This is a genomic window from Burkholderia sp. NFPP32 (assembly GCF_900119325.1).
Taxonomy (GTDB): Bacteria; Pseudomonadota; Gammaproteobacteria; order Burkholderiales; family Burkholderiaceae; genus Burkholderia; species Burkholderia pyrrocinia_C.
The window spans coordinates 284,592-340,931 of record NZ_FPJP01000004.1; the positions used below are offsets into that span (position 1 = coordinate 284,592).

Here is a 56,340-nt window from a genome sequence, read left to right on the forward strand (position 1 = left end):
GAAACCGGCGGCGCGACGTCGATGTTCTACAACTACCTCGCGGGGCTGCAGAAGTACACGCCGGCGCTGATGCCGATCTTCGCGCCGTACATCAACTCGTACCGCCGGCTGTCGCGCTTCATGGCCGCGCCGATCAACGTTCAGTGGGGCTACGACAACCGCACGGTCGGCTTCCGCATCCCGCACTCGGGCCCGTCGGCGCGCCGCATCGAGAACCGCATCCCGGGCGTCGACTGCAATCCGTACCTCGCGCTCGCCGCGACGCTCGCGGCCGGCTACCTCGGCATGACGCAGCGCCTGGAGCCGACCGAGCCGCTCGTCAGCGACGGCTACGAACTGCCGTACCAGCTGCCGCGCAACCTCGAGGAAGGGCTGACGCTGATGGCCGCGTGCGAGCCGCTCGGCGAAATCCTCGGCCAAAAGTTCCTGAAGGCGTATTTCGCGCTGAAGGAAACCGAATACGAAGCGTTCTTCCGCGTGATCAGCTCGTGGGAACGCCGCCACCTGCTGCTGCACGTCTAAGCGCGCGCACAACCGCCATACGGAATCACGGAGGAAACATGACTTACCGCAACGAATCTGCCTGGATCCAGCCGGCCGCGCCGGCCGCCGCGCCGCGCGCGACGCAGGCACGCTCCACCGCCGAATACCGCGCGCTCGACGCTGCGCACCACATCCACCCGTTCTCGGACATGGGCGCGCTGAACCGCGCGGGCAGCCGCGTGATCGTGAAGGCCGACGGCGTCTACCTGTGGGACTCGGACGGCAACAAGATCATCGACGGGATGGCCGGCCTCTGGTGCGTGAACGTCGGCTACGGCCGCAAGGAACTCGCCGATGCCGCGTATCGCCAGCTGCAGGAACTGCCGTTCTACAACACCTTCTTCAAGACGACGCACCCGCCGGTGATCGAACTGTCGGCAATGCTCGCGGAAGTGACGCCCGCCGGCTTCAACCACTTCTTCTATTGCAACAGCGGCTCGGAAGGCAACGACACCGTGCTGCGCCTCGCGCACCAGTACTGGCGCGTGCAGGGCAAGCCACAGAAGAAATACGTGATCTCGCGCAAGAACGGCTACCACGGCTCGACGATCGCGGGCGGCACGCTCGGCGGGATGGGCTACATGCACGAGCAGATGCCGTCGAAGGTCGAGCACATCGTGCATATCGATCAGCCATATTTCTTCGGCGAAGCGCACCCGGGCGAAACGCCCGAAGCGTTCGGCCTCGCGCGCGCGCAGCAGCTCGAAGCGAAGATTCTCGAACTCGGCGCGGAGAACGTCGCGGCGTTCATCGGCGAGCCGTTCCAGGGCGCGGGCGGCGTGATCTTCCCGCCGTCGACGTACTGGCCGGAAATCCAGCGGATCTGCCGCAAGTACGACATCCTGCTGGTCGCCGACGAAGTGATCGGCGGCTTCGGCCGCACCGGCGAATGGTTCGCACACCAGCACTTCGGCTTCGAGCCGGACCTGATCACGATGGCGAAGGGCCTCACGTCAGGTTATGTGCCGATGGGCGCGGTCGGGATTCACGAGCGGGTTGCACGCCCGATCATCGACAACGGCGAATTCAACCACGGCCTCACGTACTCGGGCCATCCGGTGGCCGCGGCCGTCGCGGTCGCGAACCTGAAGCTGCTGCGCGACGAAGGGATCGTCGAGCGCGTGAAGAACGACACGGGCCCGTACTTCCAGGCGCTGATGCGCGAAACCTTCGCGCGCCACCCGATCGTCGGCGAAGTGCACGGCCACGGCCTCGTCGCGAGCCTGCAGCTCGCCGAAGCGCCGGCCGAACGCCGCCGCTTCGCGAACGGCGGCGACGTCGGCACGATCTGCCGCGACTTCTGCTTCAACGGCAACCTGATCATGCGTGCGACCGGCGACCGGATGCTGCTGTCGCCTCCGCTCGTGATCTCGCGTCAGGAAATCGATGAACTCGTGTCGAAGGCGAAGAAGGCCGTCGATGCAACCGCCCAGCAACTGGGTATTTCGTAACGGCCTTGCCTACAGGCGTGCGGCGGGCGCCGCACGCTGCCATAACCAGGGGAACTCCACCATGCGTGCCTGCTTTCTTCGCCAAGCCTGCTCTGTTGCCGCCCTCGCCGCCGCGGCAGCGTTCACGTCGGTCGCCAGCCCGTCGGCGCACGCCGACGAGCTGAATGTCTACAACTGGTCCGACTACATCGCACCGGACACGATCCCGAACTTCCAGAAGCAGACGGGCATCCACGTCAAGTACGACAACTACGACAGCGACGATACGCTCCAGGCGAAGCTGCTTGCCGGCAGTTCGGGCTACGACATCGTCGTGCCGACGTCGAACTACATGGCCAAGCAGATCCAGGCCGGCGTGTACCAGAAGCTCGACAAGTCGAAGATCCCGAACCTCGCGAACCTCGACCCGCTGCTGATGAAAATGATCTCGGATGCCGATCCGGGCAACCAGTACGGCGTCCCCTGGGCCTACGGCACGGACGGCATCGGCTACAACGTGCAGGCAGTGAAGAAAGCGCTCGGCGACAACGCGCCCGTCGACAGCTGGGCACTGGTGTTCGATCCGGCCAACATGGCGAAGCTGAAGGGCTGCGGCGTGTCGTTCCTCGACCAGGCCGTCGACGTGTTCGCCGCCACGCTGCAGTACATGGGCAAGGATCCGAACAGCAAGAACCCCGGCGACTACCAGGCTGCATTCGAAGTCCTGAAGAAAGTCCGCCCGTACATCACCCAGTTCAACTCGTCCGGCTACATCAACGACCTCGCGAACAACGACGTGTGCGTCGCGCTCGGCTGGTCGGGCGACGTCGGCATCGCGCACCGCCGCTCGTCGGAAGCGAAGCGCTCGTACGACATCAAGTTCTCGAACCCGAAGGAAGGCGGCCTGCTGTGGTTCGACGTGATGGTGATCCCGAAGGATGCGCCGCACCCCGAGGCCGCGCTGAAGTGGATCAACTACGTCTCCGACGCGAAGGTCAACGCGGCGATCACCAACACGGTGTTCTACCCGACCGCGAACAAGGCCGCGCACCAGTTCGTCACGCCGGCCGTCGCGCAGGACCCGACCGTCTACCCGCCTGAAGACGTGCTGAAGAAGATGGTGCTGATGAAGCCGATGCCGGCCGACATCCTGCGCCTCGAGAACCGTCTGTGGGCGCAGCTGAAAACCGGCCACTGATCGCCATGCATCACGGCGGCGCAGGCATCGCTCCACGCCTGCGCACCTGAGATTCGCGGACCTCCGTCCGCCCGCGCGCACCGCGCGCACTGTTCCATCCGGCACGAGCCGTTGTCCGCGAGTCGCGTTGCGCGCCTCGTGCGGGGACGCTCACGCCTGCAATCCGTGAAGAACGAATGGTGACTCCCATGCAATCGATACCCTCTTCCGCTGCTGCACGACAGACCCAACCGGCCGCCGCGGCCCGTACGCAAAACGACGCGTTCGTGCGCATCGAAAACGTCGTGAAGAAATTCGGCGACAGCACGGCCGTCGACAACGTGAACCTGACGATCGCGAAGAACGAGCTGTTCGCGCTGCTCGGCAGCTCGGGCTGCGGCAAGTCGACGCTGCTGCGCATGCTCGCCGGGCTGGAAACGGCGACCTCCGGCAAGATCTTCGTCGACGGCGAAGACCTCGCGTCGCTGCCGCCGTACCGGCGCCCGGTGAACATGATGTTCCAGTCGTACGCGCTGTTCCCGCACATGACGGTCGAATCGAACGTCGCGTTCGGCCTGAAGCAGGAAGGCACGCCGAAGAACGAAATCAAGGAGCGCGTGGCCGATGCGCTCGCGCTCGTGCAGATGAGCAAGTACGCGAAGCGCAAGCCGCACCAGCTGTCCGGCGGCCAGCAGCAGCGCGTCGCGCTGGCGCGCTCGCTGGTCAAGCGCCCGAAGCTGCTGCTGCTCGACGAGCCGATGTCCGCGCTCGACAAGAAGATCCGCCAGAAGACCCAGCTCGAACTCGTGAACATCATCGAGAAGGTCGACGTGACCTGCGTGATGGTCACGCACGACCAGGAAGAGGCGATGACGATGGCGAGCCGCCTCGCGGTGATGAGCGAAGGCAAGATCGTGCAGATCGGCGCGCCGGGCGAGGTGTACGAATTTCCGAACAGCCGCTTCTCCGCCGAATTCATCGGCTCGACCAACCTGTTCGAAGGCCGCGTCGTCGAGGACGAGCCCGACCATATCTTCGTCGAGAGCGACGACCTCGAGGCGCGCATGTACGTGAGCCACGGCATCACCGGCCCGCTCGGGATGCCGGTCGGCATCTCGGTGCGCCCGGAGCGCGTGCACGTGTCGCGCGAGAAGCCGGGTTCGAAGCACAACTGGGCGCGCGGCGTCGTGACCGACATCGCGTACATGGGCGCGTACTCGCTGTATCACGTGCGCCTGCCGAGCGGCAAGACGGTGGTGTCGAACCTGTCGAGCTCGCACCTGATGACCGACGCGGCGCCGGCCTGGAACGACGACGTGTTCGTGTCGTGGTCGCCGGCCAGCGGCGTCGTGTTGACGCAGTGAGGACGACACGATGAGAACCTCCGCTTCCACTTCGTCCGCGCCGGTGTCGACCGGCGCTGCGAGCACCGGCGCCGGCCGGTCGCGCCCGGGCCGTTTCGCCGCGCTGTCGCGCTTCCTGCCGTCGGGCCGCAACGTCGCGATCGGCGTGCCGTTCCTGTGGCTCGCGGTCTTCTTCGCGCTGCCGTTCGTGCTGGTGCTGAAGATCAGCTTCGCCGACCAGGTGATGGGCATCCCGCCGTACACGTCGCTCGTCGAGTTCAAGGACGGCGTCGTGCACTTCGCGCTGCAGCTGTCGCACTACGCGTTCCTGCTGCAGGACGACCTGTACATCGCGACCTACCTCAGCTCGCTGAAGATGGCCGCCGTGTCGACGGTGCTGTGCCTGCTGATCGGTTATCCGATGGCGTACTACATCGCGCGTGCGGAACCGAACCGGCGCAACGTGCTGATGATGGCCGTGATGCTGCCGTTCTGGACGTCGTTCCTGATCCGCGTGTACGCATGGATCGGCATCCTGAAGGACGACGGCCTGCTGAACCACACGCTGATCGCGCTGGGCATCATCCACACGCCGCTGCGGCTGTACCACAGCGACGCGGGCGTCTACATCGGGATGGTCTATTCGTACCTGCCGTTCATGGTGATGCCGCTGTACGCGCACCTGGTGAAGATGGACCTGACGCTGCTCGAAGCCGCGTACGACCTCGGCGCCAAGCCGTGGGTCGCGTTCACGCGGATCACGCTGCCGCTGTCGAAGAACGGGATCATCGCCGGCAGCCTGCTGGTGTTCATCCCGGCGGTCGGCGAGTACGTGATTCCGGAACTGCTCGGCGGCGCGGACACGCTGATGATCGGCCGCGTGATGTGGGATGAATTCTTCAACAACATGGACTGGCCGATGGCGTCCGCGGTGACGGTCGCGATGGTGATGCTGCTGCTGGTGCCGATGGCGCTGTTCCAGTACTACCAGGTCAAGGAACTGGAGGAAGCGAAATGATCAAGCCGAGCAAACCGCTGTCGACGGGCGTTCTCGCCTTCGGCTTCCTGTTCCTGTACATCCCGATCATCAGCCTGGTCGTGTACTCGTTCAACGAGTCGAAGCTGGTGACGGTGTGGTCGGGCTTCTCGCTGAAGTGGTACGCGTCGCTGTGGCAGGACGACGAGCTGCTGAGCGCCGCGTGGCTGTCGCTGAAGATCGGCCTCTTGACGGCCACCGCGTCGGTCGTGATCGGCACTTGGGCGGGCTTCGTGCTCGCGCGCTTCGGCCGCTTCAGGGGCTTCACGCTGTACACGGGGATGATCAACGCGCCGCTGGTGATTCCGGAAGTGATCCAGGGCATCTCGCTGCTGCTGCTGTTCGTTGCGCTGGAGCAGATGTTCGGCTGGCCGAAGGGCCGCGGGATGGTGACGATCTGGATCGGCCACGTGATGCTGTGCGTGTCGTACGTGGCGATCATCGTGCAGTCGCGCGTGAAGGAGATGAACAAGTCGCTGGAAGAGGCCGCGCTCGATCTGGGTGCGACGCCGCTGAAGGTGTTCTTCGTGGTGACGCTGCCGCTGATCTCGCAGGCGCTGCTGTCGGGCTGGCTGCTGTCGTTCACGCTGTCGATCGACGACCTGGTGCTGTCGGCGTTCCTGTCGGGGCCGGGTTCGACGACGCTGCCGCTGGTGGTGTTCTCGCGCGTACGGCTCGGGCTGAACCCGGAGATGAACGCGCTGGCGACGCTGTTCATCACGGCCGTGACGATCGGCGTGATCGTCGTGAACCGGATGATGATCGCGCGCGAGCGGCGCCGCGTGGCCGACATGAAGGCGGCGTTCGCGGTGGCGTGAGCCTCCCCTTTCCCTTTCCTCGATAACAAGACCCGCGCGCCGCGCCATGCGGCGCGCGAACCGATCGCACTTTGACTCGCGCACGACAAGGAGAATCCGCAATGAAGAAGAAACTGATCTGCCTGCTGGTGGCCGGCGCGTTGCCGGGCATCGCGCTGGCCGGCTCGACATCCGCCGAGATCAAGGCGCTGCAGGCGCAGGTCGCGGCGCTGCAGAAACAGATGAAGGCCATGCAGGCGCAGCTCGCCGCGAAACCGGGCGGTACCGTGGTAGCGACATCCGGCGCGAAGGCCGGCGCAGCGCCGGTTGCGGTGGCCGTCGATCCGGGCTCGCCGGATTACGGCCGCGCGCAGGCCACGCTGACCAACGACGAAGTCGGCGAAATGAAGCAGCAGATCGCGAACCAGCAGCTGAAGGTCGACTCGCTGACCGACGCGGCCAGCACGGGCCCGCTCGCCGGCCTGTCGGTGACGGGCTACATCGATCCGACCTACATCTACAACCGCGCGGCCGGCACGTCGTCGTTCCTGTTCGCGAACCACGAGAACGCGTACAACTACTTCAACAGCACGTTCGGCGATCTCTACCTCGACATCAAGAAGACCTTCGGCGTCGGCCCGATGGCACCGTCGGCCGAGATCACGCTGATGCCGAACCGCGGCAACGGCATCACGCTGCTGCAGAACTCGCGCGGCTCGATCACCGACAACCTGCTGAACACGGCGGTCATCAACGTGCCGATCACCGCCACGACGACGCTGGTCGCCGGCCTGATCCCGAGCTTCGGCGGCTACGAGGTGCAGCAGTCGAACCAGATGCTCACGCTCACGCACAACCTGCTGTACGATTTCTCGGATCCGGGCAGCTACGTCGGTGTCGGCGCGAACTACACGAAGGGCAACTGGGCGTGGAAGTTCTTCCTCGGCAACGAGCAGTACCGCACGTACGGTTCGGTCACGCAGACGGGCACCAACGCGCTCGGCGACCCGATCAGCACCAGCAACAAGGTGCCGACCTTCACCGCGCGCGCGGACTACACGTGGTCGAGCGCGCTCGATATCGGCGGGTCGTTCAACATCGGGCGGCAGACGCTGGCGAGCGCGATCGATTCGGACGGCGTCGTCCACTACGGCCCGGGCGGTGCGGCACCGAGCGCATACGGTTCGTTCTTCTTCGGCGAACTCGACGCGACCTACACGCTTGCCGATATCCAGTACAACGCCGAAGTCGACTACGGCCGGCAGCAGCATGCGGCGTTCAACGGCGGGCTCGCGCAGTGGTACGGGCTGTCGCTGCTCGCGCACCGCAAGTTCAACGCGCCGGTGGTCGGCCGCATGGGCGTGACGCTGCGCTACGACCTGCTCGCCAATACGAAGAACGGCGGCGGCGGCGGCGGCATCGCGCTGAACGGCAACGGGATGGATCCGAACAACGGCTTCGGCGTCGACGCGGACTGCCTCGCGATGTCGAAGGCCGGCGGCGGCCTGGGCTTCGAGTGCAAGGGAGCCGTGCGCCAGGACGTCGCGCTCGACCTGCTGTTCTATCCGACCCAGCAGATCACCGTGAAGGTCGAATACCGGCACGACTGGGCGAACAACAAGGTGTTCCTGCGCAACGACGGTTCGTACGGCAAGTCCAACGACCTGCTCGCGACGCAGTTCATCTATTCGTTCTGACGCAGCACACGCGGGACGCCGTGCCGCGCGCACGGCGTCCCGCGCCGTTTTTGCCGGCCGGATCGCGGTGCGTCGCGCATCGAATGCCAGCCGTAAAGAGGGAGTCGATTTGATGACGCAGTCTTTCACCCGCCGCGCCGATACGCTCGCGCGCGACTCGTACTACGAAGCGACGGCCACGCGGCCCGCGGTCGACGATCCTTCGCTCGACGATGGAATCGACGTCGACGTCTGCGTGATCGGCGCCGGCTTCGCGGGCCTGTCGACGGCGCTCGACTGCCGCGCGCGCGGGCTGTCGGTCGCCGTGATCGATGCGCACCGGCCCGGCTGGGGCGCGTCGGGCCGCAACGGCGGCCAGGCGATCACCGGCTTCGCGAAGGACGACGAGATCGAGCGGCAGCTCGGTGCCGACGGCGCGCGCGCCGCGTGGTCGCTGTCGCTGGACGGCGTCGCGCTGATCGCCGAGCGGATCGCGCGCTACGGAATCGACTGCGACTTCACGCGCGGCTACCTGACGGTCGCGACGAAGCCGCGCCGTATCGACGACCTGCGCGCGTGGATGGATGCCGCAACGTCGCGCTGGGGCCATCCGTCGCTCGCGTGGCTCGACACCGGCGCGATCCGCGCGCGCATCGCGTCGACGCGCTACCTGGCCGGCGTGCACGATCCGCTGTCGGGCCACCTGCATCCGCTCAAGTATTGCCTGGGCCTCGCCGATGCCGCGCGCCGCGAAGGCGTCGCGCTGTATGCGCACACGCCCGCGCTCGACATCGTGCGCGGCGCGCGGCCCGTCGTGCGCACGCCGTCGGGCGAGGTGCGCTGCCGCTACGTCGTATCGTGCTGCAACGCGGGCCCCGGCGGCGTGCTGCCGGCCGCGACCGCCGCGCGCATCGCGCCGATCGCGTCGTACATCATCGCGACCGAGCCGCTCGGCCAAACACGCGCCGACGCACTGATCGCGCGGCGCGAAGCCGTGTGCGACAACAACTTCTTCCTCGACTATTTCCGGCTGTCGGCCGACCACCGGATGCTGTTCGGCGGCCGCGCGAATTCGGCCGGCGCGTCGCCCGCGACGCTCGCCGAAACGATCCGGCAACGGATGGTCGGCGTGTTTCCGCAACTCGGCGACGTGCGCGTCGACCACGCGTGGGGCGGCTTCGTCGACGTCACGCGCAACCGCGCGCCGGATTTCGGCGCGCTCGATCCGAACTTCTTCTACGTGCAGGGTTTCAGCGGGCACGGCGTCGCGCTCACCGGCATCGCCGGACGCGCGGTCGCCGGCGCGATCGCGAGCGACACGCGCGCGTTCGACCTGTTCGCGCGCATGCGCCACCGGCGCTTCCCCGGCGGCGACGCATGGCGGCAACCCGCGCTCGAACTCGGAATGCTGTACCACCGCGTGCGCGAGCTATTCTGACTTTCTCCGTTCTCCTGACCATGCAGACATTCGCCAACCAGCCGCACGTCGCGTCCTACTACGCCGCGACCGCCAACGATACGACCCGCCACGCGCCGCTCGGCGGCGCGACCGACGCCGACGTGTGCGTGATCGGCGCGGGCCTCACGGGCCTGTCCGCCGCGCTCAACCTCGCCGAGCGCGGCCACTCGGTGACCGTGCTCGAAGCGTCGCGGGTCGGATGGGCGGCGAGCGGCCGCAACGGCGGCCAGTTGATCGGCGGCTTTGCGTGCGACATCGACACGTTCGGGCAATTCATGCCGGAAGGCGACGTGAAGCGCATCTGGGACATGGGGCTCGAAACGCTGTCGCTCGTGAAGTCGCGCATCGCGCGGCACGACATCGACTGCGCGCTGGTGCCCGGCTACCTGACCGCCGCGAACACCGCGCGCGACGCCGATGCGCTGAAGCGCTGGCGCGACGAAGCCGCGAAGCGCTTCGGCTACGACCGCTTCCACTTCGTCGAAGCCGACGAACTCGGCGACTACGTGCAGTCCGCCCGCTATTGCGGCGGCCTGTACGACCCGGACAGCGGCCACCTGCATCCGCTCAACTACACGCTCGGTCTCGCCCGTGCGGCGACCGGCGCGGGCGTGCGGATCCACGAGGACAGTTGCGTGACGCGCGTGCGCGACGTCGCGGGCGGCCACGTCGTCGAGACGAGCGGCGGCAACGTTCGCGCGCGTTTCGTCGTGCTCGCATGCAATACCTACGTCGGCACGCTCGCGCCCGCGCTGGCGAAGAAGATCATGCCGGTCGGCACCTACGTGATCGCGACGGAACCGCTCGGCGAAGCGCGCGCCGCCGCGCTGATGCCCGCGCGCGCGGCGATCTGCGACAGCCGCTTCGTGCTCGACTATTTCCGGCCGGCGCCCGACACGCGGCTCGTGTGGGGCGGCAAGGTCAGCTATTCGACGCGAGAGCCGCGCGATCTCGCGGCCGCGATGCGCGCGGACATGCTGAAGACGTTCCCGCAACTCGCGGACGTGAAGGTCGACTACGCATGGGGCGGCTTCGTCGACATCACGATGAACCGCGCACCGCACTTCGGCCGCGTCGCGCCGACGATGTACTTCGCGCAGGGATTTTCGGGGCACGGCGTGAACACGACCGCGCTCGCGGGCAAGCTGATCGCCGAGGCGATCGACGGACAGGCGAGCCGGTTCGACCTGTTCGGCAAGATCCGGCATCGCGACTTCCCCGGCGGCGCGGCACTGCGCACGCCGGCGCTGGTGCTCGCGATGAGCTGGTACCGGCTGCTCGACGCGTTCGGCGTGCATTGAGCCGCCGCGCGGCGCCGGCCGCTTTTCGCATTTTTCCGGCCGCATCGACGCAAAACGGCCGCGCACCTCACGTGCGCGGCCGCTCCGTTTCGATGCCCCTATGCAGCGGGGCAGCCTGAGTCGGTCAGTCCGTACCGTACTTCGGCGAATGCGGCCCATACAGCAACCCGCTCGGCGGCCCGGCCGACAACAGCCGGCTGCTCGTGAACGCGGCGACGTCGTGACTCTGATCCATCAACGTGTTCGCGATCTGCTTGACCGCGGCCACCACGAGCATGCCGATCAGGCCGCCGCCGCCGTTGTTGCCGCCCTCGTCGCTGCTCGCGCTCGCCCGGCCCTGCCACAGCACGTCGCCCGTGCGCAGGTCGACGAGCTTCGCCGATGCGGACACGACCGTCGCGCTCGCGAGAATCCGGTACACGGTGCCGTACTGCGAAACCTTCGAATACAGCGCGGCATCCGCGCCGAAGATCTCGCGCAGCTTCGCGGGCGACGTTCCCTGGATCTCGGCCGCGTTGGTCAGGCCGTTCTGCTTGAACGTCTCGTCCATCACCGCGACCGGCACCACGTAATAGCCGGACTCGGCGAGCGGCAGCGTCATTTGCGACAGCACCCCGTAGGTGGCCGCGACGTCGGAGGTCTCGTTGATCGGCGGCAGCACGAGAATCGAGCGCGGCTGGCTCTTCTTGAACGCCGTGTAATCGGGTCGTTTCACCGGCTGCGCGCACGCGCTCAGCAGCGCGACGATCGACAGCACGGACATCAGCTTGAATGAGAGAGTCTTGAACATGGCGGGCGCGTCACTGTTTGGCGGTGTTCGTATCGGCGTTCTTCTGGCCGGCGATCGTCTGGCCGGCGGCGCTCTGCCCGGCAGCCTTCTGATCCGCGGGTTTCGCTGCGCCGGTTTTCTTCTTCAGCAGGAAATCCATGAAGGTCGACGATTCCGGGAACAGTTGCTTCTCGGCCTGCAGTTCCTGCTCGGCCTGCTGCTCGTTGCCGACGCTCGCGTACAGCATCCCGAGATGCGCATGGAAGCCCGGCGGCGGCGTATGGCCCTTCCCGCGGATGTCCTGCAACGCCTTTTCGAGCGCGTCGATCTGCTCCTGCGGCGACTTCTGCCCCTTGAAGTATTCGTACACCTGCGGCTGATAGCCCGTCCACTGATAGAGCGGCGGCGTGGAGCTCGCGCAGCCGGCGAGCAGCAATGCGGCGGCCGTCGCCGGCAGCCAGTTACCCCGTTTCATGGTCTTTTCTCTTTGATGTCGTGGTGAATCGATCGCATGCGGCGCCGGCCCCGGCGCCTGCAGCGCTTACTGCGCGGTCTTCAGCGCACCGGCGTCGACCTGTTCGGCAAGATGGTTCACGGCCTCCTGGATCGCGAGGTCGAGCACCTTGCCGTTGAGCGTCGAATCGTAGCCGGCCGTGCCGCCGAAGCCGATCACTTCGCGGTTCGACAGGCTGAACTCGCCCGCGCCCTGGCTCGACGCGACGACTTCCGACGTCGTCGTGTCGACGATGTTCAGGTTGACCTTCGCGTACGCGACCTGCGTCTTGCCGCGGCCGAGGATGCCGAACAGCTGGTGATCGCCGACGTCCTTGCGGCCGAATTCGGTCACATCGCCCGTCACCACGTAGTTCGCACCCTTCACCGCCTGCGCCTTCTTCATGAAGCCGGCTTCCTGCTTGATCTCGTCGAGGTTCTCGCGATCGAGCACGTTGAAGCGCCGGCTCTGCTGCAGGCGCGTGACGAGGATCGTCTTCGCCTGCCCGCCGAGGCGGTCGATGCCGTCCGAGAAGATGCCGCGCATGTAGCTCGAGCGGTTGTCGAACTTGCCGACCGCGATCGCGACGGGCTTGCCCGCGTAAGGCTTCTGCGCGCTGCTCACGGCCGGCACGTCGAGCGTGCGCGACGATTCGGTCGCGCAGCCGGACAGCGCTGCGACGACCGCTGCCGCCACGAGTACGGTGCGTCGTGTCTGGATTTTCACTGCTGGTCTCCTTGCGTGGAAAGATTGCCCGGAACGGGCGTGTCGGCACGGACGTGCGCGCATCGACGCGGCGCACGCGCGGCCTGATTCATCGCCGGACGGGCGACTACGATATTCGAGGGAAAGATACGCGCAACAGGCGTGTCGCGGCGAAAAGCGGAAAGGCGGCGGAACACGTGACATGCACGTGCGCGCCCGTTACCCCGTTATTGCGGATGCTGCGCTGTTGATCGCGCATGATCGGCCCCCTGTATGGTTTTGCGCGATGATACCAAACGTGTTTATCGAGACGGAACGTGTTTTAGATAATTGACGAATTTTGTGTGGCGGCAGCACGGCAACGGCGATCGCCCGGAATCGACGCTGGACGAACCCGGTCGCCGCGCGCCCAGCCGACGGTTCATTGGCCGAGGCCGTCGCGAGCGCGATGATCGGCAATTGGCGCATGCCGATAAATGCCCAATAAAACACCGATTCAACATCCCGGCATTTCGAAAGCAATCGGGGCAGGAAATCGAATGTGCCCGATTGTTATGCCGCAGGCGCGCCTGTGCGTCACCCCGCGCCGCTAGTCGGCCACTTTCTGCCGCATCGTCACGAACTCCTCGGCCGCGGTCGGATGGATGCCGATCGTGTCGTCGAACTGCGCCTTCGTCGCGCCCGCGCGAATCGCGATCGCGATCCCCTGGATGATCTCGCCCGCATCGCGGCCGACCATGTGCGCGCCGATCACGCGCTGGCTGTCGCGCGCGACGACGAGCTTCATCAGCGTGCGCTCGTCGCGGCCCGACAGCGTGTGGCGCAGCGCCTTGAACGACGTGCGGTAGATGTCGACGTCGCCGTACACGCGACGCGCATCGGCCTCGGTCAGCCCGACCGTCGCGACCTCGGGCTGGCTGAACACGGCCGACGGCACCCATTCGTGATCGGCCGCGACGCGCGACCCGCCGAACAGCGTGCGTGCGAGCAGCCCGCCGTCGCGCGTCGCCACCGGCGTGAGCTGCGGCCGCGACGTGACGTCGCCGATCGCGTGGATGGACGCGACCGACGTCGCCGAATACGCATCGACCGCAATCGCGCCGCGTGCGTCGAGCATCACGCCCGCCTGCTCAAGCCCGAGCCCGTCGACATTCGGCACGCGGCCCGTCGCATAAAGCACCGCGTCGTACGGCCCGTGCTGCGCATCGCCGACGCGCACGCTCAGCGTGCCGTCGTCAGCGCGGGAAATCGATTCGACCACCGTGCGCGCGTGGATCGCGACGCCCTGCTTCGTCATCTCGTCGGTCAGGAATCGACGCACGTCGTCGTCGAAACCGCGCAGAATCTTCTCGCCGCGATAGAACAGGTCGACGCGACTGCCGAAGCCGTTGAAGATGCCCGCGAACTCGACCGCGATATAACCGCCGCCGACCACCGCGATGCGCTTGGGACACGTCGCGAGCGACAGCGCCTCGCGCGACGTGATCGCATGCTCGATGCCGGGCCGATGCGGCAACGACGGACGCGAGCCGGTCGCGATCGCGATGTGGCGCGCACGGATCGTGCGTTCGCCGATCGCGACGGTGTGCGCATCGACGAGCGTCGCGCGCCCCGCGTGCATCTCGACGCCCGATTGCCGCAGCAAATCGATGTAGATGTCGCTCAGCCGATTGATCTCGCGATCCTTCGCGGCGATCAGCGCGGACCAGTCGAGCGTGCCGGCGCCGAAGGTCCAGCCGAAGCCCTTCGCGTCCTCGACTTCGTGCGGGTAGTGCGATGCGTAGACGAGCAGTTTCTTCGGAATGCAGCCGCGCAGCACGCAGGTGCCGCCGATCTGCTCTTGTTCCGCTATGCCGACGCGCGCGCCGTATGACGCCGACATCCGCGCGAGCCTCACGCCGCCCGAGCCGGCCCCGATGACGAACAGGTCGTAGTCGAAATCCATCGCATTGCCTCATCGCAGTTCGGATGACGGCACGATAGCAAGATTCCGGAATTCTTGCGGCGCACGGCACGCCCCGGCGCGCGCCCAACAAAAAACGGCGAGAAGCGTCGCCTCTCGCCGGTCAAACCAGCTGCCGGGTGTGCCATGCGTCACCGATCGACCACATGCCCGACCTGCCGGCCGCGCGGCACCGGTCCGCCCGGGCGCGCGAGGAGCGCGCCCGCGGCCGAACCGGCCGCCATGCTCATGCCTGCGACGTGTCGCTGCCGTCCGTCGCCTGCGTATCGTCTGCCGCCTGTTCGGGCTTCTCTTCCTTCTTCTCGAGCATGCCCTCGATCGCTTCGGCGCCCTTGAAGCCGGCGACGGCCGCTGCCGCCTTGGTCAGCAGGCCCGCATCCGGATCCAGCTTTTTCACGCCTTCGACTGCCGCCACTGCGCCGGCGATTTCGCCCACGGTGTCCAGGATACCCATCGTCATCCCCTTTCAAGAAATCGTGAGGCCGATCGTCCCACGAAAAAAAACCGGCAGACCGTGTCTGTCATCACCGGATACACAAGTTACGCACCAGGCCGGCCACGCTCGACGAGCGCCACCGGAACGACGCACGCGCGTGCACGGCGGCACGCAGCGGACGATGCACGCAGCGTAGCGGAAAGCCTTCGCGCGTACTGTAAAAGTATGTTCTGGAATGCCGACGGATCGCTTACGGCGCGGGAAATCCGTGATGAAGCGATTGCCGAATAGTCGTGTGCGCGTATGAACGCCGCATGACGAAAAAAGAGGCGCCTTGCGGCGCCTCTTCGATGCGTGCCGGACGAATGCCGGCGCGTGCGTTCCGACGTTCGTCAGAAGATATTGCGCAGGCCGATCGCGATGCCCGTCTGGTTGCTGCGGCCCGGCAGCTCGACGTTCGCCGCGCCGTTCGTCTTGTTGAAGTCGACGGTGCCGTAGATTTCAGTGCGCTTGCTCAGCGCGTACTCGGCGATGCCGACGATCGCGTAGCGGTTGCCGCTCGCGAGCGTGCCGTTCGCGGTCATCGCATTGCGCATGTGGTCGTAGTAGAACGCGCCCGTCAGCGTCAGCGGCGTGCTGACCTGCCAGCTCACGCCCGCGAACGGACCGTCGTCGATCCGGCCCGTGCCCTTCGCGACCGGAATCGTCTGCTGCGCGAGCAGGCTGTCGACGAAGCCGGTGTCGTCCTTCGAACGCAGGTAGCCCGCGTAGACCTTCGCCTTGCTGAACGCGTACACGACGTTCGCGTGGTAGATGGTCTGCTTGCGCGCCGAGTTGTCGCTGTTCTGCTGCGCGCCGGCGGCGATGCTGAGCGGGCCCATCACGTACGACAGCGACACGCCCCACGCATTGCCCTTGCCGAGCGAACCCGGAATCTGGCCCGAGAAGCCGCCGGCGCCGGTCGATTCGTAGTTGGTGCCCGTCGAGTACATCGCCTTCGCGGTCAGGCCCGCGAACGTGCCCGTGTACTTGATCTGGTTGTCCGCATACAGGCCGCCGCCGAGTGCGACCGGCAGCCATGCATTTTCGAGGTAGTTGCCGACCGTCAGCGGATCGTAGGTGTCCGACAGCAGGTCGAACAGCGGCGTCTTCTGGCGGCCGAGGGTCACCGTGCCGTACGGGCTATCCAGGCCGACGTATGCCGCACGATTGAACAGGCGGCCGCTGTCGGCGAATGCGCCGTTCTGCAGGTTCACGCCGCTTTCGAGCTTGAACACGGCCTTCAGGCCGCTGCCGAGGTCTTCCGTGCCGTAGATGCCGAAGCGGCTGTTGGTGATCGCGCCGTTGGACATCGACAGCAGTCCGTCATTCTTGGCGTTCGCGTTGGTCAGATACCGGACGCTGACGTCGGCGACGCCCCAGAGCGTGACCGAGCTTTGTGCGGCCGCGTACTGGCTGGCGAATGCGAGCGCAGCGCCCCCTGCGATGGCTGCGAGTCGAGTGGTCTGCTTCATGAGCTTTCCTTTTTTGTAGGTGTCTCCGTTCATTGCCGGCCGCGTGCGCAGCCGGGTGGCGATCGCACACGTTTTTGGCGCGCACGATGTGGCCTGAATCATATGACGACTGCAATCGCTGAAAGAAATTGAAACGCGCGGTAATCGCGCGACTGTCGCCCGGGAACAACGTTTCCCCCGCCGGGCCGTGCCGGGCTTGCGTCGCGCGCCGGCGGGACGGTTCGCGACGGCATCGGCGGGTGCACTCGGCACTGTAAGGGTCGGCGCTGGTGCGGCGCGGTAAATGGCGTATCGCGGCGGGCCGGCTGGCGCGGTCGATGCAACCGGAACATGTCGCGAAGGCCGGCTACGGGCGCGGCCGGTGCAACCGGCCCACGTTCGGGTGCGCCGACGGATCGTGATTCGGTAGTGACTCGGTGAATTGATGAAGCGGTGACGCGGTCAATCCGGAACGCGGCGCCAACGGCTGCCGCGTAAAACACGCCATCAGGCCGCTTGCGCCGCCCCGTCGTCGTCGCTACTGCTGCCGCCGCTCCCCGCGCGACGCCACGCGCGCCGCACGATCTCCGCGAACGCGCCGACGAGCAGCAGCACGGCGCCCCACAGCGCGATGTCCGGCACGAGCCGCGTCACGAGGCCGCCGGCCACCGCGCCGGCCAGGAAGCAGAAGCTGATCGTCGCGAGCAGCGCCGAGTCGTGCAGCGCACCCGCGTCGTAGCGCGGGATCAACCCGACGAACAGCTTCTGCGCGGCGCGCCGCAGGTTGCCGGTCGTCATCACCGACGTGTACGACAGTTCCTCCAGATGGGTGAACGACAGCGTCTGCAGCGTCGCGACGAACGAAATGCCCGGAATCAGCCACGCGCTCGACGCGCCGACGAGGCCGCTCGCGGCGACGCCGAGAAACGCGATCTCGACGATCAGGCTCGCGAACGCCGTGTGCCGCATCCAGCCGCGCTGCGCGGCGAGACCGAGCAGGTGCGCGACGAACACTGCGATCACGAAGCCGACGAGCGGCGGCACGTGATGCAGCGCGGCGGCCCATTCGCCGGCCGACAGGTTGATGCCGAGCAGCGCGACGTTGCCGGTCATCGTGTTCGCGAACACGTGGCCGTGGCCGACGTACGTGTACGCGTCGAGGTAGCCGCCCGACAGCGTCAGCAACGCGGCGACAGTGAGATTGCGGCTGGCGCCGTCGAGATCCATCGATCCTCCCGTGAAAATTCGCGCCAGTATGCGGCACGGGAGACGGCTTGTCCTTCGCTCACTGCCCGAAGCCGGTGAGCCCGATCAGCGCGCCGCCCGCGAGCAGCCACAGCGGATGGATGCGCGTGCGCCACGCGAGCAGCGCGCAGGCGGCCGTGATGCCCCACTGGATCGCCGTGCGGTTCGACGCGTCGGAGATCAGCACCGCGCTCGCCGCGACGAGCCCGGCCGTGACGGGCATCATCCCCTGCTGCACGTAGCGGCGCCACGGCCGGTCGCGAAAGCGCTCCCATGCATGCAGCGCAAGCACGGTGACGATCGACGACGGCCCGAACTTCGCGAGCGACGCGACGAGCAGCCCGGCCCACCCGGCCACGTGCCAGCCGACCAGCGACACGATCATCATGTTCGGCCCGGGCGCCGCCTGGGCCAGCGCGAACAGCGCGGTGAACTCGTGCGCGCTCATCCAGTGATGCACGTCGACGACCTGCCGCTGCATCTCCGGCAGGATCGTATTGCCGCCGCCGAACGCGAGCAGCGACAACTGGCTGAAGATCGTCGCGATCGCGACCAGCGTGTCGTTCATGGCCGGCCTCCGGGCTGCGCGTCGCGCGCGGCAGCCGGCGCCGGCTGCGGCGTGCCCGCATCGCGGCGCCGCGACGCGAACCAGACGCTGACGGGCGTCAGCACGAGCATCGTGGTCAGCAGCGGAATGCGCAGCACCGCGATCGCGACGAACGCGAGCGCCGCGATGCCGGCCGCCGCGCGCGCGTGCCGCAGCGGCTTCGCGACCTTCACGGCCATCGCGACGAGCAGCCCGGCGGCCGCCGCGGCGAGCCCCGCGAACAGGTGCTGCACGTGCGGATCGTTCTGCGTCTTCGCGTACAGCACGCCGAGCGCGACGACGACGAGCGTCGGGCCCGCGATCAGCCCGAGAATGCCCGCGAACGCGCCGGCGATGCCGCGAAAGCGCATGCCGACGGCGACCGACAGGTTGATCACGTTGCCGCCCGGCAGGAACTGGCACAGGCCGAGCAGATCGGTGAATTCGTCGGCGGACAGCCACTTGCGCTCGTCGACGATCGTGCGCCGCGCGAACGGCAGCGCGCCGCCGAACGACATGAGGCCGAGCGACAGGAAGCCGGTGAACAGCTCGGCGAGACCGACGCTGCGAGGTGGCGCGGCAGGCTGCGGGGAAACGGATTGCATGGGGCTCCTCATCAAACGGTCAGCCGAGGTTACCGCCGTTCGGGATCGCGGCAAAACGATTTTATCGACGCGCCCTTGTGATCTAGAATCACAAGCATGGCACGCGATCTCCCGCCCTTTTCCGCGCTTCGGGCCTTTGAAGCCGCCGCACGACATGAAAGCTTCAGCGCCGCCGGCGACGAGCTGCATGTGACTCACGGTGCCATCAGTCGGCAGATCGCCTCGTTCGAGGCTTGGCTCGGCAAGCCGGTGTTCCACCGCTACGGCAAGCGCGTGAAGCTGACCGACGAAGGCCGCCGTTACCTGGACACCGTGCGTGCGGCGTTCGACAGCATCGCGCACGCGACCGAGCAGTTGCGCAACACGGGTGCTGCGCGCGTGCTGCGCATCAATGCGCTGCCGACCTTCGCGATGAAATGGCTGCTGCCGCGCCTGTCGCGGTTCCAGCGCGACGTGCCGAACGTCGAACTGAAGCTGTCGACATCGAACGCGCCGCTCGACGCGCTCGACGGCTTCGATGTCGCGATCCGCCGCGGCCCCGGCCACTGGCCGAACTGCACGAGCGGCCACTTCCTCGACGAAAGCGTGATTCCGGTCTGCAGCCCGGCGCTGCTCAAACGCGCGCCGATCGCGCGCGCGGACGATCTCGCACGGCACGTGCTGCTGCATTCGGATACGCGGCCGGAAGGCTGGCGCGACTGGTTCGCGGCAGCCGGCGTCGCGATGAAGGGGCGCAAGCGGCAGTCGTTCGACCACTTCTACCTGGCGCTGCAGGCGGCCGTCGACGGGCTCGGCGTCGCGCTCGGCCCGCTGCCGCTGATCGACGACGAACTCGCGAGCGGCCGGCTCGTGATGCCGCTGTCCGGGCCGCGCATCGCGACGCGCAGCTACTGGTGGATCGCACCGCGCGCGCCGGCCGACGATCCGCTCGTCGCGCAGTTCTGCGCGTGGCTGGAAGCGCAGTCGAATGCGAACGCGTGACGCGCCGCGCACCCGGCGCCTGATCGAAACGGCGGCGATGCGCCGCCGCCCCTCCCCGCACGCGTTGCAAGGCTGAAACCGTTCCGCCGCGGCGCGTCCGTTTCCCCTGCGGAATCGCCGTCGCGCCGCACCTGCGATCCCCCGTCCGTCAGGCCGTTCCGCACCAGGCCCGGCGCGCCGCCGACCGGCTCTGCCGCCGCAGGTTTCACGCCTGAAACATTACCGCCTCCGCCCCGTTGCACGGCTGCAGGCAGCGACCGCTCAGTCCCTGTCCGCGCGGCAATCCGCGCGCTGGCCCGCCGCTTGCTCATGCAGCCGTGCAGACAAAAGCGACTGCACGGCCGAGCGGCTCGATGCAGGCGACAAACAATCATGAAGTCGGGGAAATCATGTCGAAAATCATTTCGGCCGTCACACGGCTGCTGTCTCGCATCACGGCTCCTTTCACTGCTCCTGTCACGCATCCGCTGATGCCGACGGCGCGACTTCGCACCGTCGACATCCGATGCGCCGACACGGTCCGCACCGTCACCCGACGCCGCGACGCCTCGATTCGATAGGCGAACCCCGGGAAACCCCTGCCGGGCGCATGCGCGCCGCGACGACGCCCCGCGCCGTTCGCACGGGCCTTGCCGCCGGCCGCCGCCCGCGCGCAGACAAGCGCGCGGGCGGCGACGGCTGCGGGACGTCGTACGCCCCGCGGCGCCGAAGCCAGGCCTGCCGAGCCCCAGGCGCCGCGCCGGTCCGGCCGGCGCATACCGACACGAAGGAGGTGCCCACCCAGCAAACGACCCGATTCCGATGCAACCAGAAAACCCATCGCGCATCCGGACGATCGAGATCCCGTCCCGAACGACCCTCTCGTCGCACCGGCCGCCATTCCAGCTTTCAAGGGGGAAACCCATCATGACGCAATCCTTACTGACCAAGGCGGCATTTGCCGCATCGCTCGCCTGCGTGGCCGTCGCGGCGTCGGCCGGCCAAGCCAGCTCGACCTTCGGCGTGTCCGCCACCGTCAACGCAACCTGCCTGATCGACTCGGCGAGCGCGCTGACCTTCCCCGCCTACACACCGGGAACCGGCGATCAGACGGCGCAGTCGGCGGTCACGGTCCGCTGCACGAACGGCACGAATTTCAACATCGGCCTGAACGCGGGCACCACGTCCGGCGCGACGGTGGCCAACCGCATCATGACGAGCGGCTCGAATCAGCTCAACTACACGCTGTACCAGGATTCGAACCGCACGGTCGTCTGGGGCAACACGCCGCCGACCGACACCGTCAACGGCACCGGCGCAGGCATGGCGATGGCCCAGGCGATTACCAAGACCGTCTACGGCAAGGTGCCCGATCAGCCCAATGCGGTGCCGGGCAACTACGCCGATACGGTGACGGTCACCGTGACGTTTTAGTGCCGCGCGGGGGCCCGCCGCATCCCGCATGCACGGGCCCTCCCCACCGGCAGCCGCCGCGCGTGGCGAAGCGAATCTCTTGGAGGTGGATCTGTCATGAAACAGAACGTGCGCAAACTCGCGACCTGGATCGCGGCCGTGACGCTCGCCGCCGCATGCGTCGACAGCCAGGCAACCGACTTCACCGTGTCGCCCGTTCGCGTCGAGCTATCCGCGGCGCAACGGAGCGTCGCGCTCATGGTCAGGAACGAGTCGTCCGACGAACCCGTGGTCGTCCAGCTGCGCACCGTTGCGTGGTCGCAGAACGCGGGCGACGACGTCTACGCGTCCACCGGCGACCTGATCGCGGCCCCGCCCATCTTCACGATCGCGCCCGGCGGTTCGCAGGTCGTGCGCATCGGCTTGCGGCACGCGCCGGCCTCGGATCAGGAAGCCGGCTACCGGCTCTATCTGCAAGAGATTCCGCGCGCGCCGAAGCCGGGCTTCGCCGGCGTGCAGATCGCGCTGGAAATGAGCCTGCCGATCTTCGTCAAGCCGGCCACCGAAACCGCCGCGCGGCTGCGCTGGGCAGCGGAGCCGCGCCCGGGCGGCACGGGCATGCTCGCGCTGCGCGTGACCAACGACGGCACCGCGCATGCGCAAGTGGCGAACCTCGCGCTGTTCGCGCCGGGCAGCGATCGCCCCGTCGCCACGCATGCGGAATTCGCGTACGTCCTGCCCGGCCAGTCGCGGGAACTGATGTTCAAGCCCGGCGCAGGAACCGCGCCGGCCGTTGCTTCCGGGTTGCATCTGGTCGGCTACTCCGATGCGGGCGACATCGATTCGACGATCGCGCCGAACGCCCGCTAAGGCGGCGCTTCTGATCGCGATCCTCATGAGCGCACAGATGACACTCGCGGAAGAACGCCCCGCCACGGCACCGGCGGCGCACGGCGCGGCGGGCGGCCCGGCCGAGCTGCTGTATCAGGTCGACATCAACCGGCAGGGGCTCGACGAAACCGCGTTGCTGATCAAGGCGGCCGACGGCGAATTCTACGTGTCGGCCGACGACCTGAAACGCTGGCGGCTCAGGCAGCCGGACGTCCCGCCGCTGGCCGGCAGCGACGCGCCGTTCTACCCGCTGAAAGCGATCGCGGGGCTCGCGTACACGGTCGACGAGCAAAGCCTGACGATGGTGATCAGCGTCCCGGCCCAGGCATTCGTCGGCGCGACCTTCGACGAGACCGACCGGCACCGCGCGAGCGCGGTCGAGCCCGGCATCGGCGGCTTCTTCAACTACGACCTGCTCGCGGAGCAGGCCGCGGGCCGGACGCACGGCTCGGGCCTGTTCGAGCTCGGCTTCTTCAACCGCTTCGGCGTCGGCGTCGGCACGTTCCTCGCGGACGAGTCGGGCCCGACCCGGCGGCTGACGCGCCTCGAAACCACGTGGACGACCGATCGGCCCGGCAAGCTCGCCAGCCTGCGCGTCGGCGACGCGATCAGCCGCCCCGGCATGTGGGGCCGCGCGATCCGCTTCGGCGGCATTCAGTACGCGACCAATTTCGCGACGCAGCCCGGGCTCGTCACGATTCCGCTCCAGGGCGTGAGCGGGCAGGCCGTGCTGCCGTCGACCGTCGACGTCTACGTGAACAACGCGCTCACGTCGACGCGCGACGTCGCGCCCGGCCCGTTCGCGATCAACAACGTGCCCGTGGTGACCGGCCAGGGCGACGTGCGGGTCGTGGTGCGCGACGTCATGGGCCGCGAGCAGGTGATCACGCAGTCGTTCTACGCGAGCGCGAATCTCCTCAAGCAAGGCATGCAGGACTTCTCGTACGAGGTCGGCAAGGAGCGGCGGGATTTCGGCCTGGCGAGCAACAACTACGGGCGATGGTTCGCCAGCGCGACGCACCGGATCGGCGTGACCGACCGGTTCACCGGCGAGATCCACGCCGAAGCCGAAGCGTCCCGGCAGAACCTCGGCGTCGGCGGCGTGGTGCTGGCCGGGCCGCTCGGCGTCGTCAATGCGTCCGCCGCGGCGAGCCGCAGCGCCGATGGCGCGGGCGCCCTCGCGACGATCGGCGTCGAGAGCCAGTCCGGCCTCGTCGACATCGGCGCGCACGCGCAATGGGCCACGCCGCATTTCGCGCAGATCGGGCTCGAACCGGGCACGCTCGCGCCGAAGCTGCTGACGAGCTTCAACATCGGCGTCGGGATGGGCCGCTTCGGCTCGCTCGGCCTCGCGCACGTGTTCGTCGACGATCGCGGCGGCTACAAGGTGCAGCTGCTGTCGCTCAGCTACAGCGTTCAGCTCGGACGCTTCGGCTTCGCGAACGTCAGCGTCAGCAAGCCGCTGGGCGGCTCGGGCGCGACGACCGTCGGCGTCGCATGGACGATACCGATCGACAACCGCACGAGCGCGTCCGTCACGATGACGCACCAGCAGGGCGCCACCGACATGCTCGCGCAAGTGCAGCGCAGCCTGCCGGTCGGCGAAGGATTCGGCTACGCGCTTCAGGCCGGCAACAACACGCAGGATGCGAGCGCGACGCTGCAAACGCGCACCGGCACCTACAGCGTCGAGGCCGCGTCCTATCGCGGCCGGGCCGGCGTACGGGCCAACGCGGCGGGCGGCATCGCGTTCGTCGACGGCACCGCGCGCCTGTCGCGGCAGATCACGGACAGCTTCGCGCTCGTCAAGGTGCCGGGCTTCGCCAACGTCGGCATCCTCGCGGACAACCAGCTCGTCGCGCACACCGACGCCAACGGCGTCGCGCTGCTGCCGCGGCTGCGCGCGTACGAAAGCAACCCGATCTCGATCGAGCAGGCCGACCTGCCGTTCGACGCGACGATCGGCACGCTGAAGCTCGACGCGGTGCCCTATTTCCGCAGCGGCATGGCGCTCGAGTTTCCGGTCTCGCGCTCGCGCGGCGCGGTGCTCACGCTCGATCTCGAGAACGGCGCCCACTTGCCGGCAGGCGCGATCGTCACGGTCGCCGGGCAGAAGGAAGCCTTCCCGGTCGGCCACGACGGCGTCGTCTATCTCACCGGGCTGTCGGAGCAGAACCGCCTGCGCGCGACGTGGCGCGACCAGCAGTGCGACCTGTCCGTCCGCTTTCCCGCCGGCGACGATCCGCTGCCGGACCTGGGCACTCATCTTTGCAAGGGAGTCACACCATGAGACATCGCAAGCATGCCGGGCGGCATGACCGGCTGACGCACCTGCGCGCCGCCGCCGCGGCGCTCGCGGCCGGCGCGGGCATGCTGGCCGCGCTGCCCGCGCTCGCGGCGACGACCTGCACGATGAATGCGCCGTCATCGATGGTGTTCGGCACATACGACACGCTCAATGCCGCCACCTCCGCGATCACGATCTCGGTCAACTGCAGCGGCAGCGGCAACGCCACGCCCACGGTGACGGCGAGCCCGGGCGGCGGCACCTTCGCGAATCGCCTGATGACCAGGACCGGCGGCACGCAGACGCTGGGCTACAACCTGTATCTCGACAGCGCGCACACGTCGATCTGGGGTGACGGCACGAGCGGCACGTCGGTGATTTCGTGGGGCAAGATCAGTGGCGCCGGAACCTTCAACGCAACCGTGTACGGACTGATCCGCGGCGGCCAGAACGTCGTGCCGGGCGGATACGAGGTCACGAACATCACGATCCTGTTCAACTACTAGGCGCGACGGCGGCGCAGGCATGCGCGTACCGCCGTCGATCGCCATCACCAACTCGGACAAGGGGGCAGACCATGAATCGAACCGAGACAGCGAGCGCCGCCGCATCGCGGTGCGGCCCATGCGGACCGACCCGCGCGGCGCCTCTCGCCCCGCCGCGGGCCGCCCGCCACGCGCGGCGGCTGTTTGCCGCAATGGCCGCGCTATCGATCGCGCTGCTCGGCGCCGCGCCGGGCCAGACCGATGCGAAGCAGGCCAACCGATCGCTGCAGGTCGGCGCGACGGTCCAGGCGTATGCGCGGATCAAGGCGACCAGTCCGGCCCAGCTCGTGATCGCGAACAAGGACACGAGCACCGGCTACCTGAGCGTGCCGAACATCAACAACCCCGCCGGGACGACGCTCGCGGTCCAGACCAACGACAGGGCCGGGTATACGGTGCTGGTGCAGGTTGCCGCCGCCAGCCAGTCGCAGTTCAGCTCGATCGAGATCAGCGGAATCGGCGGCAAGGTCGTGCTGCCGGCGACGGGCGGCAAGATCGCCGTGCCGTATACGGCGCTGAACACGACCTTCACGGTGACCTATCGCTTCGTGTTCGCATCGAAGGCGAAGGACGGGACCTTCGCATGGCCGATTACGTTTTCGGTGCAGCCCAACCCGTGATGCCCGACGCTCGCCGGGGCCCGCGGCGATGATCCGCGCAGCTGCTCACAGCACCGGGCCCGGCTCCTTTTCCCTGCGCAGGATCGCGTACAGGATGATCGCGCCGAAGGTCGCGGTGCCGATCCCGCCGAGCGCGAAGCCGCCGAACTTCAGCGAGAAGTCGCCCGCGCCGAGCACCAGCGTGACGGCCGCGACGATCAGGTTGCGGTTGTCGGAGAAGTCGACCTTGTTGACGACCCAGATCCGCGCGCCCGTCACCGCGATCAGCCCGAACACGACGATCGACACGCCGCCGAGCACCGGGCCCGGGATCGTCTGGATCACCGCGCCGAACTTCGGCGAGAAGCCCAGCCCGATCGCGATCAGCGCGGCGACCGCGAACACCAGCGTCGAATAGATCCGCGTGACGGCCATCACGCCGATGTTCTCCGCGTAGGTCGTGACGCCCGTGCCGCCGACGCTGCCCGACACGATCGTCGCAAGGCCGTCGCCGATGAACGCGCGGCCGACGTAGCGGTCGAGGTTGGTCCCCGTCATCGCGCTGACGGCCTTGATATGGCCGAGGTTCTCGGCGACGAGGATCACCGCGACCGGCGCGAGCATCAGCATCGCGTGCGGGTCGAACACCGGCGTACGGAACGCCGGCACGCCGAACCACGCGGCATGCCCGACGATCGCGAAGTCGATCGGCTTGCCGAGGCCCATCCCGTTGGTCGCGATCGCGTAGATCGCGTAGGCGATCGCAAGCCCAACGAGGATCAGCAGGCGCTGCATCATCCCGCGCGCGAACACCGCGACGCCGCCGACGCAGAGCACCGTGACGAGCGCCATCACCGAATCGAAGGTCGACGCCGATACGCCCTTGACCGCGATCGGCGCAAGGTTCAGCCCGATCACCGCGACGACCGCACCGGTCACGACGGGCGGCATCAGCGTCTCGATCCAGCGCGTGCCGATCGCCTGCACCAGCGCGCCGAGCGCGACATACACGACGCCGCACGCGACGATCCCCCCGAGCGCGACCGGAATGTTCGGGTTCGGGCCGCTGCCGCCGTAGCCCGTCACCGCGATCACGAGCCCGATGAACGCGAAGCTCGAGCCGAGATAGCTCGGCACACGGCCGCCGACCAGCGCAAAGAACAGCAGCGTGCCGATGCCCGACATGAAGATGCACAGGTTCGGGTCGAAGCCCATCAGGAGCGGCGCGAGCACGGTCGAGCCGAACATCGCGACGACGTGCTGCACGCCCATCGCGACCATCTGCGGCCACGGCAGGCGCTCGTCGGGGCCGACCACGCGCGACGCCGCGCCGGTCGATTGCACCCGCCAGCGCGGGAAGTAGGAATCGGACATGGGGAAAAGGCTCCTGTCGGTCTGTCGCCGGCTGCGGAGGGCGCGCCGGTCTGGAATCTGGCGCGAGTTTACGGAGCGGGAATAAGGCTGGCAAGCACGGCAAGCCCGAACGGGCCACCGGAAAGCGCGGGCGCGGCTCGCCGCATCCGCGAACCGGCGCGCGGCCGTGCGGCCCGGTGGAGCGGCCGCCCGTGCGTTGCGCGCGGGCGACGGCGGATGGCGCCGGCGGCGATGCAAGCGCGTGCTCGCATCGCCGCCGGCGCGCCGTGCATCAAGGATTGATGTACTGGAACAGCGACAGGTTCTGAAGCTGCGCGTAAGCCTTCTGCGAGCCCGTCAGCGCGTTCTGCATCTGCAGGAACTGGCTGATCGTCGACACCATGTTGGTGCTCGTCAGGTCAGCGAGGTTGCTGGTGACCTGCAGCGTGTTGGTCTGGTTCACCGTCTGCATTGCCTTGATTTCCTGCTCGCGGCCGCCGACCGACGCCTGCACGGTGAGGACGTTCGTCATCATGTTGTTCAGCTTCGTCGTGCCGGTGGTCATCGCGTTCGCGAGCGCGGCCGCGACAGTCGTGTTGCTGCTGATCGGCACCTTCAGCGCGGCGATCATCGTGTCGAGCGCCGCGAACACGTCGGTGCCGGCCTTCGGCGCGGGCGTGACCGTGAACGTGTCGCCGGGCGCGGGCGTGCCCGACACCGGCACCGACAGGCCGCTGCCGAGCGCGATCCCCGCGCCGGCCGAATACGGCTGCGCGGCGGTGGTGGTCGGCGGCACGACCGAGTTGTCGGTCACCGTATAGGTCGGCGCGGCCGCCGTGCCGGCGAATGCGATCGTGAACTGGTGCGTGTTGGTCGCGGCCGACGGGCTCGTGATCGACACCGCGCCGATCGTGCCCGTACCCGTGTTGCCCGCGCCGGCGAGCGGCACCGGCTGGCTGCCGAGCATCGGCACCGACAGGAACACGTTCGCGCCGTTGTCGCCCTGCGAGATCGAACGCGTGTCCGCAATCTGCACCTGCCGCGAACCCATGTCGCCGCTGTAGGTCACGCCGCCGCCCGACGCGTTCGAGAACGGCGCCGTGGTCGACTGGAAGCCCGAGAACAGGTAGTTGCCCGAACCGTCCGTCGAGTTCGCGAGCGTCAGCAGCTGGTCGCGATAGCCCTGCAGCTGCGTCGACAGTGCCGAGCGGTCGCTGTCGGACAGCGAACCGTCGCCGGCCTGGATCACGACCGTATGAATGCTGTTCAGCAGGTTGTTGACGCTGATCAGCGTCTGGTCTTCCTTCTGCAGCGACGACAGCGCGGTGTTCTGGTTCGACGCGTACTGCGACAGCGTCGCCGACGTCATCGACAACTGCACGGCCTGCGCCGCGCCGAGCGGGTTGTCGGCCGGCGTCGCGAGGCTCACGCCGCTCGAGATCTGCTGGTACAGCTGCGAGAGCTGCGCCTGCTGGTCGCTCATCTGAGCGACGTTCATCTGGTAGAACTGGGTGGTGGAAATCCGCATCGCTTCGGTCCCCGAAATCAGTTGAACAGGCCGAGCACGGTCTGGAACAGCGTCGACGCCGTCTGGATCACCTTCGCGTTCGCCTGGTAGAGCTGCTGGTACTGCATCAGGTTGGCCGCTTCCTCGTTCTGGTTCACGCCCGACACCGACTGCTGCGCGGACGTGATCTGGCCGACCAGCGCGGTCTGCGCGGCGCTCGACGACTTCAGCTGGCTCGTCGTGTTGCCGATGCCGTTCACGTAGTTCGCGTAGGCGCCCGTCAGCGTGGTCGAGCCGTTGCCGAACGATTTCGAGTTGACGAGCTTCGACAGCGCGAGCGCGTTGCTGCCGTCGTTCGTGCCGCCCGTGTTCGGCGCGACCGTGAACGTGTCGCCCACCGCCGGCGTGCCCGACACCGTCACCGTGACGCCCGCCGTCAGCGTGATCGGCGTGCCGGCCTGGTACGGCTGCGCACCGGTGGTCGTCGGCGGCACGGCCGTGTTGTCCGTGACCGTATAGGTCGGCGCGGCCGACGTCCCGCCCATCGTGATCGTGTAGTTGTGCGCATTGGCCGCAGCCGCCGCGCTCGTGACCGACAACCCGCCGATCGTCCCGGTGCCCGTGTTCGTCGTGGTGGCCGACGGCACGTACGGCGCCGCCGCCGCGATCGCCGAGCCGTTCGACGTCGCGAGGCCGAAGCCGTTCAGCGCGCCGCGCGTCGGCTGCACGGTGAACTTGTCGCCGGCGCTCATCGAGCCCGACGTGAACGAGAAGTTCAGCCCGCCGATCGACGCCGGCATCGACGCCGACGAGCCGACCGCCGTGCCGCTCGCGCGGTCGGTCAGCGTGTAGTTCGTGCCGTCGTACGACAGCGTGTAGTCGCCCGTGGTCGGCTGCGACGCGTTCGCGAACGACACGGACAGCGCCGCGTTGCCGGTGTTGCCCTGGTTCGCGTAGATGATCGGCGAGCCGGTCGTGAACAGGTTGCCGCCGACATTGCCCGACAGGTCGAGGCCGAGCGCGTTCTGCGCGTTGACCTGCGCGGCGAAGCTGGTCGCGATCGCGCCGAGCTGCGCCTGCGCGGGGTCGAGCGTCTGGCTGCGGAACGCGAGCAGGCCGCCGAGCGTGCCGCCCGACAGCGACGCGTCGGACAGGAACTGGTTCGGCCCCTGCGGGTTCGCGCCGGCGATCCCCTGCGACACGACGGTCAGCTCGCTCGGATCGGACGGCGACGTGACGGTCGCGAGCTGGTAGCTCTTGTCCGCGACGACGAGCGGCGTGCCGCCGGCGAGAAACACGCTGTAGCCGTCGCTGTTGCGCACGACCTGCACGCCCGCGAGGTTCGACAGGTTCGACACCGCGAGGTCGCGCTGGTCCATCAGCTGGTTCGGCGGCTGGCCCTGGCTGCTCGCGGACGCGATCTGCTGGTTCAGCTGCGCGATCTGCGCGGTGTACGCGTTGATCTGCGTGACGGTGCTCGTGAGCTGCGTGTTCACGCTCTGGCGCAGCGCGTCGTATTGCTGGCCGGCCGCCGTGATCTGGTTCGCGAGCGTCTGCGCATTGCTCATCGCGGTCTGCCGCACCGACGAGTCGGACGCGCTGTTCGCGACGTTCTGCAGCCCGGTGAAATAGTTCGTGACCGCGGTCGAGATGCCGGCCGTCGGGCTGCCGACGTAGTTGTTCAGCTGCGTGACGAGCGAATACCACGTCGACAGCGCGCCGCCCTGCGTCTGCGCGCCGTTCAGCTGGTCGCTGAGGTACTGGCTGTATTGCCGCTGCACGGTGACGGTGTTCACGCCCTGCGGCATGTAGCCGCTGCTCGTGTACTGGCCGCTCGCCTCGGCATAGACGGGGCGTTCGACCGAATAGCCCGGCGTCGCGGCGTTGCTGATGTTCTGGCCGGTCGTCGTGAGGCCCCAGAGCGCGGCATTCAGGCCGCTGACGCCGAGGTTCATGAGTGAGTTGGACATGCGCGATCCTGATGAGCCGGCCGCGCTGCGGCCGCCGGGTTGCGTAACTCCCGGTATAACGGCCGCGGATCGAAAAAATTGAGGAAAAAATGCACGCGCGACGCGCGGGTGCGCAGCGCTGGTCGGAGCGTCCGGCCGGCGGGGCCGACGCCGGTGCGCGGGCGGCCCGTGCGGGCCGGCGGCCGCGTATGCGTCAGGCCCGCACGAGCGAGCGGCGCTTCATCTCGAGCTGCGTGATCAGCCGCTGCAGCGTGTTCTCGGCGCTGCCCGGCAGCGACATGTAGCGGAAGCCGAGCTGGTAGCGCCGCGACCCGTTCGGCATCTGCGTCGAGCGCTGCGACACGAGCTGCAGGTCGAGCGACAGCTTGCCGTGGCCGGTCAGCTCGAGCTCGACGTCGGGCAGCAGCGTGCCGACCTCGAGCACCTCGACGCGTTCGTCGGCCGTGCGCAGCCCCACGCCGCCGAGCGACAGGTTGTGCACCTCGAACAGGAAGCCCTCGCCGTCCGGCAGCTTGCCGCGGCACAGGAACGGATCGACGATCGGCGCGTCGACCCGGAAATATTCGCGGCGCTGGATGCACATCAGCACTTCGGGGAAATCGGCGACGAACGCGGGCAGCCCCTCGTAGCGCGTCTCGCGCGGCGTGCCCGTGGTGAATTCGACGCGCACGCCCTCCGGCGACGCCGCGAACGTGCAGTGCGACGCACCGAGGATGCCGGCGTTCTGCTCGGACAGCGCGCCCCAGTCGAACGTGAACGTCCGTGCGCCGACGTCGACCTCGAGCAGGCGCGTGACGAGCTGGCCGCCCGGATACTGGACGGTCAGGAAATCGCCGCGGTTCACGAGGTTGCGCAACTGCACGCCGATTTCCAGCGGATTGCGGCGGGCATAGTCGGGCCCGGAGTGGCCTGCGTCCAGGCTGGGGTCCGTCGACGTTTCGATATTCATGGCTAGCCGGTCTTTCTTGTCATGGGCGCCCGGACAACCGGTGCGCAATAAAACCGGGTCAGAACAAGTCCCGGTCGCAGGTCTCTCACACTTAGCGGCAGTGCTGACCGAAAGTTTAGATCGATTTCCCGTTTTTTTTCGCGCAAACGTTGAAACCGCGCGCGGCGGTATGCCGGGCGCGGTCCTGAGAGGGTAACTGACGGTGGGCCGGAGCCTGTTATCGGCGGGCGCAGGCCCTGGCCCGTCAGCCGATCTGCTGCATGATCGAGATCAGCTTCTTCGCGTAGTTCGGGTCGGTCGCGTAACCGGCCTTCTGCATCCCGTGCGCGAAGCCTTCGACGCTGCGGCTTGCGCTCAGCACGCCCGAATAGCGCGGATTGTTCTTCAGCAGGTTCGCGTAATCGGTCATCGCGTGCTCGTACGAGTCGTAAGCGCGGAATTTCGCGACCACGCGGCGCGGCGTGCCGTTCACGTACTCGGTCGTCAGCGCCGACACCGTGCGGCCCGTCCAGCCCTTGTTCGCCTTGATGCCGAACACGTTGTAGCTGGTCGAGCCGTCGGCCGCGCGGATCTCGCGCTTGCCCCAGCCCGATTCGAGCGCGGCCTGGCCGACGATGAAGCGCGCCGGGATGCCGGTCGACGCGCTGGCCGCCTGTGCGGGGGCCGCGAGCCGGTCGACGAACGCGTCGGCGTCCGGCGCGCCGCTCGCGCCCTTCAGCGGCGGCGTCAGCGCGCTGCCGGCCGAGTAGCCGCGCGCGCCGGCGAGCCCGCCGTTGTTCCCGGCCGCGTTCGCGTACGCGCGCGCCATCGCGTTCATCGCGGCGAGGCTGCCTTCGTTGCCGGCCGTGCCGGGACCGCCCGAGCCCAAGCCGCCCAAGCCGCCCGTACCGACGTCGGCCGCCGTGTCGCTGCCCGCGCCCTGCCCCGCATTGCGCAGCAGCTGCTTCATCAGCGCATCGGCGACGCCGATCCCGCGCGTCGACATCTGCTGCGCGAGCTGCTGGTCGAGCATCGACGTGTACATCTTCGACGTATGCGAATCGAACAGCCCGCCGTCGGGCGACGCGTCGCGCATGCTCTTGAGCATCATCTGCGTGAACATCGCGTCGAACTGGCCCGCGACGGCCTTCGCGCCGGCCTGCGGCGACTGCTTCGCCTGCGCGCGCAGCGCGTCGAAACCCTGCACGTCGAGCGCGAAGCGCTGCGTGAGGTCGTTCGCGTTCGGAAGATTCGCTGCCATTTAGATGACCTCCAGGTCGGCGCGCAACGCGCCGGCCGCCTTCATCGCCTGCAGGATCGACATCAGGTCCGCCGGCGTCGCGCCGAGCGTGTTCAGCGCCTTCACGACGTCGGCGAGGTTTGCGCCGGCCGTCACCATCTTCAGCGCGCCGTTGTCCTGCTTGAGCTGGATCTGCGACTGCTGCGCCACCACCGTCTGCCCGTTCGAGAACGGCCCCGGCTGCGACACGACCGGCTGCGTGTTGACGACGACCGACAGGTTGCCGTGCGCGACCGCGCAGCTCTGCAGCGTGACCATCTGGTTCATCACGATCGAGCCGGTGCGCGCGTTCAGGATCACCTTCGCAGCGGCCTTGTCCGGGCTCACGTCGAGGTTCTGCAGCCGCGCCATGAACGCGACCTGCTGCGCCGAGTCGGCCGGCGCCGCGAGCTGGATCGTGCGGCCGTCGAGCGCCGTCGCGGTGCCCGGGCCGAAGCTCGAATTGACCGCGGACACGATCCGCTGCGCGGTGCCGTAGTCCATGTCGTTCAGCTGCAATTGCAGCACGCCGTTCATCTGCGCGATCGCGTTCGGCACCGAGCGCTCGACGATCGCGCCGCCGACGATCCGGCCGGCCGCGAGCTGGTTCACCTGCACGCGGCTGCCGTTCGCGCTGGCACCCGCGCCGCCGACCGCCATGTTGCCCTGGGCGAGCGCGTACACCTGCCCGTCCGCGCCCTTCAGCGGCGTGAGCAGCAGCGTGCCGCCGCGCAGGCTCTTGGCGTTGCCGAGCGACGATACGGTCACGTCGAGCGCCTCGCCGGGCCGCGCGAACGGCGGCAGCGTGGCGGTCACCATCACGGCCGCGACGTTCTTCAACTGCATGTTGTTCAGCGACGACGAACCGCCGTTGGCCGACCCGTTGTTGATCGAGATGCCGAGGTTCGCGAGCATGTTCGCGAGCGTCTGCGTCGTGAACGGCGTCTGCATCGTCTGGTCGCCCGTGCCGTCGAGGCCGACGACGAGGCCATAACCGATCAGCGGGTTGTCGCGCACGCCCTGGATCTGCGCGAGATCCTTCAGGCGTTCCGCGTGCGCGGGCGCCGCGCCGAACACACAGGCCGCGGCCGCGAACGCGACGGCGAGCCGCGCGAACGCTCGTGCGCGGGACGACAGGCGGTTGAACAAGGGCTTGCGCATCGTCATCACCACGGTGCGATGTTGAGGAAGAAGCGCTGCAGCCAGCCCATCGTCTCGGCTTCGTTGATGTAGCCCTTCGCCGAGTATTCGATCCGCGCGTCGGCGACCTGCGTCGAGTAGACCGAGTTCGCGCCCGAGATCGTGTTCGGGTTGACGATGCCCGAGAAGCGCACGAATTCGTTGCCCTGGTTGATCAGCATCTGCTTCTCGCCGCTGACGACGAGGTTGCCGTTCGGCAGCACGTTGGTGACGGTCACCGTGATCGTGCCGTTGAACGTGTTCGCCGCGCTCGCGCCGCCCGTCGCCGCGAACTTGTTGTTGCCGGCCGCCGACAGGTTCGCCTTCGCGAACAGCCCGCCGAGGAAGCCGGCCGTCGGCACGTCGAAGCCGGTGTTGCCCTGCCGGTTCGTGTTCGCGCCCGACGATTTCGTCGCGTTGATGTTTTCCGCGATCACGATCGTCAGGATGTCGCCGGTGTTGCGCGGCCGCTGATCCTCGAACAGCGGCCGCCCCGCGTAGCCGGGGTTGTAGATCGAGCCGGGCGCCTGCATCGACATCGGCGCTGGCGGCTGCGCCGTCATCGGCTGCTGGATGATCGGATCGCGCGGGATCTGCGCGCAACCGGCGAGCGCCGCCACCGCGACCGCGCACGCGGCGCGGACGGTAGCTGACGGGAGGAGGCGAACCTGCTTCATGGCGACGACGGGGTGTTCCGGTTAGGTCTTCATCTGCGTGACGGTCTGCAGCATCTGGTCGGACGTCGTCACGGCCTTGCTGTTGATCTCGTAGGCACGCTGGGTCTGGATCATGTTGACGAGTTCCTGCACGACGTTCACGTTCGACGCTTCGACATAACCCTGGTTGAGCACGCCCGCGCCGTTCAGCCCCGGCTGCGACACGTTGGGCGCGCCCGACGACGTCGTTTCCGCGAACAGGTTCTCGCCCTTCGCCTCGAGGCCGGTCGGGTTGATGAAGGTCGCGATCTGCAGCGAGCCGATCTGCACCGCGTTGCCCGAGCCCGGCTGCGTGACCGACACGACGCCGTCCTTGCCGATCGTCAGCGACTGCGCGTTCTGCGGCACGGTGATCGCCGGCAGGATCTGGTAGCCGCTCGACGTGACGAGCTGGCCCTGCGCGTTGGTCTGGAACGAGCCGTCGCGCGTGTACGCATTCGTGCCGTCCGGCATCAGCACCTGGAAGAAGCCCGCGCCGTTGATCGCGACGTCCTTCGAGTTGCCGGTCTGCGTGAGGCCGCCCTGCGTGTACAGGCGCTCGGTCGCGACCTGCTGCACGCCGGTGCCGAGCTGCAGGCCCGACGGCAGCTCGGTTTGCTGCGTCGAGTTCGCGCCGGGCTGGCGGATCGTCTGGTAAAGCAGATCCTCGAACACCGCGCGCGACGCCTTGAAGCCGTTCGTGCTGGTGTTCGCGAGGTTGTTCGAAATCACGTCCATCTGCGCCTGCTGCGCATTCATGCCGGTGGCGGCGATGTAGAGCGAACGGTTCACTTGTAAGGTCTCCTGCGTGGGCTGGCGCGGGCGCTCAGCTGAAGTTGAGCAGCTGGTTCGCCGTCTGCTCGTTCTGGTCGGCCGTCTGGATCAGCTTCGACTGAAGCTGGAACGCGCGCGCGTTGTCGATCATCGCGACCATCGCGGTCACCGGGTTGACGTTGCTGCCTTCGAGCGAATTCGGCGTGACGACCACGTTCGGGGCGGCGTCGGCCGGATTGCCGTCGGCGGTGCGGAACAATCCGTCGTTGCCGCGCGTGAGCGTGGCCGGATCGGGATTGACGAGCTTCATCTGGTCGACGATCGCGACCGCAGTCGGCGGGTCGCCCGGCATCAGCGCGGAAACGGTGCCGTCCTTGCCGATCGTCACCTCCGCGTTCGGCGGCACCGAAATCGGGCCGCCGTTGCCGATCACCGGCAGGTTGCTCGCGTTGACGAGCTGGCCGTTCTCGTCGACGTGCAGGTTGCCGGCGCGCGTGTATGCCTCGCTGCCGTCGGCCGTTTGCACGGACAGCCAGCCGGCGCCCTGCACGGCAACGTCGAGCGGATTGCCGGTGCGCGTGATCGGGCCCGGCGCGTAATCCGCGCCGGGCGTCGACGCGAGCACGTAGGTGCGCGTCGTCGTCGGGTCGATGTTGCTGCCGTCGCCGAAATTCATCGGCACCGCGCGATACGTCGCGAGCTGCGCGCGAAAGCCCGTCGTCGATGCGTTCGCGAGGTTGTTCGCGACGATCGCCTGCTGGTCGAGCGACTGCGACGCGCCCGTCATCGCCGTGTAGATCAGTCGGTCCATGGCTGCCGGTTATCCGCGCTTACAGGTTGATGAGCGTCTGGTCGACGGTCTGCTGCGTCTTGATCGTCTGCGCGTTCGCCTGGTAGTTGCGCTGCGCGGTGATCAGGTTGACGAGCTGCGACGTGAGGTCGACGTTCGAGTTCTCGAGCGCGCTGCCCTGCAGCGTGCCGTGGTTCGTGCTGCCCGGTGCCGAGATCTGCGGCACGCCCGATGCGGAGGACTCCGCATACTGGTTGCCGCCGAGGTTGACCAGCCCGTTCGGGTTGTTGAAGTTCGCGAGCGCGATCAGGCCGAGCACGGCGGTCTGCCCGTTCGAGTAGTTGCCGGTCAGCTTGCCGTCGGCGCCGATCGAATAGGTCGTCAGCGTGCCGCTCGCGTAGCCGTCCTGCGCGAGGTTGTTCACGCCGTCCTTGCCGCCGTACTGCGTCGTGCCGGTCAGGTCGAGCGTGAGGCTCTGCGGCGTCACCGAGCCGTCGGTGTTCGGCACCGTGAACTGGAACTGGCCGAGCGACGTGGTCGGCGCCGCCGGCGTGCCCGTCGTCGTGCTCTGGATCGCGCCCGACGAATTGAACGTGACCGTGCCGAGATCGGTCGTGGCGCCGCCCTGGACACCCGCGTACGCTTCCCACGTGCCGGCCGCCGACTTCACGAAGTACATGTTGACCGCCTGCGAACCGCCGAGCGTGTCGTACACCTGGATCGACGTCGAGTAGTTGTAGGTCGTGGTGTCGGTCGCGTTGAACGGCGTCTTGGCCGGCACCGTGTCCTGCGAGTTCAGGTTGAACTGGCCGGTGATCTTGGTCGTCGCGGTCGGCGCGATGTTGGACGTCGGCGCCTGCATCGGCACGGTCTGCGCGGTGTTGATCACGCCGCCCGAGCCGGCCGCGTAGCCCATCAGGTTGCGGCCTTGCGAATCGACGATGAAGCCGTTCTTGTCGCGCTGGAACGTGCCGTCGCGCGAGTACGTCGTCACGCCGTTGTTCGACATCTGGAAGAAGCCGTTGCCGTTGATCGCGACGTCGAGCGACGAGTTCGTCGTATTGATCGTGCCCTGGCCGAACTGCTGCTGCACCGACGCGAGCGTCGTGCCGATGCCGATCTGCGTGTTGACCGACGTCGCGACCGAGTTCGCGTACATGTCGGCGAACTGCGCGGTGCTCGACTTGAAGCCGACCGTGTTCGCGTTCGCGATGTTGTTGCCGATCACGTCGAGCGCGTTCGATGCGCCGGCGAGGCCGCTCAGACCCTGTTGATAACCCATTTCGGTCTCCGTTTCGGGAAAGCTGAATCAGTTGGACGTAGTGCCGCCGGACGACGACGTGTTCGGGAAAATCGACGCGACCTGGGTGAGCCCCACCGTCGTGCCGTTCGACAGCACGAGCCCCGCCGTGCCGTCTGCCTGCTTGATCACGCTCTGCACCTGCGCGGCCGCGAGCGTCGTGGCCGCCTGCGGCGTGCCGGCGCTGTTGGTATACGACGCGCTGATCGTGTACTTGCCGTCCGGCAGCGCATTGCCCGCCGCGTCGGTCGGCGTCCAGTTGAACGGCACGGTGCCGGCCGACTGCGCGCCGGCGTTGATCGTGTTCACGACGGCGCCCGCCGAGTTCTTCACGGTGATCGTCAGGTTCGACACCGAGCTCGCCAGCGACACGCCGAACGGCGACGCCGCGCCGCCCTTCACCGCGACCGCGTTGCCCGGCGCGAGCACATTCGAGCCGATCAGCAGCGCGGCCTGCGTCTGCTGGCCGGCCGTGAGCTGCGTCGACAGCGACGTGAGCGACGTGTTCAACTGCGCGATGCCGCTCACCGTGTTGATCTGCGCGAGCTGCGACGTCATCTGCGAGCTGTCGACCGGGCTCGTCGGATCCTGGTTCTGCAACTGCGTGACGAGCAGCTTCAGGAACGTCGCCTGCAGGTCGCTCGCCGACGTGCCGTTGGTCGACGACACTTTGTTGGTGTTCATCGTGTCGGTCGGCAGGGTCGACACGTTCGTGCCGTTGCCGCCGATCGTCGTGCTGGAGGATGTCATCCTGGGTGGCCTTCTGTCGGAACTGTCGGATTGGGGTCGGTCGGCGCGCGGCTCACGAGCCGATCGTCAGCGTCTTGAGCATCAGCGTCTTCGCGGTGTTCAGCGTCTCGACGTTGGCCTGGTACGAGCGCGACGCCGAGATCATGTTCACCATCTCCTGCACCGGGTCGACGTTCGGCATCTGCACGTAGCCGTTCGCGTCGGCGGCCGGGTTCGCCGGGTCGTAGGTCGACTTCATCGGCGACGGGTCGTCCATCACCTTCGTCACGCGCACGCCGCCCACGCCCTGGCCCGACGCGGTGCGCGCGCCGCCCATCGGGTCGGTCGCAAACACGACCTGCTTGGCCTTGTACGGCTTGCCGTCGGGGCCGGTGGCGCTGTCGGCGTTCGCGAGGTTCGACGCGGTGACGTTCAGGCGCTGCGATTGCGCGGACAGCGCCGAACCGGCGACGCCGAAGATGTTCATCAACGAAGGCATGGAGGCTCCTTGTGCTTGTGCGCGGGTTCGGAAGCGGCGCGCTTACGAGTTCGTCGAGATCGCGGCGATCATGGCCTTGATCTGCTGGGTCATCACGGTCATCCCGGTTTCGTAGTGCAGCGCGTTGTTCGCGAACTGCACGCGTTCGACGTCGAGATCGACCGTGTTGCCGTCGAGCGATGGCTGCAGCGGCATCCGGTACTGCGCGCGGCCGTAGTCGTCCGCCGGGCCGCCCGTCGGGATCAGCTTCGCCGTGCCGGCCATGTGGCCCGCCGCCGTCGACACCATCGACATGCCGCTCGTCACGCCGGCCGGCTGCGTCATCGGCAGTTGCGCGGCGTTGCTCGGCGCGAGGCCGCCGTTCGTCTGCTTCAGCGAGCGCGCGAGCGTCGACGCGAAATCGACGTCGCGGGCCTGGTAGCCGGGCGTGTCGGCGTTCGCGATGTTGGACGACAGCAGTTCCTGCCGATAGGCGCGCACGTCGAGCGCCTGTCGGCCGAACGCGAATTCCGCATCGAGTTTGTCCAGCATGTGTGCGTCTCTCCGTATGAAGCGCTGCACGCCCCTCGCGCCGGATGGCGACCCGAGAGGCTTTTTTCCATGACAGCGATGGTAGGCGCGGCACGCAACCGGCAATCGGGCGAATAACGCGGCAAAGCCCCCCTCTATTCATCGTTTGCGCAGCGGCCCCGCTCCCTAGAATGCAAATCGGATCAACGGATCGAGGGCAAGGCGATGACTGGCAGCGCACTTCGCGGCAGGAACGGGCGGCTCACGCACGTCCGGCGTGCGTTTGCGCTCGCCGCGGCGCTATGGATCGCCGCCCCGGCCGCGCACGCGGACGACGGGACGATCGTGATTCCCGGACGCGGCGAAACGGCCGAAACCGCGCTCGCGCACGCCAATGCGGCGAGCGGCGGGCAGTTCGGCGGGAATGCGGGGACGGGTTCGGGCGCAGGCATGGCGCAGGACGCGGGACGCGCGGCGGCAGGTGCGGGTGGTACGGCCGGCGCTGCCGCTGCCGGCCATGCGGCGCAACCGGCGAGCGCGATGGTCGTGACGAACGTCCCGCCGCCAGCCCCCGCACCGGCAGCCGCGCCGGCCCCCGTCTATGCAGCCGCTCGCGCGAACACCGTCTACGGCGCGCCGCGCGCCGCCGATCCCAACGCCATCGCGACGGTCGTCGCCGGAACGGCCGAGCCCGCGTCGAATCCCACGCGGCCGGCGCCGCAGGCAGTCGCTGCGCGCATGGCAGCAGCGCGCGCCGCGTCAGCCGCGCCGGCGCCGCGCGCGCCGGCGGCTTCCCCAGCGGCTTCCGCCAACCCGGCCCAGGCAGCCCCCGCGGCCCAGAGCGCGACGCCGCCCGGCCAGCAGGATCCCGACTCGATCCGGCGCGCAGCCCTCGCGTTCCTGCAGCAGCAGATCGCGGGCCTGCCCGGCAAGACCACCGCGACGGTCACGACCGCGTTTCCGCGCGGGCTCGCCGCGTGCACGACGCTCGAGCCGTTCCTGCCGACCGGCGCGCGCCTGTGGGGCCGCACGACGGTCGGCGTGCGCTGCGCGGGCGAACGGCCGTGGACCGTCTACCTGCAGGCGAAGGTCGCCGTGCAGGCCACCTATTACGTCGCCGCGCGCCAGATCGCGCCCGGCGAGCCGCTGGGCGCGGCCGACCTGGTCGCGCGCGACGGCGACCTGACGGTGCTGCCGCTCGCGGTGATCACCGATCCGGCGCAGGCGGTCGGCTCGACCGCGCTCGCGCGCATCTCGGCCGGGCTGCCGCTGCGGCAGGACATGCTGAAGAGCGCGGCGTCGGTATCGGCCGGCCAGACGGTGCGGGTCGTCGCGGCCGGCCCCGGTTTCACGATTTCGGCCGAGGGCAGCGTGCTCGCGAATGCGGCGCCCGGCCAGTCGGTGCGGGTGCGGATGGCGGCGGGCCAGATCGTCACGGCAATCGTCAAGGACGCCGGCACCGTGGAAATTCCGCTGTAGGGACGGATCCCGCGCAAGATTGCAAAGAATTGTTTATTCGGAGAATTTCGGGCTCACGATGCTAAAGTTCGGGCCGACCCGGCCGTTATCTGGGTCAAACCGTACAGGAAACCCATCGTGAAGATCGATTCCACTCCGAAACCGAGCCCCCTCGCGCCGACCGGCAACGGCGCGGCCCGTGCACAATCCGGCGCGGCCCAGTCGTCCGCGCAGGCGGCCGACGCAGGATCGACCGGCGGCGACGCGACCGTGAACCTGTCAGGTCTGTCCGGCCAGTTGCGCTCGGCATCCGCGTCCGGCAACGCCGATATCGACACGGGCCTGGTCCAGTCGATCAAGGACGCGCTGAACAACGGCACGCTGACGATCGACGCGAACAAGATTGCCGACGGCGTATTGAACACCGCCCGCGAACTGCTGCAACAGCAGCGCCCGCAGGGCAGCTGAGCCGGCCGCCTCGCGGCCGGTCCCCCCGGTTTGCCGGCGCGCCGCACCCCGCGCTCCGGCGCGACGAGCATGACGCGATGAGAGAAGAGCTGCTGGCCACGGTCAACGACGAACACGCGACGGTCGAGGCGTTCGCGTCCCTGCTCGCCTACGAGGAAAAAGCGCTGACGACGGCGGAGCCGCTCGACATGCTGCCCGGGATCGTCGAGAAGAAGAGCGAGCTGATCGACCGGCTCGCGCAGCTCGAGCGCACGCGCGACACGCAGCTGTCCGCGCTCGGCTTTGCGTCGGGCAAGAAAGGGATGGACCAGGCCGCCGAGCGCGATGCACGCCTCGCCGGCCGCTGGCAGTTGCTGCAGCAGGCCGCCGAACGCGCGCGCCAGGCCAACGCGAACAACGGGATGCTGATCCGGATCCGGATGGACTACAACGAGCGCGCGCTCGCGGTGCTGCGCTCGGCGCCCGCACCTGCCGGCGTCTACGGCCCCGACGGGCGCGTGTCGGCGCTGACGCGCTGACGTCGCGCCGCGCGGCCGCCCGACGGCCGCGCGCCTGCCTTGCCCTTCCTTACAACAGCGGACACGCGGTGACCTGCGTGCCGCGCGCCACGCACAGCCGTTCGTAGTCGCGCAGGTACGCGCGCTCGTCGTCGTCCAGCAGGTCGAGATCGATCAGGTCCCAGTCGTAGCCGACCGTCACGATGTTCTCGAACGTCACCGTATCCGGCTGTGCTTCGTCCAGCCGGATGATCACGATGTTCTCGATCCGCACGCCGCCCTTGCCCGGCACGTAGATGCCCGGCTCGACCGAAATCACCGCATTCGGCACCAGCCCGTATTTCGCGCCCGGCGCGAAACGCACGCCGCCTTCGTGCACGTGAATCCCGACGCCGTGCCCGGTGCCGTGGCCGAAATCGTGGCCGTGATCGCGGCACACCTGCCGCACGAGCGCATCGACGTCGCCGCCCGTCGCCGAGGCCGGGAAGCGCGTGACGAGCCCCTTGATGCAGGCCTTCAGCGCGACCGTGTAGATCTCGCGCTGCCACGGTTGCGCGACCGTGTCCGCGCGCGTGCGGCGCAGCACGACGCGCGTGCAGTCCGTCGCGAAGCCGGCTTCGTAGTACGCACCGCTGTCGAGCAGCACGAGTTCGCCTTCCGTCAGCTCGACGTCGGCGCTCGCCGCCGTGTAATGCGCGAACGCGCTGTTCGCGCCGTTCGCCGCGATCGACGGAAACGTCAGCGCGACCGCCGAGCGCGCGCCGTACGCGTCGTTGATCGTGCGCGCCAGGTCGTATTCGGTGTGGCGTGCGCCCGGCTCGCCGGTCTTCGCCCAGCGCATCGTCTCGGCGATCGCCGCGGAGCTGCGCGCGAACGCGTCGCGGAACCGGTCGAGCACCGCCGGCGTCTTCGCGGCCCGCATCGCCTCGACCGGATTGAAGTCGGCATGCCGCGCGCGCGGCCACACGCGGCTCACCGCGTCGACGAGCGCGCAGTTCACCGATTCGAAGCCGTAGCACACGTGATCGACCGGAAACTGCGCGAGAAAGCGCTCGAGCGCCGCGACGTCGCGTCGGATCACGTGCAGCGCCGGATACGACTCGAGCGCGACTTCGCAGCGGTCGCAGCCTTCCGGCAGGAACAGCGCGACCTCCCCGCCGATCGCGAACAGGAAGCCGAGGTGCGACGACGCGTTCGGGATGTGATAGCCGCGGCTGTTCAGCAGATACGCGAGATCGTCCGACGCGCAGGTGAAGAACGCGACCTTGCCGTCGACCGCGCCGGTATGCGCGGCGAGCTTGCGGCTCAGCGTGTCGAGGTTCTGCGCGACGCTCAGGCCCGTCATCGATTCCGGCAGCTCGAAGATCGGCCGCTCGACGACCCAGCCCGGCAGCGCGATCGCGCGGTCGATCTCGCGATCGGCGAGGCTCGTCCAGTCGAGCACTGCGGCCTGCGTCTGCTCGAGCAGCCGGTCGCGCTGCGCGACGCTGATCCGCTGCCCGTCGTAGCCGACCCGCGCGAGCCGGCTCGCATGCGCGACCAACCAGTCGGCCATCGCCTGCCATATCGTCACGTTCATCCCGAGCTTCTCGATGCGCACGCGCGCCGGATCGCACTGCTGCTCGGCCTGCAGGTGATAACGGCCGTCGACGAACAGCACGAACGGCGGCACGCCGAGCGCCTGCGCGGTCGCCGCGCTCAGGAAGATCCCGCAGCCGGCCGAGCCGTCGAAGCCCGACAGCGCGTAGCGCGGGTTATTGCTGCGCGGCAGGTACTCGGTGACGTATTCGTCCTGCGACGTGACCACCACCGCGTCGAGCCGCGCGGCGTCGAGCAGGCGCGACAGGCCGGCCTGCGTGTCGGCGACGGACGCGTCGTACGGGGGAAGGCCGGAGAAGCTGTATTTCAGTCGATCGATCATCGGATGCCCACGTTATCCATTGTTGTCGGCGGCCGGCGGCGTGACGCGGCGGGGCGCATGCCTGAAGCAGGCATGTCGCGACACGGCGCCGATGGTCGGGCAACGCGCGGCACTGCACGTCGCCGGGCCGCTGTGCAGTGCCAGCGGCAGGTCCGCGGAAATTTTTGTCTCACTTAACTTTGTTTGATGCGCGCGACAGAATCTAGAGCACGCTGAAATTGAGGTCAAGCCAAAATTTTCGTAGGACTAAAATCGGCGGCACGGTTCCGCATGCAGGCGCGGCGTGGCGTCGCCCGCCGACACCGCGCGGTACAATGCGCCGGCATCGTCGTCCCGACGGCCGTGCTTCGTGCGATGCGCGGAAGGCAATGTCCCGGCGACTGCACCGCCTCTCCGCCAGGACCTCCCGACTCGTTGCCACGAAAGAGATTCATGGATTCAGACATCATGCGTATCGGCCAGCGCATTCGCCGCCTGCGCCGGGAAGCGAAGAAGACGCTGCTGGAAGTCGCGACCGAAGCGAAGCTGTCGGTCGGGTTCCTGTCGCAGGTCGAGCGTCATCTCACGGGTATCTCGCTGTCGTCGCTCGTCAATGTCGCGAAGGCGCTGGGCGTGCCGCTCGGCGCGCTGATCGACCAGCCGCGCCAGGCGCAGCCCGATTCGCACGAAGGCAGCCGCGAGCCGTACGCGGTCGACAGCGCGTCGCAGTGGTACGAACGGCTGTCCACCACGTTCGACGGCAGCCAGATCAACGCGGTCAAGGTCCAGATGATGGAAGGCTACCGCTCGGAATGGGTGTCGCACGGCGGCGACGAATTCGTCTACGTGCTGACCGGCCGCATCTGCTACACGGTCGGCAAGAAGGATTACCCGCTGGCGCCCGGCGACTCGCTGCACTTCGACGCGCGCAAGCGGCATCGCGTCGCCAACGTGGGTGACGGGCCCGCCGAACTGATCGTGGTCGGCACACTGCCGCTGTTCGACGACAGTTGCGCCGAATTCGTGTCCGCGACGATGGAAATCAGGCAGCCCGAGCCCCGCGCGCGCATTGCGCCGGGCGAGCCGCGCGCGAGCCGCCGCGAACCGGCGCCGAAACGCGGCCGCGACGCCGATCCGGCACGGCCGGCCGGCGCGGCGGAAAAGAAGGCCACGGCCAAGCCGCGCGCATCCGCCGGCAAACGCCCGGCGGCCGCGCCCCCGGCACGCAAGGCAGCCGCGCGCCAGAAGCCGTAACGGCTGGCGGCCACCCGCCGCCGTCATACCTGCCGCCCTATTCGCCGATCGCGAGCGCCTGCGCGACGGCCTGGATCCGCGCGCGATGCACGGCCTCCTTGATCTTCTCCGCTTCGCTGCCGATGCCGCGCGCGATCGCGCCGGCATCGACGCTGCGCGCGGCCGCGAGCGCCACGCGCAGCCGCTCGGCCTGCGGATATGGCTGCGCGTCGAGCCCGAGCCGCCCGCGCGCATCCGATTCGCAGGCCTGCAGCATCTCGGCGAAACGCGCCGGCTTGCGCAGCGCGTCGCTGCGCTCGAACAGCCGCACCAGCGCGGCCGCGCCCATCTCCATCACGCGATGCAGGTTGCCGTGCTCGCGTGCGACCACGAGCGCGAGATCGCGGCAATCGTTCGGCACGCGCAGCCGCTCGCACAACGGCTTGAGCAGGTCGACGCTGCGGCCCTCATGGCCGACGTGGCGCGGCAGCACGTCCGCCGGCGTCGTCGCCTTGCCGAGATCGTGCGTGAGCGCCGCGAAACGCACCGGCAGCGAATAGCCCTGCTTCGCCGCGTAGTCGACGACCATCATCACGTGCACGCCCGTATCGACTTCCGGATGGTAGTCGGCGCGCTGCGGCACGCCCCACAGCGCATCGACCTCGGGCAGGACGCGCGCGAGCGCGCCGCAGTCGCGCAACACCGCGAACATCCGCGACGGCTTCGCCTCCATCAGCCCGCGCGCGATTTCCTGCCACACGCGCTCGGGCACCAGCGCGTCGGCCTCGCCCGCGTCGACCATCCGCCGCATCAGCGCGAGCGTTTCGTCGGCGACCGTGAAATCCGCGAACCGCGCGGCGAAGCGCGCAACGCGCAGGATCCGCACCGGATCCTCGACGAACGCGTCGCTCACGTGCCGGAACACGCGCGCGCGCAGGTCGGCCTGCCCGTCGAACGGGTCGATCACGGGCCCGACCAGCGCGCCCTCCGGGCTCACCTCGCGCGCCATCGCGTTGATCGTCAGGTCGCGCCGCGCGAGATCCTCGTCGAGCGTCACGTCCGGCGCGTAATGGAACTGGAAGCCGTGATAGCCGGCCGCCGTCTTGCGCTCGGTGCGCGCCAGCGCGTATTCCTCCTGCGTGTGCGGATGCAGGAACACCGGAAAATCCTTGCCGACCGGCCGGAAGCCCTGCGCGGCCATCTGCTCGGGCGTCGCGCCCACCACCACGTAGTCGCGGTCCTGCACGGGCACGCCGAGCAATTCGTCGCGAATCGCCCCGCCTACTGCGTAGATGTTCATGGCTGCGGCTCGTATTCGGCGATCACGTTGGTCTCGCTGCGCGCGGCGTCGATCCACCGCTGCACCGCCGGCAGCGCCGTCACGCGCGCCGCGTAGCCGGCCGCGTCCGGCGACAGGCCAGGCTCGTACGTGTTGAAGCGCATCACGACGGGCGCGTACATCGCATCGGCGATCCCGAACTCGCCGAACAGGAACGGCCCGCCCGACGCCTCGAGGCACGCGCTCCACAGCGCGTCGATGCGCGCGACGTCGGCGAGCGCGTCGGGCGTCGCGCCGCGCCCCGGCATCGACGCGCGCACGTTCATGCCCATCTGCGTGCGCAGCGCCGCGAAGCCCGCATGCATCTCGGCCGCGATGCAGCGCGCATGCGCGCGTTCGAGCGGATCGGCCGGCCACATCGGAAACTGCGGATAGCGCTCGGCAAGCGTCTCGGCGATCGCGAGCGAATCCCAGATCGCGACGCCGTGGTCGTCGACCAGGCACGGCACCTTGCCGGACGGCGAATACTCGAGGATGCGCGCGGCCGTGTCGTCGCGGCGCAGCTCGACCGCGATCTCGTCGAACGGGATGCCGAAATGCACGAGCAGCAGCCACGGACGCATCGACCACGACGAGTAGTTCTTGTCTCCAATGACGAGTTTCATGACGGTGTTCCGGAAAACGCGAAGGTGGAAAGGACGATGCTGAACGACAGCGCCCCGGCCGCGCCTAGCGGCGCGAGCGGAACCAGTCGAACCGCGACCGCGCCGCGGCGTTGCCGAGATACGCGGGCGCAATGCTTTCGAGACTCGCGGGCGTGATCCCGAGTTCCGGCGCGAGCGGCCCCGACAGCACGTTCGGCACCGACATCGACGCGAGATTGTCGCGCGTGAGTACCGGTTCGCCGGGCAGGCATTCGAACACGCTTGCCTGCAGCCGCGCAAGCGCGTCGGACAGCCGCACGATGCGTGCCTGCCTGCCGACCAGCGTGCCGCAATAGCGCACCAGTTGCTCGAGCGTATAGACGGTCGGGCCGCCGAGTTCGTAGGTCTTGCCGTGCGCGGCCGCGAGATCGAGCGTGTTGACGAACGCGCGCACGACATCGCCGACGAACACCGGCTGGAAGCGCGCGTCGGGCATCGCGAGCGGCAGCACGGGCACCGTGCGCTGCAGGTTCGCGAACGTATTGAGGAATGAGTCGCCGGGGCCGAACACGACCGACGGGCGGAAGATCGTCAGCTCGAGCGAATCGGTCGCCGCGATCGCATGCAGCGCCGCTTCGCCGTCGCCCTTCGAGCGCTGGTACATGCTCGCGCCGTGCGAATCGGCGCCGAGCGCGCTCATGTGCAGCAGGCGCCGCACGCCGACCTCGGTGCACGCGCTCGCGAGCGCGGCCGGCAGCGCGACGTGCGCGCGCTCGAAGCCGGGCCCGTACGGCGTGCCGCGGCCGCCGTGCAGCACGCCGATCAGATTGATCGCCGCGTGCGCGCCGGCGACGAAGCGCGCGAGCGTGCGCGTGTCGAGCGCTTCGAGCTCAACGATCTCGACCGGCAGCATCTGCAGATGGCGCGCGTGGTCGCGCCGCCGCGTGCCGATCCGTACCTGCTTGCCGGCGTCGATCAGCGCATTGACGAGCCGGCTGCCGATGAAGCCGGTGCCGCCCAGCAGCACAACGGTCTGGCGATCCATGTTCGACACTCCCAGGGCCTGTTCACGCTAATAACGGACTTGCGCTGGCCGCCAGAAGGGTCGAGCGCAAGGACTGCGACGAAGCGAATACTCGACGTATTCGCAAGGAGCATGACGCAGCGATCGGCCCTTCTGGCGGCCAGCCCCATTCATGACTTTTTCCCGGTCAGGGGAACGAGCCTTGCCGGCCGCATTGCGGCGTCGCGCGTCGCTTGTCCGGCTCGGCCAAACGGCGCTCCTTGCTTCTTGCACCGCGGCCGGCAACGCACGTTCGCAAGTCCGTTATTAGCGTGAACAGGCCCTTAAGAACACTGCCGCGTCTCGCGCGGCAGTGTGAAGATTGCGGATCAGGGCGAGATCATGCCTAGACGTTTCTTCAACGACTGCGGCTTGCCCTCGAAGAGCGCCGCGTAGTAGACGGTGTTCGACAGCACGTTCTTCACGTAGTCGCGCGTCTCGTTGAACGGAATCGTCTCTGCGAAGATCGCGCCTTCGACCGGCTGCGTCAACACCTGGCGCCACTGGCGCGGCCGGCCCGGGCCCGCGTTGTAGCCGGCGGTGGCCAGCACCGGCGAGCTGTCGAAGTTGTTGTAGATGTCCGCCAGATACCAGGTGCCGAGCTGGATGTTGGTATCGATGTCGTGCATCTGCGCGCGCGTGATCGTGCCCATGCCGAGCTTCTTCGCGACGAGCTGGGCGGTTGCCGGCATCAGCTGCATCAGGCCGCCCGCGCCCACCGACGAGCGCGCGCTCGTGATGAAGCGCGACTCCTGGCGGATCAGCCCGTACGCCCATTCGATGTCGAGGCCCGTCGACTGCGCATAGCGCTCGACGATGTTGCGGTACGGCGACGGGTAGCGCAGCGTGAAGTCGTGCTCGGCCTTCGTGCGGTCGGCCGTGTTGACCGTGCGGTCGAGCAGCTCGACGCGCTTGCCGTACTCGGCGGCCGCGAGCAGCTGGCGATCGGTCATCCCGCGCAGCGGCCAGTTCCATTCGCGGTTGCCTTCGAGGCGCAGGTTCAGCGCGTAGAAGCGCTGCGCGAGCGCGAAGCCCGGAATCTTGCCCATCGCGTCGATCTCGGCGTCGCTCACCTTCGTGCGCGGCGGGACCGTCGTGCGCTGGCCGAGCTCTTCGCCGGCGAGCTGCCCGTAGAAGTTGAACTGGCCCGCGACCTGCTCGAATTCCTGGTTCGCCTGCAGCGTGTCGCCGCTCTGCTTGAGCGCGCGCGCATGCCAGTAGATCCACGCCGGATCGCTGCGCAGCGACGGCGGCATCTGCTCGATCGACCAGCGCACCATCGGCCAGTTGCCGGCGAGCAGCGCGGCGCGCGTGCGCCATTCGTAGCCCGGGTTCGACAGCGGCGCGTTCGCGGATTTCGCGTACCAGACCGACGCGAGCGGCGAGCGCTTGATCGCGCCCTGGTAACCGATCGCGCCCCATGCGATCGCCTGTTCCTGTTTCGTGAGCGAGCCGGCGACCGACGTCAGCATCCCGGCGGCCGCGTCCGGATCGTTGCGCGCCATGCGGCCGAGCGCGATCAGCGCGAGCTGGTGCGACGTCGCGTCGGGGCCGACGCCGCGCGCGAGGTACAGCGGCGGCGCGCTCGTCGCCTGGTCGAAGGCGACCGGGCGCGGGCCGAGCGCGTCGACGATCTTGCCGCCGAGCGTCGTGTAGTTCTGCTCGTACGCGAGGCGCGCCTGCTGCCACACGTCGTCGCTCGTGAACTGCTGGTTGACCGTGAGCGCGGTGATCAGGTCGACGCACGCGTCGCCGTAATTCTTCGGCTCGACGAGCAGCGCGCGCGCCGCATCGGCGACGTTCTCGCCGCGCGCCGCGCGCGATTCGAGCGCGTAGCACCTGACCTGCGTGTCGTCGTCGAGCACGAAGCGCTTGTATTGATCGTCGAAGCTGCGCCAGTCGTGGCGCGCGCCGAGCACGAGCAGGTAGTCGTTGCGCAGGCGGTCGGCGATCGCCTGGCCGTCGTAGCGCTGCAGGAACGACTGCACGGGCGCGTCCGGCGCGTCGACGCGCGCGCGGCCCGTCGAATCGAACAGCTGCGGCTTGATCTGGAAATACTCGACGTAGGACGGGGCCGGATAGTTCGGGATCATCGACGCAAGCTGCGCGGCTTTCGCGGCATCGTTGCGGCGTGCGGCTTCGCGAAGCTGCACGAAGATCTGGTCATCCCCGGCGACCGTGTCGTCGCCCGGTGCGGCGCATGCGGCCGTGCCCGCGACGAGCGCGGCGGCCGAAAGCGTCAGCGCGACCGCGCGATATACTCGGAAAAGGCTGTTCGACATCGTTTTGAATGGAGCACGAATTGAGCGAAAGCATAGCACGCAACCCTGTGCCGAACCCGAAGGTTGCACTGCGCAAAACGCTGTCCGGCGCGCGTCGCGACGCCGCATCGCAGCCCGCCGCGAACGCCGCGCTCGACGCGCGGCTGCGCACGCTGCTCGACCGGCTCGCGCCGCGCACGGTCGGGTTCTACTGGCCGCTGCCGGGCGAATTCGATGCGCGCGACGCGGTGCTCGCGTGGTGCGCGGCAGGTGCCGGCCGGCGCGCCGCGCTGCCCGTGATCGGCGAGCGGCACACGCCGCTCGCGTTCCATGCGTGGGACGCGCACACGCCGATGCGCGAAGGCCATCACCGGATTCCGGAACCGGCGGCGGGCATCGTCGTCGTGCCCGACCTGCTGCTGATTCCCTGCGTGGGATTCGATCCGCAGCGCTATCGGCTCGGCTACGGCGGCGGCTACTACGATCGCACGCTCGCCGCGTGGCCGGGCGACACGCTGCCGGTGACGGTCGGCATCGCGTATGAAGCGTGCCGCGTCGACGCGCTGCCGGCCGAAGCGCACGATCTGGCGCTGCGCTGGATCGTGACCGACGGCGCGCTCTACCCGGCCGCCGGATGACGCGGCGCGCGGCGCCACGCATCGGGCCTCCACGACACGCCCGTCAGCGCAACGCCGCGCTCGACACGTTCCGCAATCGTTTACAGCGACGCCGCCGCGCGCGCGGCCGTGTCGTACAGGCCCGATGCGTGGCGCAGCAACTGCGCCGCGTCGCCGATCTGCGCGTTGGTGAGCCCGCTGTCCTTCAGCGTCTCGATCAGGCAGTGCTCGCGCACCTCGCGATACTTCAGGCACAGGTCGCGGCCCGCATCAGTCGCGAAGAAGAACACCTCCTTGCCGTTCTTCTCGCTCTTCACGTAACCGCGGGCGATCAGTTTTTTCAGCGCATAGGTCGCGACGTGCGTATCCTCGATATTGAGCACGAAGCAGATGTCGGCGAGCTTCTTCTTGCGTTCGCGATGGCTCACGTGATGCAGCAGCGACACCTCGACCGCCGTCATGTCCTTCGCGCCGGCCGCCGACATGCAGCGCACCATCCAGCGGTTGAACGCGTTGCCGGCCATGATGAGCCCGTATTCGAGCTCCGACAGCTCCGCGCTCGAATCGGAAACGAGGTGTTCGGATGACACGATCTTGGTCGGAGAACGCTTCATGGAAAGGCGGCGCAAGCAGGATGTCAGGGTGTGCCGAGTGTACGTCAGAAGCCCCGGTATACGGGCTAGGCGAAAACGCTTATTGGTAAGTTATCGATATCTTGTTGACAATGTGCGCTAACATTGCCGTCCGAACCGTGCCAGTCCGATGACGCAACCCCGCTTTTATCCGCTCGGCGATGCCGCCCTCGTCTGCGAGGTGCCGCCGCCCGCCACGCTCGATTGCCAGCGCCGCGTCTGGGCCGTTGCCGAGGCCGCGCGCGCGTGGCCCGACGTGATCGACGTCGTGCCGGGCATGAACAACCTGACCATCGTGTTCGACCCGCTCGCCGCGACGGCCGAGTCGCTCACGCCGGCGCTGCGCGACGCGTGGGAGACGGCCGACGTCGAGCACGCGGACGGCCGCGACGTCGAGATCCCGGTCGAGTACGGCGGTGCCGCCGGCCCCGATCTGGCGGCCGTCGCCGCGCACACGGGCCTGTCGGCCGACGAGGTCGTCGCGCGCCACGCGGCCGGCGAATACGTCGTGTTCTTCATCGGCTTCCAGCCGGGTTTCGCGTATCTCGGCGGCCTCGACGCATCGCTGCACACGCCGCGCCGCGCGGCGCCGCGCCTCGAGGTGCCGGCCGGCTCGGTCGGCATCGGCGGCGCACAGACGGGCATCTACCCGGCCACGTCGCCCGGCGGCTGGCAGTTGATCGGCCGCACGTCGCACGTGCTGTTCGATCCGGCGCGGCCGCAGCCGACGCTGCTGCTGCCCGGCGATCGTGTGCGCTTCACCATCGCAGGAGTCGACGCACGATGAACCAGAGCAACGCACCGGGCACCATCGAGGTGGTGCGGGCCGGCCCGCTGTCGACCGTGCAGGATCTCGGGCGCCGCGGCGCGCGCCATCTCGGTGTCGCGCAGGGCGGCGCGCTCGACGGCCTCGCGCTCGAGGTCGGCAACCGGCTCGTCGGCAACCGCCCCGACGCGGCGGCCGTCGAGATCACGATCGGCCCGACCGCATTCCGCTTCACGCGCGCCACCCGCATCGCGATCACCGGCACCGAGTTCGGCGCGACGCTCGACGGCCGGCGCGTGCATTCGTGGTGGAGCCTGCCGGTCGCAGCCGGGCAGATGCTCGTGCTGCCGGCCGCGAAACGCGGGATGCGCGGCTACCTTTGCATCGCGGGCGGCATCGACGTGCTGCCGATGCTCGGCTCGCGCAGCACCGATCTCGCGTCGCGCTTCGGCGGCCTCGGCGGCCGCACGCTGCGCGACGGCGATCGGCTCCCGGTCGGCGTGCCGCCGGCCGGCGCGGGCTGCCTCGCGGCCGACGCGCCCGAATTCGGCGTGAAGGCGCCCGCGTGGTGCGCGTTCGCGCGCGTCGACGAGCCGCCGCGCCGCCACCGCCCCGCGCATGCGCATGCGCCGTGGGCGATGCCGGTGCGCGTGCTGCCGGGCCCCGACTACGCGTCGTTCGCGGCCGATTCGCAGCAGGCGTTCTGGGACGACGAATGGCTCGTCACCGCGAACAGCAACCGGATGGGCTATCGACTCGCCGGCGCCGAGCTCGTGCGCGAGCGGCCGGTCGAGCTGCTGTCGCACGCGGTGCTGCCCGGCACGATCCAGGTGCCGCCGAACGGCCAGCCCATCGTGCTGATGCACGACGCGCAGACCACCGGCGGCTACCCGAAGATCGGCACGGTGATCCGCGCCGACCTGTGGAAGCTCGCACAGGCGCGGCTCAACCTGCCGATCCGCTTCGTGCGCACGACACCCGACGCGGCGCGTGCCGCCCTCGCCGCGGAACGCGCGTATCTGCGGCAGATCGACATCGCGATCGACATGCGCGAGGAAGCGCGCCGCCGCGCCCAATCGCGCGCGGCGTGACAATGGCGGAAGCGGCACGGAAGACGCGCCACGCAATCAGTGGACGAGGAACATCATGGAAATCGATCTGAATGCCGATCTCGGCGAAGGATGCGGATCGGACGAGGCGCTGCTCGACCTCGTCACGTCGGCGAACATCGCATGCGGCTGGCACGCGGGCGGCGCCAATGCGATGCGCGACTGCGTGCGCTGGTCCGTGCAGAAAGGCGTGTCGATCGGCGCGCACCCGAGCTTTCACGATCCGGAGAATTTCGGCCGCAAGGAAATGCAGCTGCCGGCCGGCGACATCTACGCCGGCGTGCTGTATCAGCTCGGCGCGCTGTCGGCGATCGCGCAGGCCGAAGGCGGGCGCATCGCGCACGTGAAGCCGCACGGCGCGCTGTACAACCAGGCCGCGCGCGACCCGATGATCGCCGATGCGGTGGTGTCCGCGATCCACGATTTCGATCCGTCGCTCGCGGTGTTCGGGCTCGCGAACAGCGTGTTCGTCGCGGCCGCGCGGCAGGCGGGGCTCGCCGCGGTGGAGGAAGTGTTCGCCGATCGCGGCTACCGCGCCGACGGCTCGCTCGTGCCGCGCAGCCAGCCCGGCGCGCTGATCGACGACGAAGAGGCGGTGCTCGCGCGCACGCTCGACATGGTGCGCAACCGGCACGTGCGTGCATTGAGCGGCGAATGGGTGCCGCTGAACGCGCAGACCGTCTGCCTGCACGGCGACGGGCCGCATGCGCTGGCGTTCGCGAAGCGGATCCGCGCGGCGCTCGAGGCGGCGGGTGTCGATGTCGTGGCGCCCGGTGCGCTGCAGGCCGACGAAGGCGCGTGACGCGTATCCGTCGCGTGACACGTGCGTTGCACGCATCCGTCGCACAAAAGAAAAAAGCGCCCTCGTGGCGCTTTTACGTTGGCGCAATCGCTGCGGCTTCGCCGTCTGTCGATTCGCCCCCCGAAACCGTCTTTCGACGGTGACCGGAAAAATAGTCCGGATTAAAAAACGTCCGCCGCCGCCCGATCACTGCATTCCCCGGTCAGACGACGGAACGTTGCTTATCTGCAAGTCGGCCCGCATGCATGTGTTGTCCGACGATGATTGGCCCCGCCGTGCATGCAGACACTCCGCGGCCGGCACGCGCTTCACGTGCCGGCAACGCTAACCCCGCGCTTTATTTCTGCTACCCCGTAGAACTTATCTATTCTTTTCATTTTTTCAACTTGTGGGATGAAGAATAGATATTGGCAGAACAGGATGTCAATCGTTTCAAACGCTATTTTCCGACGATTCAAGGGTTTTCCTTATCGATTGCCGCGGCCGTGCCGGCGCCTCGCGGCATGCGCGCGATGGCAATCAAACAGGGGAAGATCGGTGCGGGCCGCCGGGCGCGATCAGTTCGCGTCGACCCGGTATCCTTGCTGGCGCAACAATTCGAGCACGCCGCGCGAGCCGCCCAGATGCAGCGCGCCGATCGCGACGAACAGCGGCCGGTTCGGCGCGGCGATTGCCGTCATCCGCGCAACGAAGCGCCGGTTGCGCTCGTACAGGATCTTGTTGTCGATCGACGCCGACAACGCCTTCGAACGCGCGAGCCGCTCGCTCTTCGCGACGGCCCACGCCGAGATCGCGTCGGCGTCGCCAATTCGCCACAGCCGGTGCAGCGCCTTGATGTCGTCCGCGTTCTGCGCGGGTGTCTGCACCATGTCCTGCGCGAGCATCTCCCGCTGCTCGGCCAGCGTCAGCCCGGTGAACGCGCGCATCTGTTCGGCGAGCGTCTCGAGCCCGATCACGCGGCCGCCCTTCTTCTTCAGGAACACGTTCTGCAGTTGCGCCTCGGTGCCGTATTCGGTCTGCAGGCCGGCCGACAGCGAATCGTAGGTCTCGACGACGAGCGCCGCGAGCCACGGCCGCATCTTGCGGATCTCGGCGAGCGCGGCCGGGTTGCCGCGCAGGCGCGCCGCGAGCCGCTGCCACAGCGGCTCGGGCAGCAGGCGCTGCAGGCACGGGTAGCGGCACACGCCGTACTTCGACACGTCGTCCTGCGATTCGAGCAGGTCATCGGGCGACAGTTCGAGCGCGAGTGTCGGCGACGCGGCGAGCGCCGCGAGGATGCGCGGCCGGAACGGCTGCGCGCTCGGGTAGTCGGACGGGTCGCCCGTGTGCAGCGTGCCGAGCACGTAGAGCGTGACCTTGCCCCTGGTCGCGACGTAGAACGGCATGCGCGCGGGCTGCACGCGCACCGCCCCGCTCGCGACCGTGCCGTTCGACACGGCAGGCGCGTGAAAGCCCGGCAGGCTCATGCCGGGCGGCGGGACTTGCGACGGATGGATCGGTGAAGTGGCCGGCGCGCGCCCTTCGGCGCGCGCGGCCTCGACGGGAACCGCAAGGCTGGCTGCCACGCACGCGCCGGCCAGCGCCGCGCCCGTCACGGTGCGCACGCTCCAGCGCCGCGCGTAGCGGTACGCGCGCATCACGCGCGCGCTGCTTGCCCCCGAACGGCGCGCGCCGGACACGCGCGCCGCCAACGCTTCAGGCATTCGCCTCCCCTACCTCCTCGGCGCGATGGCAGGCCACGCGCCGTCCGTCGACCTCGCGCAGCTGCGGCTCCTCGACGCGGCAGCGCTCGACCGCATACGGGCAGCGCTGGTGGAACGCGCAGCCCGACGGCGGATTGAGCGGCGACGGCAGTTCGCCCTGCAGCTTGATCTGCACGCGGCGGTCTTCCTCGAAGATCGCCGGCGTCGCCGACATCAGCGCGCGCGTGTACGGATGGCGCGGCCGCGCGTAGATCGTCTCCTTGTCGCCGAGCTCGGCCACGCTGCCGAAGTACATCACCATCACGTCGTCCGCGACATGCTCGACCACCGACAGGTTGTGCGAGATGAACACGTAGCTCGTCTTGAACTGCTCCTGCAGATCCATGAACAGGTTCAGGATCTGCGCCTGGATCGACACGTCGAGCGCGGACACCGGCTCGTCGGCGACGACGATCCGCGGATCGAGGATCATCGCGCGCGCGATCGCGACACGCTGCCGCTGGCCGCCCGAGAACATGTGCGGATAACGCTTCGCGTGCTCGGGCCGCAGGCCGACCGTGCGCATGATCTGCGCGATGCGCTGCGCGCGTTCGGCGGCCGTCAGGTTCGCGTTGATCTCGAGCGGCTCGGAGAGCGTCTGCTC

The 56,340-nt window shown here is 68.4% G+C and carries 54 protein-coding genes (2 of these 54 running past the window's edge); 23 read left to right on the plus strand and 31 right to left on the minus strand.

The window, feature by feature from the left end:
- The 9 genes from BT264_RS10640 to BT264_RS10680 form a co-directional block, all read left to right on the plus strand.
- Positions 1-522 carry the end of a glutamine synthetase family protein gene (locus tag BT264_RS10640; protein WP_072437501.1) on the plus strand. The gene continues 816 nt to the left of window position 1, outside the view, so only the last 522 of its 1,338 coding nucleotides appear in the window; the start codon falls outside the window, past its left edge; its stop codon occupies positions 520-522.
- Positions 523-560: 38 nt separating this feature from the next.
- A complete protein-coding gene (locus BT264_RS10645) occupies positions 561-1,994 on the plus strand; it encodes an aspartate aminotransferase family protein (protein WP_072437503.1) in 1,434 nt (477 codons plus the stop codon).
- A 61-nt stretch (positions 1,995-2,055) separates the two neighbouring features.
- Positions 2,056-3,171 carry a polyamine ABC transporter substrate-binding protein gene (locus tag BT264_RS10650; protein ID WP_072437505.1) on the plus strand — a complete coding sequence of 372 codons (1,116 nt, stop codon included), beginning with the start codon at positions 2,056-2,058 and terminating at the stop codon, positions 3,169-3,171.
- 188 nt (positions 3,172-3,359) lie between these two features.
- Positions 3,360-4,514, plus strand: a complete 1,155-nt coding sequence (locus BT264_RS10655; RefSeq protein ID WP_072437506.1) for an ABC transporter ATP-binding protein — start codon at positions 3,360-3,362, stop codon at positions 4,512-4,514.
- Between the two features lie 10 nt (positions 4,515-4,524).
- Positions 4,525-5,511, plus strand: coding sequence for an ABC transporter permease subunit (locus tag BT264_RS10660; RefSeq protein WP_072437508.1), 987 nt, complete (start codon positions 4,525-4,527; stop codon positions 5,509-5,511).
- Entirely contained in the window at positions 5,508-6,347 is an 840-nt protein-coding gene (locus tag BT264_RS10665; RefSeq protein ID WP_034179243.1) for an ABC transporter permease subunit, read from the plus strand. The genes BT264_RS10660 and BT264_RS10665 overlap by 4 nt, the downstream gene beginning before the upstream one ends.
- Before the next feature lie 101 nt (positions 6,348-6,448).
- The gene (locus tag BT264_RS10670) at positions 6,449-8,023 is read left to right on the plus strand and encodes a DUF3138 family protein (protein WP_072437510.1); all 1,575 of its coding nucleotides are present in this window, start codon (positions 6,449-6,451) and stop codon (positions 8,021-8,023) included.
- 112 nt (positions 8,024-8,135) lie between these two features.
- Positions 8,136-9,440, plus strand: a complete 1,305-nt coding sequence (locus BT264_RS10675; RefSeq protein WP_072437512.1) for an NAD(P)/FAD-dependent oxidoreductase — start codon at positions 8,136-8,138, stop codon at positions 9,438-9,440.
- Between the two features lie 20 nt (positions 9,441-9,460).
- Positions 9,461-10,762: an NAD(P)/FAD-dependent oxidoreductase gene (locus tag BT264_RS10680; protein WP_072437513.1), complete on the plus strand. Its 1,302-nt coding sequence runs from the start codon at positions 9,461-9,463 to the stop codon at positions 10,760-10,762.
- A 124-nt stretch (positions 10,763-10,886) separates the two neighbouring features.
- Here the strand turns inward: BT264_RS10680 and BT264_RS10685 are convergent, their stop codons facing one another.
- From BT264_RS10685 to BT264_RS10725, 10 genes are all read right to left on the minus strand, one after another.
- Positions 10,887-11,552, minus strand: a complete 666-nt coding sequence (locus tag BT264_RS10685; protein ID WP_072437515.1) for a DUF799 domain-containing protein — start codon at positions 11,550-11,552, stop codon at positions 10,887-10,889.
- Between the two features lie 10 nt (positions 11,553-11,562).
- Positions 11,563-12,006 carry a DUF4810 domain-containing protein gene (locus BT264_RS10690; protein WP_072437517.1) on the minus strand — a complete coding sequence of 148 codons (444 nt, stop codon included), beginning with the start codon at positions 12,004-12,006 and terminating at the stop codon, positions 11,563-11,565.
- Between the two features lie 66 nt (positions 12,007-12,072).
- On the minus strand, positions 12,073-12,744 hold the full coding sequence (locus BT264_RS10695; protein ID WP_204426390.1) for a CsgG/HfaB family protein: 672 nt from the start codon (positions 12,742-12,744) through the stop codon (positions 12,073-12,075).
- 204 nt (positions 12,745-12,948) lie between these two features.
- Complete coding sequence (locus tag BT264_RS39580; RefSeq protein ID WP_218173337.1) at positions 12,949-13,221, minus strand: hypothetical protein; 273 nt, start codon at positions 13,219-13,221, stop codon at positions 12,949-12,951.
- Positions 13,222-13,318: 97 nt separating this feature from the next.
- On the minus strand, positions 13,319-14,674 hold the full coding sequence (gene gor / locus BT264_RS10700) for a glutathione-disulfide reductase (protein ID WP_072437520.1): 1,356 nt from the start codon (positions 14,672-14,674) through the stop codon (positions 13,319-13,321).
- A gap of 244 nt (positions 14,675-14,918) precedes the next feature.
- Complete coding sequence (locus tag BT264_RS10705; RefSeq protein ID WP_072437666.1) at positions 14,919-15,146, minus strand: hypothetical protein; 228 nt, start codon at positions 15,144-15,146, stop codon at positions 14,919-14,921.
- Between the two features lie 374 nt (positions 15,147-15,520).
- Positions 15,521-16,642 (minus strand): porin, encoded by a 1,122-nt coding sequence (locus BT264_RS10710; RefSeq protein WP_072437667.1) that lies wholly within the window; start codon positions 16,640-16,642, stop codon positions 15,521-15,523.
- Positions 16,643-17,128: 486 nt separating this feature from the next.
- On the minus strand, positions 17,129-17,848 hold the full coding sequence (locus tag BT264_RS10715) for a YoaK family protein (RefSeq protein ID WP_072437522.1): 720 nt from the start codon (positions 17,846-17,848) through the stop codon (positions 17,129-17,131).
- A gap of 58 nt (positions 17,849-17,906) precedes the next feature.
- Positions 17,907-18,434, minus strand: a complete 528-nt coding sequence (locus BT264_RS10720; RefSeq protein ID WP_034179253.1) for a chromate transporter — start codon at positions 18,432-18,434, stop codon at positions 17,907-17,909.
- Positions 18,431-19,057 carry a chromate transporter gene (locus BT264_RS10725; protein ID WP_072437524.1) on the minus strand — a complete coding sequence of 209 codons (627 nt, stop codon included), beginning with the start codon at positions 19,055-19,057 and terminating at the stop codon, positions 18,431-18,433. The genes BT264_RS10720 and BT264_RS10725 overlap by 4 nt, the downstream gene beginning before the upstream one ends.
- 96 nt (positions 19,058-19,153) lie before the next feature.
- Between BT264_RS10725 and BT264_RS10730 the strand changes: the two genes are divergently transcribed.
- The 6 genes from BT264_RS10730 (at position 19,154) to BT264_RS10755 (ending at position 25,773) form a co-directional block, all read left to right on the plus strand.
- Positions 19,154-20,038 (plus strand): transcriptional regulator GcvA, encoded by an 885-nt coding sequence (locus BT264_RS10730; protein ID WP_072437526.1) that lies wholly within the window; start codon positions 19,154-19,156, stop codon positions 20,036-20,038.
- A 906-nt stretch (positions 20,039-20,944) separates the two neighbouring features.
- Complete coding sequence (locus BT264_RS10735) at positions 20,945-21,451, plus strand: Csu type fimbrial protein (RefSeq protein WP_072437528.1); 507 nt, start codon at positions 20,945-20,947, stop codon at positions 21,449-21,451.
- Between the two features lie 96 nt (positions 21,452-21,547).
- A complete protein-coding gene (locus BT264_RS10740) occupies positions 21,548-22,300 on the plus strand; it encodes a fimbrial biogenesis chaperone (RefSeq protein ID WP_072437529.1) in 753 nt (250 codons plus the stop codon).
- A 25-nt stretch (positions 22,301-22,325) separates the two neighbouring features.
- Positions 22,326-24,611 carry a fimbria/pilus outer membrane usher protein gene (locus BT264_RS10745; protein WP_239483348.1) on the plus strand — a complete coding sequence of 762 codons (2,286 nt, stop codon included), beginning with the start codon at positions 22,326-22,328 and terminating at the stop codon, positions 24,609-24,611.
- Positions 24,608-25,114, plus strand: a complete 507-nt coding sequence (locus BT264_RS10750) for a Csu type fimbrial protein (protein ID WP_072437530.1) — start codon at positions 24,608-24,610, stop codon at positions 25,112-25,114. Before BT264_RS10745 ends, BT264_RS10750 begins: the two co-directional genes overlap by 4 nt.
- A gap of 191 nt (positions 25,115-25,305) precedes the next feature.
- Entirely contained in the window at positions 25,306-25,773 is a 468-nt protein-coding gene (locus tag BT264_RS10755; protein ID WP_256260613.1) for a hypothetical protein, read from the plus strand.
- Positions 25,774-25,818: 45 nt separating this feature from the next.
- Here the strand turns inward: BT264_RS10755 and BT264_RS10760 are convergent, their stop codons facing one another.
- From BT264_RS10760 to flgB, 13 genes are all read right to left on the minus strand, one after another.
- Positions 25,819-27,126, minus strand: coding sequence for a solute carrier family 23 protein (locus tag BT264_RS10760; protein WP_072437532.1), 1,308 nt, complete (start codon positions 27,124-27,126; stop codon positions 25,819-25,821).
- Between the two features lie 271 nt (positions 27,127-27,397).
- Positions 27,398-28,633 (minus strand): flagellar hook-associated protein FlgL, encoded by a 1,236-nt coding sequence (flgL, locus tag BT264_RS10765; protein WP_072437533.1) that lies wholly within the window; start codon positions 28,631-28,633, stop codon positions 27,398-27,400.
- Between the two features lie 17 nt (positions 28,634-28,650).
- On the minus strand, positions 28,651-30,582 hold the full coding sequence (gene flgK / locus BT264_RS10770; protein WP_072437534.1) for a flagellar hook-associated protein FlgK: 1,932 nt from the start codon (positions 30,580-30,582) through the stop codon (positions 28,651-28,653).
- 193 nt (positions 30,583-30,775) lie between these two features.
- On the minus strand, positions 30,776-31,531 hold the full coding sequence (locus tag BT264_RS10775) for a flagellar brake protein (RefSeq protein WP_072437535.1): 756 nt from the start codon (positions 31,529-31,531) through the stop codon (positions 30,776-30,778).
- A 244-nt stretch (positions 31,532-31,775) separates the two neighbouring features.
- The gene (gene flgJ / locus BT264_RS10780) at positions 31,776-32,771 is read right to left on the minus strand and encodes a flagellar assembly peptidoglycan hydrolase FlgJ (RefSeq protein ID WP_072437536.1); all 996 of its coding nucleotides are present in this window, start codon (positions 32,769-32,771) and stop codon (positions 31,776-31,778) included.
- Positions 32,772-33,950, minus strand: a complete 1,179-nt coding sequence (locus BT264_RS10785; RefSeq protein ID WP_072437669.1) for a flagellar basal body P-ring protein FlgI — start codon at positions 33,948-33,950, stop codon at positions 32,772-32,774. It lies immediately after the preceding gene.
- A 5-nt stretch (positions 33,951-33,955) separates the two neighbouring features.
- The gene (gene flgH / locus BT264_RS10790; protein ID WP_072437537.1) at positions 33,956-34,645 is read right to left on the minus strand and encodes a flagellar basal body L-ring protein FlgH; all 690 of its coding nucleotides are present in this window, start codon (positions 34,643-34,645) and stop codon (positions 33,956-33,958) included.
- Between the two features lie 21 nt (positions 34,646-34,666).
- Positions 34,667-35,455, minus strand: a complete 789-nt coding sequence (flgG, locus tag BT264_RS10795) for a flagellar basal-body rod protein FlgG (RefSeq protein ID WP_072437538.1) — start codon at positions 35,453-35,455, stop codon at positions 34,667-34,669.
- 34 nt (positions 35,456-35,489) lie between these two features.
- Positions 35,490-36,248: a flagellar basal-body rod protein FlgF gene (flgF, locus tag BT264_RS10800; RefSeq protein ID WP_072437539.1), complete on the minus strand. Its 759-nt coding sequence runs from the start codon at positions 36,246-36,248 to the stop codon at positions 35,490-35,492.
- Between the two features lie 19 nt (positions 36,249-36,267).
- The gene (gene flgE, locus BT264_RS10805) at positions 36,268-37,509 is read right to left on the minus strand and encodes a flagellar hook protein FlgE (protein WP_072437540.1); all 1,242 of its coding nucleotides are present in this window, start codon (positions 37,507-37,509) and stop codon (positions 36,268-36,270) included.
- A gap of 27 nt (positions 37,510-37,536) precedes the next feature.
- Positions 37,537-38,277: a flagellar hook assembly protein FlgD gene (gene flgD, locus BT264_RS10810; RefSeq protein ID WP_072437541.1), complete on the minus strand. Its 741-nt coding sequence runs from the start codon at positions 38,275-38,277 to the stop codon at positions 37,537-37,539.
- A 52-nt stretch (positions 38,278-38,329) separates the two neighbouring features.
- The gene (gene flgC, locus BT264_RS10815; RefSeq protein ID WP_006485701.1) at positions 38,330-38,755 is read right to left on the minus strand and encodes a flagellar basal body rod protein FlgC; all 426 of its coding nucleotides are present in this window, start codon (positions 38,753-38,755) and stop codon (positions 38,330-38,332) included.
- A 42-nt stretch (positions 38,756-38,797) separates the two neighbouring features.
- A complete protein-coding gene (gene flgB, locus BT264_RS10820) occupies positions 38,798-39,286 on the minus strand; it encodes a flagellar basal body rod protein FlgB (protein ID WP_034179269.1) in 489 nt (162 codons plus the stop codon).
- A gap of 204 nt (positions 39,287-39,490) precedes the next feature.
- Here flgB and flgA point away from each other — a divergent pair, with 204 nt between their 5' ends.
- The 3 genes from flgA (at position 39,491) to BT264_RS10835 (ending at position 41,709) form a co-directional block, all read left to right on the plus strand.
- A complete protein-coding gene (gene flgA, locus BT264_RS10825; RefSeq protein WP_072437542.1) occupies positions 39,491-40,744 on the plus strand; it encodes a flagellar basal body P-ring formation chaperone FlgA in 1,254 nt (417 codons plus the stop codon).
- A gap of 117 nt (positions 40,745-40,861) precedes the next feature.
- Positions 40,862-41,191 carry a flagellar biosynthesis anti-sigma factor FlgM gene (flgM, locus tag BT264_RS10830; protein ID WP_072437543.1) on the plus strand — a complete coding sequence of 110 codons (330 nt, stop codon included), beginning with the start codon at positions 40,862-40,864 and terminating at the stop codon, positions 41,189-41,191.
- Positions 41,192-41,268: 77 nt separating this feature from the next.
- Positions 41,269-41,709, plus strand: coding sequence for a flagella synthesis protein FlgN (locus BT264_RS10835; RefSeq protein WP_072437544.1), 441 nt, complete (start codon positions 41,269-41,271; stop codon positions 41,707-41,709).
- 49 nt (positions 41,710-41,758) lie between these two features.
- On the opposite strand, the gene BT264_RS10840 is transcribed toward BT264_RS10835, so the two are convergent.
- The gene (locus tag BT264_RS10840; protein WP_072437545.1) at positions 41,759-43,609 is read right to left on the minus strand and encodes a M24 family metallopeptidase; all 1,851 of its coding nucleotides are present in this window, start codon (positions 43,607-43,609) and stop codon (positions 41,759-41,761) included.
- 432 nt (positions 43,610-44,041) lie between these two features.
- On the opposite strand from BT264_RS10840, the gene BT264_RS10850 reads away from it, so the two are divergent.
- Positions 44,042-44,842, plus strand: coding sequence for a helix-turn-helix domain-containing protein (locus BT264_RS10850; protein ID WP_072437546.1), 801 nt, complete (start codon positions 44,042-44,044; stop codon positions 44,840-44,842).
- A gap of 37 nt (positions 44,843-44,879) precedes the next feature.
- On the opposite strand, the gene BT264_RS10855 is transcribed toward BT264_RS10850, so the two are convergent.
- The 4 genes from BT264_RS10855 to BT264_RS10875 all read right to left on the minus strand — a co-directional run bounded on the left by BT264_RS10855 (position 44,880) and on the right by BT264_RS10875 (position 50,089).
- Positions 44,880-46,121, minus strand: a complete 1,242-nt coding sequence (locus tag BT264_RS10855; protein WP_072437547.1) for a multifunctional CCA addition/repair protein — start codon at positions 46,119-46,121, stop codon at positions 44,880-44,882.
- Positions 46,118-46,765 carry a glutathione S-transferase family protein gene (locus BT264_RS10860; RefSeq protein WP_072437548.1) on the minus strand — a complete coding sequence of 216 codons (648 nt, stop codon included), beginning with the start codon at positions 46,763-46,765 and terminating at the stop codon, positions 46,118-46,120. Before BT264_RS10860 ends, BT264_RS10855 begins: the two co-directional genes overlap by 4 nt.
- A gap of 64 nt (positions 46,766-46,829) precedes the next feature.
- The gene (locus BT264_RS10865) at positions 46,830-47,789 is read right to left on the minus strand and encodes a complex I NDUFA9 subunit family protein (RefSeq protein ID WP_072437549.1); all 960 of its coding nucleotides are present in this window, start codon (positions 47,787-47,789) and stop codon (positions 46,830-46,832) included.
- A 347-nt stretch (positions 47,790-48,136) separates the two neighbouring features.
- A complete protein-coding gene (locus tag BT264_RS10875) occupies positions 48,137-50,089 on the minus strand; it encodes a lytic transglycosylase domain-containing protein (RefSeq protein ID WP_072437550.1) in 1,953 nt (650 codons plus the stop codon).
- 8 nt (positions 50,090-50,097) lie between these two features.
- Here BT264_RS10875 and BT264_RS10880 point away from each other — a divergent pair, with 8 nt between their 5' ends.
- On the plus strand, positions 50,098-50,706 hold the full coding sequence (locus BT264_RS10880) for a 5-formyltetrahydrofolate cyclo-ligase (protein WP_072437551.1): 609 nt from the start codon (positions 50,098-50,100) through the stop codon (positions 50,704-50,706).
- A gap of 80 nt (positions 50,707-50,786) precedes the next feature.
- Here BT264_RS10880 and BT264_RS10885 read toward each other — a convergent pair whose 3' ends face one another.
- Positions 50,787-51,299, minus strand: a complete 513-nt coding sequence (locus tag BT264_RS10885) for a winged helix DNA-binding protein (protein ID WP_072437552.1) — start codon at positions 51,297-51,299, stop codon at positions 50,787-50,789.
- A gap of 148 nt (positions 51,300-51,447) precedes the next feature.
- Here BT264_RS10885 and pxpB point away from each other — a divergent pair, with 148 nt between their 5' ends.
- The 3 genes from pxpB to pxpA are packed head-to-tail and all read left to right on the plus strand — an operon-like array spanning position 51,448 to position 53,994.
- Positions 51,448-52,104, plus strand: coding sequence for a 5-oxoprolinase subunit PxpB (gene pxpB, locus BT264_RS10890; RefSeq protein ID WP_072437553.1), 657 nt, complete (start codon positions 51,448-51,450; stop codon positions 52,102-52,104).
- The gene (locus BT264_RS10895) at positions 52,101-53,174 is read left to right on the plus strand and encodes a 5-oxoprolinase subunit C family protein (protein WP_072437554.1); all 1,074 of its coding nucleotides are present in this window, start codon (positions 52,101-52,103) and stop codon (positions 53,172-53,174) included. Before pxpB ends, BT264_RS10895 begins: the two co-directional genes overlap by 4 nt.
- A 55-nt stretch (positions 53,175-53,229) precedes the next feature.
- A complete protein-coding gene (gene pxpA / locus BT264_RS10900; protein ID WP_034179283.1) occupies positions 53,230-53,994 on the plus strand; it encodes a 5-oxoprolinase subunit PxpA in 765 nt (254 codons plus the stop codon).
- A gap of 557 nt (positions 53,995-54,551) precedes the next feature.
- Here pxpA and BT264_RS10905 read toward each other — a convergent pair.
- Positions 54,552-55,697: a TraB/GumN family protein gene (locus BT264_RS10905; protein WP_034179284.1), complete on the minus strand. Its 1,146-nt coding sequence runs from the start codon at positions 55,695-55,697 to the stop codon at positions 54,552-54,554.
- Positions 55,690-56,340 carry the 3' portion of a peptide ABC transporter ATP-binding protein gene (locus BT264_RS10910; RefSeq protein ID WP_034179285.1) on the minus strand. The gene runs 366 nt beyond the window's last position, so only the last 651 of its 1,017 coding nucleotides appear in the window; its start codon lies beyond the right edge, outside the window — the gene reads right to left on this strand; the stop codon is at positions 55,690-55,692. The genes BT264_RS10905 and BT264_RS10910 overlap by 8 nt, the downstream gene beginning before the upstream one ends.

Bases quoted from the DNA above. Each gene is read 5' to 3' on its own strand.
- flgH (WP_072437537.1), bottom strand. From the start codon at position 34,645: ATGAAGCAGGTTCGCCTCCTCCCGTCAGCTACCGTCCGCGCCGCGTGC.
- BT264_RS10735 (WP_072437528.1), top strand. From the start codon at position 20,945: ATGACGCAATCCTTACTGACCAAGGCGGCATTTGCCGCATCGCTCGCC.
- BT264_RS10720 (WP_034179253.1), bottom strand. From the start codon at position 18,434: ATGAACGACACGCTGGTCGCGATCGCGACGATCTTCAGCCAGTTGTCG.
- BT264_RS10745 (WP_239483348.1), top strand. From the start codon at position 22,326: ATGAGCGCACAGATGACACTCGCGGAAGAACGCCCCGCCACGGCACCG.
- BT264_RS10850 (WP_072437546.1), top strand. From the start codon at position 44,042: ATGGATTCAGACATCATGCGTATCGGCCAGCGCATTCGCCGCCTGCGC.
- BT264_RS10650 (WP_072437505.1), top strand. From the start codon at position 2,056: ATGCGTGCCTGCTTTCTTCGCCAAGCCTGCTCTGTTGCCGCCCTCGCC.
- BT264_RS10680 (WP_072437513.1), top strand. From the start codon at position 9,461: ATGCAGACATTCGCCAACCAGCCGCACGTCGCGTCCTACTACGCCGCG.
- BT264_RS10855 (WP_072437547.1), bottom strand. From the start codon at position 46,121: ATGAACATCTACGCAGTAGGCGGGGCGATTCGCGACGAATTGCTCGGC.
- BT264_RS10895 (WP_072437554.1), top strand. From the start codon at position 52,101: ATGAACCAGAGCAACGCACCGGGCACCATCGAGGTGGTGCGGGCCGGC.
- BT264_RS10840 (WP_072437545.1), bottom strand. From the start codon at position 43,609: ATGATCGATCGACTGAAATACAGCTTCTCCGGCCTTCCCCCGTACGAC.
- flgF (WP_072437539.1), bottom strand. From the start codon at position 36,248: ATGGACCGACTGATCTACACGGCGATGACGGGCGCGTCGCAGTCGCTC.
- BT264_RS10755 (WP_256260613.1), top strand. From the start codon at position 25,306: ATGGCCGCGCTATCGATCGCGCTGCTCGGCGCCGCGCCGGGCCAGACC.
- flgB (WP_034179269.1), bottom strand. From the start codon at position 39,286: ATGCTGGACAAACTCGATGCGGAATTCGCGTTCGGCCGACAGGCGCTC.
- BT264_RS10645 (WP_072437503.1), top strand. From the start codon at position 561: ATGACTTACCGCAACGAATCTGCCTGGATCCAGCCGGCCGCGCCGGCC.
- BT264_RS10660 (WP_072437508.1), top strand. From the start codon at position 4,525: ATGAGAACCTCCGCTTCCACTTCGTCCGCGCCGGTGTCGACCGGCGCT.
- BT264_RS10710 (WP_072437667.1), bottom strand. From the start codon at position 16,642: ATGAAGCAGACCACTCGACTCGCAGCCATCGCAGGGGGCGCTGCGCTC.
- BT264_RS10875 (WP_072437550.1), bottom strand. From the start codon at position 50,089: ATGTCGAACAGCCTTTTCCGAGTATATCGCGCGGTCGCGCTGACGCTT.
- flgE (WP_072437540.1), bottom strand. From the start codon at position 37,509: ATGGGTTATCAACAGGGTCTGAGCGGCCTCGCCGGCGCATCGAACGCG.
- BT264_RS10880 (WP_072437551.1), top strand. From the start codon at position 50,098: ATGGAGCACGAATTGAGCGAAAGCATAGCACGCAACCCTGTGCCGAAC.
- gor (WP_072437520.1), bottom strand. From the start codon at position 14,674: ATGGATTTCGACTACGACCTGTTCGTCATCGGGGCCGGCTCGGGCGGC.
- flgL (WP_072437533.1), bottom strand. From the start codon at position 28,633: ATGCGGATTTCCACCACCCAGTTCTACCAGATGAACGTCGCTCAGATG.
- BT264_RS10865 (WP_072437549.1), bottom strand. From the start codon at position 47,789: ATGGATCGCCAGACCGTTGTGCTGCTGGGCGGCACCGGCTTCATCGGC.
- BT264_RS10750 (WP_072437530.1), top strand. From the start codon at position 24,608: ATGAGACATCGCAAGCATGCCGGGCGGCATGACCGGCTGACGCACCTG.
- flgJ (WP_072437536.1), bottom strand. From the start codon at position 32,771: ATGGCAGCGAATCTTCCGAACGCGAACGACCTCACGCAGCGCTTCGCG.
- BT264_RS10655 (WP_072437506.1), top strand. From the start codon at position 3,360: ATGCAATCGATACCCTCTTCCGCTGCTGCACGACAGACCCAACCGGCC.
- BT264_RS10685 (WP_072437515.1), bottom strand. From the start codon at position 11,552: ATGTTCAAGACTCTCTCATTCAAGCTGATGTCCGTGCTGTCGATCGTC.
- BT264_RS10740 (WP_072437529.1), top strand. From the start codon at position 21,548: ATGAAACAGAACGTGCGCAAACTCGCGACCTGGATCGCGGCCGTGACG.
- BT264_RS10905 (WP_034179284.1), bottom strand. From the start codon at position 55,697: ATGCCTGAAGCGTTGGCGGCGCGCGTGTCCGGCGCGCGCCGTTCGGGG.
- BT264_RS10835 (WP_072437544.1), top strand. From the start codon at position 41,269: ATGAGAGAAGAGCTGCTGGCCACGGTCAACGACGAACACGCGACGGTC.
- BT264_RS10860 (WP_072437548.1), bottom strand. From the start codon at position 46,765: ATGAAACTCGTCATTGGAGACAAGAACTACTCGTCGTGGTCGATGCGT.
- flgK (WP_072437534.1), bottom strand. From the start codon at position 30,582: ATGTCCAACTCACTCATGAACCTCGGCGTCAGCGGCCTGAATGCCGCG.
- BT264_RS10675 (WP_072437512.1), top strand. From the start codon at position 8,136: ATGACGCAGTCTTTCACCCGCCGCGCCGATACGCTCGCGCGCGACTCG.
- BT264_RS10760 (WP_072437532.1), bottom strand. From the start codon at position 27,126: ATGTCCGATTCCTACTTCCCGCGCTGGCGGGTGCAATCGACCGGCGCG.
- BT264_RS10670 (WP_072437510.1), top strand. From the start codon at position 6,449: ATGAAGAAGAAACTGATCTGCCTGCTGGTGGCCGGCGCGTTGCCGGGC.
- BT264_RS10690 (WP_072437517.1), bottom strand. From the start codon at position 12,006: ATGAAACGGGGTAACTGGCTGCCGGCGACGGCCGCCGCATTGCTGCTC.
- BT264_RS10730 (WP_072437526.1), top strand. From the start codon at position 19,154: ATGGCACGCGATCTCCCGCCCTTTTCCGCGCTTCGGGCCTTTGAAGCC.
- BT264_RS10785 (WP_072437669.1), bottom strand. From the start codon at position 33,950: ATGCGCAAGCCCTTGTTCAACCGCCTGTCGTCCCGCGCACGAGCGTTC.
- flgD (WP_072437541.1), bottom strand. From the start codon at position 38,277: ATGACATCCTCCAGCACGACGATCGGCGGCAACGGCACGAACGTGTCG.
- BT264_RS10775 (WP_072437535.1), bottom strand. From the start codon at position 31,531: ATGAATATCGAAACGTCGACGGACCCCAGCCTGGACGCAGGCCACTCC.
- pxpA (WP_034179283.1), top strand. From the start codon at position 53,230: ATGGAAATCGATCTGAATGCCGATCTCGGCGAAGGATGCGGATCGGAC.
- BT264_RS10715 (WP_072437522.1), bottom strand. From the start codon at position 17,848: ATGGATCTCGACGGCGCCAGCCGCAATCTCACTGTCGCCGCGTTGCTG.
- BT264_RS10725 (WP_072437524.1), bottom strand. From the start codon at position 19,057: ATGCAATCCGTTTCCCCGCAGCCTGCCGCGCCACCTCGCAGCGTCGGT.
- flgC (WP_006485701.1), bottom strand. From the start codon at position 38,755: ATGCCTTCGTTGATGAACATCTTCGGCGTCGCCGGTTCGGCGCTGTCC.
- pxpB (WP_072437553.1), top strand. From the start codon at position 51,448: ATGACGCAACCCCGCTTTTATCCGCTCGGCGATGCCGCCCTCGTCTGC.
- BT264_RS10665 (WP_034179243.1), top strand. From the start codon at position 5,508: ATGATCAAGCCGAGCAAACCGCTGTCGACGGGCGTTCTCGCCTTCGGC.
- flgA (WP_072437542.1), top strand. From the start codon at position 39,491: ATGACTGGCAGCGCACTTCGCGGCAGGAACGGGCGGCTCACGCACGTC.
- BT264_RS10885 (WP_072437552.1), bottom strand. From the start codon at position 51,299: ATGAAGCGTTCTCCGACCAAGATCGTGTCATCCGAACACCTCGTTTCC.
- BT264_RS10705 (WP_072437666.1), bottom strand. From the start codon at position 15,146: ATGGGTATCCTGGACACCGTGGGCGAAATCGCCGGCGCAGTGGCGGCA.